Below are 55,967 nucleotides of genomic sequence, written 5' to 3'. Positions count from 1 at the left end.
CCGCTGGATCGCGCCGCACTGCTCGGCTGTGCGGTAATTACCGGAGCGGGATCGATCTTCAACGACAGCCAGGTTCGACCGGGTGAGAGCGTGGCGGTGATCGGCGCGGGCGGGATCGGGCTGGCGGCGATCAATGCTGCCAAGATTGCGGGAGCCGGGCAGATACTGGCGATCGACCCGATGCCGGAGAAGCGCGACTTGGCGCTGAAGCTGGGGGCGACTGAGGCGCTCGACCCGAGCAGCGAGACCATCGTCAAGGATGTGCTCAAACGCAGTGGGGGCGGGGTGCATTATGCCATCGAGGCAGTGGGGCGGCCGAACACTGCGGAGTTGGCCTGGAACATCTTGCGGCGGGGTGGCACCGCGACGATCCTGGGGATGATCGCGCCGGGGAGCAGTGTCAGTCTGAAGGGGCACACCTTCCTGACGGGCAAGAAGATCCAGGGATCGCTGTTGGGATCTACACGCTTCCCGATCGACTTGCCGCGGCTGGTGCGGATGTACCTCGATGGGGTGCTGGACCTGGACATGATGGTGGCCGAGCGGATCGGAATCGGGGAGATCAATGCGGCGATGCAGAAGCTGCGCGAGGGGCATAGCGTTCGGTCGGTGATCACCTTTTCATGAGCGGCCTTGATGAAGCCAAGCTGGGATCGTGGCTGCGGGAGCGGGGGCTGTCCACTATCTCGTCGACGCGGACAACGAAGTTCTCTGGGGGGCAGAGCAACCCGACTTACCGCGTGGAGGTGGGCGTTAAGTCGTTGGTATTACGGCGAAAGCCTTTCGGGCCGATACTGGCCAGCGCGCATGCCGTGGAGCGCGAATACCGGCTGATCGCCGCACTGCATCCCACGGGCTTTCCGGTGCCGCGCCCGCATGCGCTGTGCGAGGATGCCGAGGTGATCGGCGCGCCCTTCTATGTCATGGACTTGGTTGTTGGACGCACGCTGTGGGACGGGGCGTTGCCCGGAATGGCGCCGGCTGAGCGCACCGCGATCTACCATGCAATCATCGACACGCTGGCGGCGCTGCACAGCATCGACCCGGCACAGGTGGGGCTGAGCGATTTCGGAAGGCCGGGCAATTATTTCGCCCGGCAGGTCGAGCGCTGGACCAAGCAGTACCGCGCCAGCCAGACCGACGACCTTGAGGATGTCGAGCGGCTGATCGAATGGCTGCCCCGCACGGTGCCCGAGCAGCAGCGAACCAGCATCGTTCATGGCGATTTCCGCATCGACAACATGATCTTCGACGCCGATCGCCCGGAAATTCGCGCAGTGATCGACTGGGAACTGGCGACGCTTGGCGATCCGCTGGCCGACCTGTCTTATTTTCTGATGAGCTGGGTGACCGCGCCGGAAGGACGCGCGGGGGTGAAGGGACTGACCGGACCCGAGACGGGCATTCCGACGATCGAGGCGATGGCGCAGCGTTATTGCGCGGCGACCGGGCGCGACGGCGTGCCCGCGCTGGACTGGTATTTTGCTTACAACCAGTTCCGGCTGGCCGGCATCGTCCAGGGCATCAAGAAGCGGATGCTGGATGGCAATGCATCGAGTGCGCATGCGGCGGCGACGGTGGCGCAGCTGCCTGCGCTGGCAAGGTCCGCGTGGAGCTTTGCGGAACGGGCGGGGGCGTGATGTTCCAGAACAAGGTGGTGGTCGTCACCGGCGCGGGGTCGGGGATCGGGCGCGCTTCGGCGCAGTTGTTCGCACAAGCCGGTGCGCGCGTCGTGGCGTGCGACATCAGCGCGGCGGTGCATGAGACCGTCGCTGGGATGGGCGACGGCGCGGTGGCGCTGGAAATGGACGCGGGCGAGGAGGCCGATGTGGCGCGCGCGGTTGCGCTGGCGTGCGAGCGCTTTGGCGGCATCGACGTGTTTTATGCCAATGCCGGGATTTCTGGCGGTGCGTCAGGTATTTTCGAAACCAGCGCAGCGCTTTGGGCCGAAGTGTTGCGAGTCAATCTGATCGGGCCGGCGCTGGCGATCAAGCATGCCGCGCCCAGGATTGCCGAGCGCGGCGGCGGCGCTATCCTGTGCACGGCGAGCGTGGCGGGGCTGCGGTCGGGCGCGGGGGGTGCGGCGTATTCGGCGTCCAAGGCCGGGGTGATCAACCTGGTGCAGACCGCCGCGCAGCAGCTGTCGACATCCAATGTGCGGGTGAACGCCATTTGCCCCGGCCTGATCGAGACGGGCATGACGCAGCGGGCATTCGAGCATGCGCGCGAGGTGGGCAAGGAGGACCGGTTGGGGCGGCTGAACCCGCTGCGCCGGGCCGGTGCGCCCGAGGAGATCGCGCGCGTGGCGCTGTTCCTGGCGTCGGATGGCGCGAGCTATGTCAACGGGCAGGCATGGGTGGTGGATGGCGGATTGTCGTCCAGCCATCCGGTGACGCGGCAGGAGTTTGGCAAGCCGGCGTTTTGAGGGGTTTGGTGGCGGCTTGGGGCTGACAGAAGAAGCGGCCCCGGCTGAGGGCGAGGATGACGGGAGTGTTTCAGGCTGGCGCCTCTGCGTTGGTGGGGCCGGTGAGTGGGGGGCAGCGCCTGATCGAGCAAGTGATCCCTAGCAGTTCGTGCACGGGTTCTTTTCTTCGTCACCCCAGCCTTGAGCCAGGGTCCCGCTGCCTTGCCCCGCAGAAGAAGAAGCGGGATCCCGGCTCAAGGCCGGGATGACGAGCGGGGGCTATCTCGGGGAGTGGAGTCGCCCCGAGTCCGTGCACGATGTCGATTCCGCTCAATCCTCCTACGGACTTTCCCGATATCGCCTGCGTAAAGGGGTGGGGGAGCATGATTCGGCTTTGGCTGGCGACTGCGGCGATTGGCGGGATTGCGTTGGGCGCGGGGGCTAGCATCGCGTCCGAGGCACGCTGGTGGCACCCGGTGGCGCCTGGGGTGCGCATCGAAGTGACCGAGGGGGCGGTGCAGGCGCCGACGCTGGTGCTGGTATATGGCGCGGGCGATCCGTTCCGATCCGAAAGTCTGAGTGGCGAGATCACGTCGTGCCGCACGCTGGCCGGGATCTGCGCGACGGCAGCGGCCGCTTCGGGCTTCGGGCTGAGCGGCACGCGCCGACAGAGCCTTCAGGTGCGCTGGCTGACCGAGGATGGCGAGCCGGGGGTCGGCGGCGTCGTGTGGGAGGGCGCGGGCGTGCCGCGGCAAGTCGAGCTGCGCTGCGACCTGGCGTCGCGCGATCCGCTTACGGCGTGTTCCATGGTAAGAGTTGGAAGTTGAGGCCGTCCCTCTGGGGTGCGCGGGCACGGCCTTGGTGAAAGCCTCGCGCCTGTGGCTGGCGTTCCGCTCCAGAGACCGGCTGAAATGGGTTCTAGGGAAGGGTCCGCGATGAAGATGCTGGGCGTGGCGCTGCTGGCTCTGGGAGCGGGGATTGCCGGGACGACAGTGGCGCAGAGCAAAGGATCGTTGGCCATGGTGTCGGACCCGCCGCTGCCCCCGTCGAGCGATGGCTTGGTGGTCGATTTCGTACCCGGTCAGGTGCAGTGCAATGGTGGCCCGGCGGTGGCGATGCGGACCGAGCGGCCGTTTCCGGTGTGGGCCCTTGGGCTAGCGGGCGCGCGCGCGGTGGCGATCGATGTCACGTTCCGGATCGATGGTGACGGACGGCCGCTGGGCATTGCCGCTGGCAAGCAGCCTGACTTTCCGGGACCTCGGCTCTATCACTCCAGCGACGATGTCTTGCCCGCCTTCGCTGCGTGGCGCTTCGCAAGTGGGCAACCGCGGACGGGGTGCCGGATGCGGTTCGACCCCGTGGCGGTACCGATGGCGGAGGCGCCCGTCGCGCTGCTGCGCCGTTACTATGTCGCACCGCATACGCGCGGCGGTGACGAGGCGGCGATGTTCCGCAGGATCCATGCGCCGGACACCGATTGCATCGAAAGCGGCGTGCCGCAGGTACGGATGCGCGCCTATCCCGCGTTCGAGACGGTTCCGCAGGCGCCGGGTACCTGGTCGTACAGCATGACCGGGTTCGACATTGATCGGCGGGGTAAGCCAGTGCGGGTGCGCTTGCTCGAGTCGGGCGGAAACCCGGTGCTGGACCGGGTGTCGCTGGCCGCAGTGCGGCGTTCGCGCTTCGCGCCTGCCGCGCGGCAGGGCTGCACTTACCCTTATTACCGTAACGCCACCACGGCCATGGCCGCTCCGCCATCGCCAGACCAGGCCATGTTCCGTCCAAAGGATGCGCAGTGCCCGGAGACGGCGCTGACCTTTTCCTCGCCGCTGCGCTTCCCCGCCGGGTTCGATCGGCGGCGGATCGAGGGTTGGGCGATCATCGGCTATGACGTCGCGCCGTGGGGCGCCACCGGCAACGTCCGGGTATTGGCCGCCGAGCCGGCGGCGGCATTCGGCGAACAGGCGCAGCGCGTCGTCCAGTCGGGCCGGCAGGCTGCAGCCTCTACCGGCCGGACGGGGTGCGTAGACATCGTGCGGTTCGTGATGCCGAAGGACGTGCCGCCTGTTCGCGAGGAATAGGGCGGGGTGCTGACGACAGATTAAGCTCGCCTTAGCGGGCTGCTCTTAATGGTCGGACCGCCAACTTCAGGTGAAATTCCTCATGAAACGCCTACTATGCATAGCGGTCCTCGGCTCTGCCGTAGCAAGCGGGTTGCCTTCCCGCGCGTCGACGCCGCTTACGGCCGAGAGCGCGCTGAGGGATTACTGCGAACCGCTGATTTCAGGGGCGGCGGCAGCGCAGATCACCAAGGCTGCTGAGGCCGCCGGCTTCAAGCCTGAGCAAGCCGGCGGGCACCCGATCTTGATGCAGGGCGAGCTGATTCTCAGCGTGTCCGACGCGCCTCGGGTGTGCCTGGTTCAGGCGCCGACCAGCATGACATTTCCACAGGGCATTTCCCTGGTCGACGCATGGGCGGCGCGCAATCCCGGGGCGGTGAGAGGCGCTGCGACCAAAGGACCGGACGGCGCCCGGGTCAAATTGTGGGCAGTGCCGAAGAACAAGAAGTACTTGCTCGTAACCGAGCAGACCAATGCGCGCGGTCAGAAGGTGCTGAACTTCATCCTCGCGCCGATGCCCGCGGTCTGAAGCGTGGCGCGGGTTTGCAATCGCGCAGGCTCGAGCACCCCGTGAAGGCGGAGCGGCGGGTTGGTGCCGCCGCTCCGGTTGGAGTTCAGGGAATCTGCTGCGCGGGCTTGGCACCGATCTGTTCGTTTTGGGCGGCGCTATCGGGGCGTGCCGGTCCGAGGACAGGTTCCTCGCCCATCGGCTGGACCTGGAACACGCTGAACTCGCCCTTGCCATCGATGCTCGGGCCTTCGGTATAGCGGCCTGCCGGATAGGTGCCGTCGACCGAGGTGGAGAAGAACTGGTAGGCGTGTTCGTTGGCCTGGTTCGCTTCGGGGAAGCTGTTGGGGATGGGCAGGGCGCCCTTTTCGCCACCGAGTTCCTCGATCACCGCCAGCCACTGATTCTGGTGCATCGCGTCGCGGGCGATCAGGAAGCCGAGCATGTCCTTCATGCCGGCGTCGGCTGTGGCGTTGTAGAGGCGCGCGGCGAGGACACGGCCGGTGCTCTCCGCCGCGACGTTGCAGTACATGTCGGCGGCCAGATTACCGCTGGCATAGATGTGCGACATGTCGAAGGGCACGCCATCGGAGTCCGAGGGGTGCGCGGACATGCCGGTGGAAAGCAACTGCTTGTGGAGCATGCCTTCGAGAATGTGGCGCGGGCTTTCGCCGCCGCCCATTACCGCGCCGACGATCGCGTCCTTGGCGCCTTGTTCCTGTGCTTCGGTGGGCGCGGTTTCGAGGTTGAGCGCGACCGCGGTCGCCAGCATCTCGATATGGCCGAGCTCTTCGGTGGCGGTGTGCAGCAGGAGGTCGCGATACTTGTTCGTCGGGCCACGGGCGCCGTACGCCTGGAACATGTACTGCATGCAGACGCGGATCTCGCCTTCCACGCCGCCGATCGCCTGTTGCAGCATGCGCGCGAACAACGGATCGGGCTTGTCGACGGTTACCTGCCGTTGCAGCCGGCGATCATGATAGAACATGGGGTTTCCTCCTGTGACGAGTGGCGACGCGCACGCTTGGTGCGACACAGTGCCAACAGGAGGGCCGCGCGGGAGTTTATTGCGCGGGTGTTCTGACCGTGCATCTTACGATCAGACGAAGCTTCGGTGCGCTTAATTGAAATCGGCTAAATCAATGGGTTAGATCGACCCGCCCGATCTTATCTTAAGTTGTTAATGCGGATCAGGCCCTCCTGAGCGACGCTGGCGACCAGGCGTCCGTCGCTAGTGTAGAAGCGGCCGCGATTGAAGCCGCGCGCGTGGCCGGCCCAAGGGCTGTCCGTGGTGTACAGGAGCCACTCGTCGGCGCGGAACGGCGCGTGGAGCCAGACGGCGTGGTCGAGGCTGGCTGTCTGGACTTCGCCGGTCAGCCAGCTCGCGCCGTGAGGAAGCAGGCTGGTGCCGAGCAGGGTCATGTCGCTGGCATAGGCCAGCACGGCCCGGTGCAGCGCGGGGTCGTCCGGCAGAGGCGCGACGGTGCGCAGCCAGCTGTGCTGAATGGGTTCGGCGGGCGTGGGGGCGAACCAGTTGCGCGGGGCGACCGGGCGGATCTCGATCGGGCGGGCGCGCAGGAAGAAGCGGCGGAGTTTGTCCGGGACCTGATCGCGCATGGCTTCGCGCAGCTCGGTTTCGGAGCGCAGTTCGTGCGGGCCGGGAACCTCCGGCATCGGCGCCTGGTGGTGAAAGCCGCCTGCCTCACGCTGGAAACTGGCGGTGAGGGTGAGGATCGGCGTGTCGTTCTGAAGCGCGACGACACGGCGGGTGCCAAAGCTGCGGCCGTCGAAGTCGCGGTGGACGCGGTAGAGGATCGGGTGATCCTCGCTACCCGGGCGCATGAAGTAGCAGTGGAGCGAGTGGGCGGGCTTTTCGGGCTCGACGGTGCTCTGCGCGGCCTGGAGCGCCTGCGCCACGACCTGCCCGCCGAACACGCGGCCGACGCCGCCGGGCTGGCGCGGGCCGCGATAGAGGTCGGGCTCCAGCTGCTCCAGGTCGAGCAGGGTGGTGAGCTGGGCAACGAGGTCGGCGGGGGTGGGCTCCGCCATCAATAGCCGGTCGCTTGCGCCAGCGCGTCGGCGTGGAAGTTGGTGTCGCCGAACAGCTCGACCAGGACGCGGGCGCGCTTCATGTAGAAGCCGATGTCGTATTCGTCGGTCATGCCGATGCCGCCGTGCATCTGGATGCCCTCCTGGACGGCAAGGGTGGTGGCGAGGCTGGTCATCGCCTTGGCGACGGCGACGGCCTGGGTCGCGTCTTCGCCCGTGTCGAGCAGCTGCTGCGCCTTTAGAACGGCGGCGCGGGCGACTTCGAGCTCGCTGTACAGGTGCGCGGCGCGGTGCTGGAGCGCCTGGAAGCTGCCGATCACGGCGCCGAACTGCTTGCGCTGTTTGAGATAGCCGATGGTCATGTCGAGCGTGGCGCCGCCGACGCCGACCAGCTCGGCCGAGGCGCCGATGCGGGCGGCGGCGAGCAGGCGGGTGAGGGCGGCGTCGCCTTCGCCGATCATGGCGTCGGCATCGACTTCGACATCCTCGAAGGTGAGGCGCGCGGCGATGCTGGCGTCGGTTAGGCGCTCCGGGTTGGCGGTGAGGCCGGCGCTGTCGGCGGGAACGGCGAAGAGGGCGGTGCCCGTGTCGGTCCGCGCGGCGACGAGGAGCAGGTCGGCGATGTGACCGTGGGTCACGAACTGCTTGGCGCCGGTCAGGCGATAGCCGTTGCCGGCGCGCTCGGCCTGCATGGCTATTCTGGCCGTGTGCTTGGGGCCTTCGTCGATGGCGAGCGCGGCGACGGTTTCTCCGGCCAGGATGCCGGGAAACCAGCGGTCGGCATGGGGGCTGCCCTTCAGCGCCTCGACCGCGGCGATGGCGGTGGTGAGGAAGGGGGACGGCGAGAGGTTGCGGCCGATCTCTTCCAGGACGATGCCGGCTTCGACATGGCCCAGGCCAAGGCCGCCCTGCGCTTCGGGGATGAGGATGCCGGTGAAGCCTAGCTGCGCGAATTCACGCCACAGGTCGCGGCTGAAGCCGGTGGTGTCGTTCGCGTCGCGAAGGGCGCGGAGGTGGGAGACAGGGGAGTGCTCGGCGACGAAATCGCGGGCGGTGTCGCGGAGCAGGCTTTGGTCGTCAGTATGGTATAGGGGCATGTCGGGTCCTCAGGCAGGAAGGTCGAGGATGCGCTTGGCGATGATGTTGAGCTGTATCTCGCTCGTCCCGCCTTCGATCGAGTTGGCCTTGGTGCGTAGCCAGGCGCGGGCGGGGGCGCCGCCATGGGTGGCTTCGCTTTCCCATTCGAGCGCGTCGGAGCCGCCGGCCGCCATGAGCAGCTCGTGGCGGGTCTTGTTCAGCTCCGTGCCGTAATATTTCATCATCGAGGGCTGGGCGGGATGTGCGCGGCCGGCCTTCAGCTCGTCAATGAAGCGTTCCGACATCGCCTTGAAGGCCTGGGAGCGGACCTGGAACAGGGCGATCTGGGCGCGGAGCAGCGGGTCGGCGCCTTTCCGCGCTGAGTCCAGCAATGGATCGGACGCGGCGCCCAGGCCCATGCCCGAGATCATCTCGCGTTCGTGACCGAGCAGGTACTTGGCGACGTCCCAGCCCTTGTTGAGCTCGCCGACCAGGTTGGCCTTGGGCACCTTCACATTGTCGAAGAAGGTTTCGCAAAAGGGGCTGTTGCCGCTGATCAGCAGGATCGGCTTGGTCGAGACGCCTTCGCTCGCCATGTCGAACAGCAGGAAGCTGATGCCGCCCTGCTTGGTCGTCTTGTCGGTGCGGACGAGGCAGAAGATCCAGTCGGCCTTGTCGGCGTAGCTGGTCCAAACCTTTTGCCCGTTGACGATGAAGTGGTCGCCGGCGTCTTCGGCGCTGGTCTGGAGGCCGGCGAGGTCGGAGCCGGCATTGGGCTCGCTATAACCCTGGCACCAGCGGATCTCGCCGCGGGCGATCTTGGGGAGGTGTTCGAGCTTCTGTTCCTCGGTGCCGTATTTGAGCAGCGCGGGCCCGAGCATCGAGATGCCGAAGCTGTGGAGCGGATTGCGGGCGCGCAGCCGTGCGAGTTCTTCGCGCAGGACCTTGGTTTCGCCCGGCGTGAGGCCGCCGCCGCCATAGGCTTTCGGCCAGTCGGGAACGGTCCAGCCGCGCTGCGCCATGCGGTCAAGCCAGAGCTTCTGGTCTGGATGGGCGTATTCGGGGTTTCTGCCGCCCCAGGTCGCATCCTTCTCGTTGCGCATCGGGGTGCGCATGGTGGGGGGGCAGTTTTCCTCCAGCCAGGCGCGGGTTTCCTGGCGGAACTGGTCGAGCGTGTCGCTCATGGCTGGGCTCCAATTTGCGCACGCGAAGGCGCGGAGGCGCGGAGGTTTTTGAAGAAGGGTTGTTCGCGCAGAGGCGCAGAGGACGCAGAGGAGGTTCGGCTCGCGGCCGAGGTGTGTGCCGCGTCAGCGGCAGGAAGTGGGAGGCGTTGGCGATTGAGGACACCGCTGGCGCGGTGCGATACGCTCTCTGCGTCCTCTGCGCCTCTGCGCGAACCTCTGTCTTCTTTGCGACTTCGCGCCTTCGCGTGAACCATTGGCGGCATCCTCTCCCAAGGAAGGGGGGATGGGGCCTAGAGTGCATTGCTCTAAACCCTCACCCCGACCCTCTCCCGCATGCGGGAGAGGGAGTTAGGTCAGTGGCTTACTTGCTGAACTTCTCGTTCTTTTCCGCCTTCTCGCGGAGCAGCGGGGCTACTTCGAACCCGTACTTTTCGAGGCCCTCTACGATCTTGGCCAAGCCTTCCTGGTCGGCCCAGTACATGGGGCCGCCCTTGTAGGGAGGCCAGCCATAGCCGTAGACCCAGACCACATCGATGTCGGACGCGCGCTGGGCCATGCCCTCGGCGAGGATCAGCGCGCCTTCGTTGACCATGGTGTAGAAGGTGCGGACCATGATCTCCTCTTCGGTGATCTCATGGCTTTCGACGCCGAGCTTGCCGCGCCACTCCTCGATGATCTCGGCGACGCGGGCGCTGTTCGACGGCGTGCGCTTCTCGTCATAGTCGTAATAGCCCGCGCCGGTCTTCTGGCCCCAACGGTTCTCGGCCGCGAGCGCGTCGCGGACATTCTCGATGCGGGTGGGGTCGCGGTGCCAGCCGATGTCGACGCCGGCGAGGTCGGCCATCTGGAACGGACCCATCGGCATGCCGAAGGCGACATGGACGCGGTCGATCTGCTCGGGCGTGGCGCCTTCCATCAGCAGGTGGTTGGCCTCGATCTGGCGCGGCATCAGCATGCGGTTGCCGATGAAGCCGTAGCAGACGCCGGCGATGACGGCGGTCTTACGGATCTTCTTGCTGAGCGCCATCGCGGTGGCGAGGACGTCGTCGGCGGTCTTGGCGCCGCGGACGATCTCCAGCAGCTTCATGATGTTGGCCGGCGAGAAGAAGTGTAGGCCGAGCACGTCCTGCGGACGGCTGGTCGCGGCGGCGATCTCGTCGACGTTCAGATAGCTGGTGTTGGAGGCGAGGATCGCGCCGGGCTTGGCGATCTTGTCCAGGCGGCCGAACACGTCCTTCTTGACGTCCATGCTCTCATACACTGCCTCGATGATCAGGTCGCATTCGGCGAGATCGTCGAAGTTGAGGGTGGGCTTGAGGAGGCCCATTGCGCCTTCGACCTGTTCGGGCGTCATCTTGCCCTTGGACGCGGTCGCTTCATAGTTCTTGCGGATGGTACCGGTGCCGCGGTCGAGCGCTTCCTGCGCCATTTCGACGATGGTCACGGGGATGCCTGCCGAAAGGAAGTTCATGCTGATGCCGCCGCCCATCGTGCCGGCGCCGATCACGCCGACGCGGTTGATCGGGCGCAGCGCGATGTCCTCGGCAATGCCGTCGATCTTCGACGCCTTGCGCTCGGCGAAGAAGACGTGGCGCAGCGCGGATGACTGCTTGCCCATGATGAGCTTCATGAAGTTCATGCGCTCGGCCTGAACACCCTCGGCATAGGGCTTGCCGGCGGTCTGCTCGATCAGATCGATGATCGTGGCGGGGGCGTCGAGGCCGCGGAAGCGCTTGGCGTTGGTCTTGCGGAAGGTTTCGAACACGCTCGCGTCGACAGTGACCGGGCGCTCGCTGGAACGCGAGATCGGCTTGCCGACGACTTCTTGAGCATAAGCAATGGCTTCGGCGAGGAGATTGCCTTCGGCTGCGAGCTTGTCGACCAGGCCGACCTGCTGCGCCTGGGTGGCGGAGATGGGGTCACCCTTGGTGGCGAGTTCAAGTGCGGTCTCGACGCCCGCGACGCGCGGCATGCGCTGGGTGCCGCCGGCGCCCGGCAGGATGCCTAGCTTCACTTCGGGGAGACCGAACTTCGCGCTGGGTACGGCGATGCGGTAGTGCGAGGCGAGCGCGACTTCGCAGCCGCCGCCGAGCGCGGTGCCATGGATGGCGGCGATCACCGGCTTGTCGAGTGCTTCGATCTGATCGACCAGCGTGGGGAGCGCGGGCTCCTGCATGCCCTTGGTGAATTCGGTAATGTCGGCGCCGGCGAAGAAGGTCTTGCCCGCGCAGGTGATGATGACGGCTTTGATGCTGTCATCGTTCTTGGCTTCCTCGATCCCGGCCTGAAGGCCCTGGCGGACGGCGTTGCTGAGCGCGTTCACCGGGGGGTTGTCGGAGGTTAGGATCAGGATGTTATCCTGACGGGTGGTGGTGATGGGGGAGGTCATTGTTGGTCTCCGTTTTATTGTGTCACGCGAAGGCGTGGAAGAAAGAAGTGGGTTTCACGCGAAGGCGCAAAGACGCGAAGTTCAGAAGAAGTGAGAGGTTCGCGCAGAGGCGCAGAGGCGCGGAGAAGGTCGTCCGCGCGGTTAGCGCGCGCGCCGCGTCAGCGGCAGTATGATCGGCTCGGTCGGTCGTTGAGGGCCGCTGGCGCGGCGAGGGCTGCGCCTCTGCGCCTCTGCGCCTCTGCGCGAACCTCTGCCTTCTTTGCGCCTTCGCGCCTTCGCGTGAAATCATGGTCATGCCAGCGCCGAATAGATCATCGTCTTGAGCTCGCGGCGGACCGGGTAGCGCATGGACGGGGTGAACTGAGTCATGAAGACCATGGAGATCCGCTCGACGGGATCGACGAAGAAGGCGGTCGAGAACATGCCGCCCCAATAATAGTCACCCACTGAGCCGGGGACGAGGGTCTTGGCGACATCCGTCGTGACGGCGAAGCCGAGGCCGAAGCCGGTGCCCGATAGGCTGGCTTCGTTGAACAGGCCGCGGGCGCAGCTAGTCAGGTCGCCACCGGTGGGCAGGTGGTTCATCGTCATCAGCGCGATGGTCTTGGGGCTGACGAGGCGCACGCCGTCCAGTTCGCCGCCGTTCAGGCAGAGCGTGGCGAAGCGGTGATAGTCGAGTGCCGAGGACACCAGGCCGCCGCCGCCCGAGAGGAGTCGAGGCTGGCGGGCCCAGGCAGAATCGGCGCCGGCATCGTAAATGAGGGGCTTGCCCGTCTTCTCGTCCACTGCCCAGCAATCGGCGAGGCGGTCGAGCTTTTCGGCGGGCACCTGGAAGAAGGTGTCGTGCATGCCGAGCGGGGAGAAGATGCGATCGTGGAAGAAGCGATCGAGCGTGGTGCCCGACACCCGCTCGATCACCGCGCCCAGCACATCGGTCGCGACCGAATAGGTCCAGGCGGTGCCGGGGGAGTATTCGAGCGGGAGCGTGCCGAGTTCGGCGATGAAGCCGTCCAGCGTGAGATTGTCGTGCCAGCGCTCCATGCGCGATTGCCGATAGGCGGCGTCGACGGGGGTCTGCTCCTGGAAGCCGTAGGTCAGGCCGGCCGTATGGCGCAGCAGGTCGACCATGCGCATCGGCTGGTCGGTGGGGCGGGTCTCGAACGGCGTGCCGTTGCCGCCACCGGCATAGACGCCAACGCCCTTCAGCTCGGGCAGAATGTGGTGGACGGGGGTGTCGAGCGCGACCTTCGCTTCCTCAACCAGCATCATGAAGGCGAGGCTGGTGATGGGCTTGGTCATCGAGGCGATGCGGAACAGCGTGCCTTCGTTCACCGGGGCACCGCCGTCGCGCCCCGGGCCCTGGTGCGAGAAGTGCACGATCTCGCCTTCGCGGGCGATCAGCAGCTGGGCGTGCGGGAAGCGGCCCGAGTCGAGATAGCGCTCACGCAGGAAGGCGTCGATGCGGGCGAGCCGTTCGGCGGAGAATCCGTAGCGTCCGAGCTGTGACTGCTGCATCCGTGGGGCATACCTCTTGTTCGAACCGAGCCTTGCACCTTCTTTCGGATGCTGCCCTCCTATTGCCTTGAGCCGCGCGGGAATCAACTCTAACCTTGTTGTCTGGCAAGGGACCGGAGAGTCCAAACCCGAAGTTCAGAAAACAATCGCTGGAGAGAGTGCTTGGCTCATGAACCGATCGTGCCGCTCGACCCCCAATGGCCGAAGCTGTCGCTTGCGCAGGCACAAGGCCTGCTGACCGCGCCTGGCGCGCCCTTCGAGATGGAAAGCGTGGACATCCGCGGAGTTCCGACGCGGGTGTGGAAGAACGCGCCGCCATCGCTTCGGATCATCGCCCAGCTGGTGCGGGCATATGGCGACCGTGACTTCACGGTGCATGAGGACGAGCGGGTCAGCTTCGAAGCCAATTACCGCGCAACCTGTCACATCGCGCGGCGGCTGGTGGAACTTGGCGTGGTGAAGGGCGACCGGGTCGCGCTGGCGATGCGCAACCTGCCCGAATGGCCGGCGATCTTCTTTGCCGCGGCCAGCATCGGCGCGATCGTGGTGCCACTCAACGCGTGGTGGACCGGAAGCGAGATCGACTATGCGATGAAGGACTCCGGGGCCAAGGTCCTGTTCGTCGATGGCGAGCGCGATGCGCGGCTGAAGGACTGCTATGACGACTGGCCGGCGCTGGAGGCGGTGGTGCTCAGCCGTGGCGCCGGTCCGGTGCGACTGGAGGACTGGCTGGGGGGCGCCAATGACTGGGCGGCGCTGGAGGATGTGGGCTTGCCTGAGGTGGAGGTGGTGCCCGAGGATGACGTCACCATCTTCTACACCAGCGGGACGACGGGCAATCCCAAGGGCGCGCTGGGCACGCACCGCAACCTGGTCACCAATGTGCTGTCGAGCGGCTATTGCGCGGCGCGAACCACGCTGCGGCGGGGTGAGACGCCGGCCTCGCCGCCCGAGCCCAAGCGCGGCTTGCTGGTGATCCCGCTGTTCCATGTCACTGCGTGCAGCGCCAGCCTGATGGGGTCGGTGGTGACGGGATCGACATTGTACTTCATGCGCAAGTGGGATGCGGTGCAGGCGATGGAGCTGATCCAGCGCGAGCGCATCCAGTTGACCGGCGGGGTGCCGACGATCGCCTGGCAGCTGCTGGAGCATCCCGAGCGCGAGCGGTACGACCTCTCCAGCCTGGAGAGCATCAGCTATGGCGGCGCGCCTTCGGCGCCGGAACTGGTGAAGCGCATCCGCGAGGAGTTCGGCGCGCTGCCCGGCAATGGCTGGGGCATGACCGAGACGATGGCAACCGTGACGCTGCACAGCGGCGAGGAATATCTGGCGCGGCCGACCAGCGCGGGGCCGCCGGTGCCGGTGGCGGACCTGAAGATCATGGACGTCGATGGAAGGACCGAACTTCCGGTCGGCGAAGTCGGCGAGCTGTGGGCGCGCGGGCCGATGGTCGTGAAGGGGTATTGGAACAAGCCCGAGGCGACGGCGGAGACCTTCGTCGATGGGTGGGTGCGGACCGGCGACCTCGCGCGGCTGGACGAGGAGGGGTATCTCTACATTGTCGACCGGGCCAAGGACATGGTGATCCGCGGCGGCGAGAACATCTATTCCTCCGAGGTGGAGAATGTCCTGTACGCGCATCCGGCGGTGACCGACTGTGCGCTGATCGGGTTGCCGCATCGGACCTGGGGCGAGGAGCCGGCGGCAGTGGTGCATCTGAAGCCCGGCGCGCAGGCGAGCGAAGCCGAACTGCAGGACTGGGTGCGCGCCCGGCTGGCGGCGTTCAAGGTGCCGGTGGCGATCCGCTTCGTGGACGACGTGCTGCCACGCAACGCGCAGGGCAAGATCCTGAAGCGCGAGCTGCACACGCTGTTCGCGCAGGAGGCGGCGGCTTAGGCGCGGCCCTGTTCGACGGTGCTTTTCCAATTTGCGCATCGGACAGGGCAGCCGGGATTACAGGCGGTGCAAATCGCGCTACGGTCCGCGTTCGCAAGGAGGAACGGTGGACGATCAATCGAGCGTGTTGGGCAGCGAAGCCGGCGAGGGGGGCGTGCCGCCATCGACGCCGCGCGAGCCGATCCTTTCTCCCGAACCGAAGGAAACCGTCGGCGACGGGCTGAAGCGCGACCGGCTGATGGCGTCGCTGACGCTGATCGCGGGTACCGGATTGCTGCTGGCGGTGCCCTTTGCATTGCAGGCGGGATCGGCCTTCTTCCTGCCGCTGACCGCCGCGATCGTGATCGCCATCGCACTGGTGCCGTTGCTCGAGTGGCTGGAGCGGCACCGCGCGCCCGCGCCGCTTGCTGCGTTCATCTGTGTGCTGATGTTCCTGATCGCGGCCAATGTCGCGCTGGCGTCGATCGTGGTGCCTGCGACCGAATGGGTCCGGGGCCTGCCCGACAAGATCCCGCAGATCCAAAGCAACCTGAAGCCGCTGATCGAGCTGTATGCGAGCGTCGACAAGTTCGTGAACCACACGCTGATGAACTTTGCGAACGAGCCGATCCGCAAGCCTGCGGTGATGGCGACCACGCCGCCGCGATCGTTGCTGGACCTGTTCGCGACCTCGGCACCCTCGGCGATCATCGAGAGCTTCTTTGCGATCCTGGTGATCTATTTCTTCCTGTCGGGCTGGACCCGGCTGCGGCGCAACGCGATCACCAGCCGATCCAGCTTTGGCGGTGCAATGGCGACCGCGCGCGTGATCCAGGATGTGGTGGACGATACCTCCGCCTATCTGGGGACGATCACGCTGATCAACGTGACGCTGGGCATGATCGTTTCGGCAGCGCTGTGGGCGATGGAGATGCCCAGCCCGCTGATGTGGGGTGGGATCGTCGCGCTGCTGAACTACATTCCTTATTTCGGGCCGATCTTTGCTGCGTTCCTGCTGGCGATGGGCGGGCTGATGACGTTCCCCGATCTCTGGTGGGCGCTGATGCCGGCGGTGATCATGGTGGGCGCGCACCTGATCGAGGCGAATGTGGTTACGCCGCTGATCGTCGGACACCGGCTGACGATCAGCCCGATCCTGATCCTGATCTCCTTGAGCTTTTGGGGGTGGGTGTGGGGCACCACCGGGGCGCTGCTGGCCGTGCCGCTGCTCATCATCATCCAGACGGTGCTGCGTGCCGCGGGCAAGCCCGACATTGCGGGATTCCTGTTCGAGCATGGCACGCTGGTGCAGGATCCGAGCGACGCGCGCGCGCAGTGGCGAAATAGTCGCGACCAATCCGGTTGACAGCCCAAAGAGGCGCGGCTAGTGCCCGCCTCCTCGCTTGGATCAAGCGGGTGTAGCTCAGTTGGTTAGAGCGCCGGCCTGTCACGCCGGAGGTCGCGGGTTCGAGCCCCGTCACTCGCGCCATCCTCTTCTTTCGGGAGAGGGCGGTGTTTGGTCCAAACTCCATCCTTGCCGACCTTGGCAGGCGTTCGCGCCACCCGGTCTGCATCGCTTGGGATATGCGGGTGTAGCTCAGTTGGTTAGAGCGCCGGCCTGTCACGCCGGAGGTCGCGGGTTCGAGCCCCGTCACTCGCGCCATGCGCATCCTGAGGATGCGGTGGCGTTTTATCTTCCCCCCACTGGTTTAGCGTTTTAGTTGGCTTTGATAGCCTGTTGCTGTGAGCGCCTGTTCGCCGGCGAAGGCCGGGATCCAGTTGCGATGTCTGTCGCGAGGGTGGGCTGCCATCACCGGGTCTGTTGCAGCTGGGCCCCGGCCTTCGCCGGGGAACTGATTAGCGAGCCTGGTTGAGTCGCATTGCGCTGAAGCCCTAGAGCGCGCGCCAGTGGCCGGTCTCCATCCAGCGCAGCAGCGGCTTGAGCGGGGCGATCCAGACGATTCCCAGCACGAGATATACCAGGCATTGGGCGAGGACCGGCAGAGCACCGATCTGCCCTGAAAAGCTGGCGACCAGAATCACCCAGACCAGGATGAGCGCCAGGATGGCAAACATGCCCACGGGCTTGCGCCAGCTGGCCTTTACCGTTCCGTGTGACACAGCATGCCCTTTTCGGTGATGATCGCCTCCAGCGGCACGTCCCAGATGTCGGCGGGGATCGCCGGCGCCTCTTGCACCGACCAGGCGACTCCGAGCCGCCACGCGTCGGGGTAGCGGGCAAAGGCGCGGTCGTAATGGCCGGCGCCCTGGCCGAGGCGGTTGAGGCGGGGATCGAAGCCGACGAGCGGGGTCAGGATGATGTCGGGTGCGACCTCGGCGCAATCGGACTGCGGCTGGCGCAGGCCATAGGGGCCGTCCGCCAGCGTGTCGCCGATGCTCCAGGCAAGGAAGCGGATCGGAGTCGCCCGGTTCACCACATGGGGCAGGGCGAGGGTGCAGCCCGCTTCCAGCGCGGCGGCGGCGAGCTGTGAGGGATCGGCTTCGCTGCCCATCGGGCAATAGCTGGCGACGACTAGGCCGGGGCGCAGCCGCGCGACATAGCTGTCGGGCGCGGTGATCGCCTGACTGGTCTCGCTCGCGAACTGGTCGCGCGCGGCGCGGAGCCGGGCGCGAAGCACCGGTTTCTCAACCGTCATGAAGGGGGTGGCGGGACCGCCATGGTCGTTTGCCAGAATATCCTCCGACGCCCGTTACGTCAGGTGGGAACCATGTGTCGCAGACCAGGATCTGCACAGGGACAGCTCCCATGGAAGATGAATAGCCTCAGGGATATGCCACGGCTCGTGCCGGGCAGTTCCCGCCATGGAGGTATGTAGGAGATTGGGGGGCGGGGCGCAACGGGCATGCGCTAAAAGCGTGGGGAGCAGGCAGCCTGGCGTCCTTCGTCATCCCGGCCTTGGAACCGGCAGAAGAAGAAGCGGGATCCCGGCTCAAGACCGGGATGACGTGAGTTTAACGGCAGGCTTGAGAGACGCTCAGGTAGCGGCGTCTTCTTCCAGGGCTGCGGCGACGGCCTCAAGGCGGTCGGCGATCTGGTCGAGCAGCGCGGTGGGCGCGGCGGCCGTCGACGGGGAGGGTGCCTCGTTCGCTTCGTCGAGCAAGTCGGCGAGGATCAGCGCGAGATAGACCAGCGTACGCTCTGCACTCATCCCGCCCGAGGCGCGCTGGGCTGCCGGGGAATGCTTTTGCAGCATCTTTTCCAAATGGCGCAGATGCGCTTCATCGCCGTCGCGCGCGGCGACGACATAGCTGCGGCCGGCGATGGTGAGGGTGATATCGGCCATCAGCCCTGATCCCCGCCGGCGGACTCGCGGGCGAGCAGCGCGTCCATGGAGACGAGCGCGTCCTCCACCTTGGCGCGCAACCGAGCATGCCGCAGGCGCAGGCGTTGTTCGGCATGGGTACGGGCGGTTGCCGCGGCTTCGATTCGGGCAAGCGCCTGTTCGATGCGGTCTGCTGGTGTTTCGGGCATCACTGATACGGGGATAGGTATTGCCCGGGAGGGCGGCAAGTCCCCGCTTGTTTCGATTGCGGCGAGCCGGTTGACGCGCGGGCGCATGCGGACCAAAGGCGTGCGCGACCAACCAAGGGGAGTTTCGATGGCTGCGTCCTTCACCGACTGCGCGAATGCGATCCGCGCACTCGCCATGGATGCTGTGGAGGCCGCGAACTCGGGTCATCCCGGCATGCCGATGGGCATGGCGGATGTCGCCACCGTGCTGTTCCAGCGATACCTGAAGTTCGATCCCGCCGCGCCGAAATGGGCGGACCGCGACCGCTTCGTGCTGTCGGCCGGGCATGGATCGATGCTGCTCTATTCGGTGCTGCACCTGACCGGCTATGCCAAGCCGACGCTGGAGGACATCAAGCGCTTCCGCCAGGTCGGCAGCCCCTGCGCGGGCCATCCTGAGAATTTCGAGATGCCAGGCGTTGAGGCGACCACCGGTCCGCTGGGCCAGGGCCTGGCGATGGGTGTCGGCATGGCAATGGCCGAGCGGCACCTGAATGCCGTGTTCGGCGACGACCTGGTCGATCACCGCACCTGGGTGATCGCCGGCGACGGCTGCCTGATGGAAGGCATCAACCATGAGGCGATCGGGCTTGCCGGGCACCTGAAGCTCGACCGACTGATCGTGCTGTGGGACGACAACAAGATCACCATCGACGGTTCGGTCTCGCTGTCGTCGAGCGAGGACATTCCCGCGCGCTATGAGGCGACCGGCTGGCATGTCGTCGAGTGCGACGGACATGACGAACTGGATATCGTCGCGGCGATCGAGGAATCGCTGTCGGACGATCGGCCGTCGCTGATCCGCTGCCGCACGATCATCGGCAAGGGTTCGCCCAACAAGCAGGGCACGTCCAAGTCGCACGGATCGCCGCTGGGCAAGGACGAAGTGACGCTGGCGCGTGAGGCGCTGGGCTGGAACCATCCAGCGTTCGAGATCCCTGCCGACATCCGCGAGACCTGGCTGGAAGCCGGCAAGCGCGGCACGCAGTCGCACGCCGATTGGGCGAAGCGGCTGGAAGCGCATCCCGACCGGATCGGCTTCGAGGGCCGCGACGATGTGCCCGCCGACCTGTTGCGGCCGTATGTCGAGCAACTGCTGGCCAATCCGCAGAAGGTGGCGACCCGCAAGGCTTCCGAAATGGCGCTGGAGGTGGTCAATGCGCTGGTGCCCGCGACCATCGGCGGCTCTGCCGACCTTACCGGCTCGAACAATACGCTGACCAAGAACCTGCACGCGCTGACGGCAGCGACCTATGACGGGCGCTATGTCTATTACGGCATCCGCGAGTTCGGCATGGCCGCGGCGATGAACGGCATGGCGCTGCACGGGGGCGTGATCCCCTATGGCGGCACCTTCCTGGTCTTCTCCGACTACATGCGCGCGGGCATCCGCCTGTCGGCATTGCAGCAGGCGCGGGTCGTTTATGTGATGACGCATGATTCGATCGGGCTTGGCGAGGATGGGCCGACCCACCAGCCGATCGAGCATGTCATGAGCCTGCGGATGATCCCGAACCTGCATGTCTATCGCCCGTGCGACACGGTCGAGACGGCGGAGTGCTGGGAACTGGCGCTGTCGAACAGCGACGGCCCGTCGCTGCTGGCGCTCAGCCGGCAGAACCTGCCGCAGCTGCGCACCGAGGCCGCCGAGAACCGCACCGCACGCGGCGCCTATGCGCTGCGCGAGGCCGAGGCGCCGCGCAAAGTGGTGCTGATCGCCACCGGCTCCGAAGTCGAGATCGCCGTCGCCGTGCGTGACGAACTGGAAGCCCAGGGGGTTGGCGCCGACGTGGTGTCGATGCCGTGCTGGGAGCGCTTCGAGATGCAGGACGCGGACTATCGCCGCGACATCATCCCCGCCGACGCGCTCAAGGTGTCGATCGAGGCGGGCTCCACCTTCGGGTGGGAGCGCTACACCGATATCGAAGGGCTGCGCTTCGGCGTCGATGTGTTCGGCGCGTCGGGTCCCTATCTGGGGCTGTATGAACAATTCGGGCTGACGGTCGGGTCGATCGTGCCCAAGATCCTCGCCAAGTTGAACGGAGAACAGGCATGACGAAGGTTGCGATCAACGGGTTCGGACGCATCGGCCGGCTGGTGGCGCGTGCCATCCTAGAGCGGCCCGAGAGCGGCCTTGAGCTGGTGACGATCAACGATCTGGCCGATGCCAAGTCCAACGCCTGGCTGTTCAGCCGCGACAGCGTGCACGGCAAATATCCCGGCACCGTCACCGCCGAGGGCGACGACCTGGTGATCGACGGCAAGCGCATCAAGGTGACCAAGGAGCGCGACCCCGCCAACCTGCCGCACGCCGAGAACGGCGTCGAGCTGGTGCTGGAGTGCACCGGTTTCTTCACCACCCGCGACGATGCGCAGAAGCATATCGATGCCGGCGCGAAGAAGGTGCTGATTTCGGCTCCGGGCAAGAATGTCGACCTGACCGTCGTGTACGGCGTCAACCACGACAAGCTGGAAGCAGGCCACACGATCGTGTCGAACGCATCGTGCACCACCAACTGCCTGGCGCCGGTCGCCAAGGTGCTGAACGACGCGATCGGCATCGAGCGCGGGCTGATGACCACCGTTCACGCCTATACCAACGACCAGAAGATCCTTGACCAGATCCATCCGGACCTGCGTCGCGCGCGCGCCGCGGCGATGAACATCATCCCGACCACGACCGGCGCCGCCCGCGCGGTGGGTGAAGTGCTGCCCGAATTGAAGGGCAAGCTCGACGGCTCGGCGATCCGCGTCCCCGTTCCCGACGGCAGCCTTGTCGACCTGACCTTCACGCCCAAGCGCGACGTGACGCGCGACGAAGTGAACGCGATCCTCAAGGCCGCATCCGAGGACGGTCCGCTCAAGGGCATCCTGGTCTATTCGGACGAGCCGCTGGTCTCGATCGACATCGTCCACACCCCGGCATCGTCGACCGTCGACAGCCTGGAGACCGCAGTGATCGACGGCAAGCTGGTGCGCGTCGTCAGCTGGTACGACAATGAATGGGGCTTCTCGAACCGGATGGTCGACACCGCCGGCGCGATGGCGAAGCTTTCGTAATACCGTCCTCCGGCGAGAAGAGAGTAACATGGCGCGGAACTTCAAGACGCTCGACGACACGGGCGACGTCACTGGCAAGCGGGTTCTGGTTCGTGAGGACCTGAACGTGCCGATGACGGGCGGTGCGGTGAGCGACGACACGAGATTGCGCGCCGCGGTGCAGACGGTGGCGGAGCTGTCGGACAAGGGCGCCATCGTGCTGGTGCTGGCCCATTTCGGCCGGCCCAAGGCGCCGACGCCCGACCTGTCGCTGGCGCAGCTCACCAAGCCGTTCAGCGACGTGCTCGGCCGGGCGGTGCGCTACATCGACTGGGAAGGCGATGCGGAGAATGTCGCGACGCTTCAGCCCGGCGATGTCGCGCTGCTGGAGAATACCCGCTTCTTCGGCGGGGAGGAAAAGAACGATCCGGCAGTGGTCGAGCGCTTCGCGGCGCTCGGCGACCTGTACGTCAACGACGCCTTTTCCGCCGCGCACCGCGCCCATGCTTCGACCGAGGGGCTGGCGCGCCGGCTGCCGGCGTTTGCCGGGCGGCAGATGGAGGCCGAACTCGACGCGCTCGACAAGGCGCTTGGCAATCCCGAGCATCCGGTGGCGGCGGTAGTCGGCGGCGCCAAGGTGTCGACCAAGCTCGACGTGCTCAAGCATCTGGTGGCGCAGGTCGATCACCTGATCATCGGCGGCGGCATGGCCAACACCTTCCTCGCCGCGCGCGGAGTGAATGTCGGCAAGTCGCTGTGCGAGCATGACCTGACCGATACCGCCGAGGCGATCCTCGACGCGGCCGACAAGGCGAACTGCACGGTGCATCTGCCGTATGACGTGGTGGTGGCCAAGGAGTTCGCCGCCAATCCGCCGAGCCTGCGCACCTGCAACGTCCATGAGGTCGCGGCGGACGAGATGATCCTGGACGTCGGCCCGGCGGCGACCGAGGCGCTGGCCGACGTGCTTAAGACCTGCAAGACCCTGGTGTGGAACGGGCCGCTGGGAGCCTTCGAGACTGAACCGTTCGACGCGGCCACGGTGGCGCTGGCGCGGACCGCGGGGGCGCTGACCACTGAGGGGTCGCTGGTGTCGGTTGCCGGGGGCGGGGACACCGTCGCGGCGCTGAACCAGGCGGGCGTGGCGGACCAGTTCAGCTTTGTGTCGACTGCGGGTGGCGCCTTCCTGGAGTGGATGGAAGGCAAGGCACTGCCTGGCGTGGCTGTGCTTACGCGCTGAGGACTGCTGCATGGTTCCCCGGCGAAGGCCGGGGCCCAGCTACCATGTTGTTGGCGAGGGCGACCTTCGCTCGCCGGGTTCATTGCGGCTGGGCCCCGGCCTTCGCCGGGGAACTGGTTGCGCTTAGCGCGCCGGACGAACATCGCGAACGCCGCGCTTAACAGCGCACCGCCACCCCCACCGTCATCCCGGCTTTGAGCCGGGATCCCGCTTCTTCTTCTGTTAGCAAAAAGGCAGCGGAACCCCGGCTCAAGGCCGGGGTGACGAAGAAGAGGTGAGCCGTCCCAATTCGCTGTGATGGGAGGGAGGCCCGTCTCCGTACTAATGGCGCTTCCGATCGAATACCGCGAACACCGCAAGCAGCAGTGCGCCGATGCCCGCGCCGATCCAGGCGGTGAGCGGCCAGCCGCCCCGGGCGTAGCTCGCGGTCGCGGTGACCGAGCCGAGCGCGCCGACCATGAAGACGATCGTCATGTAGATCGCGTTGATCCGGCCCCGCGCGGCGGGATCGAGGCTGAAGATGATGCGCTGGCCCGAGATCTGGTTGAGCTGCACGGCGGCGTCGATCAGCACGGCGGTGACGGCGAAAGCGATCACGCTGCCGACTGCCACGGTCCAGTCGGCGGCGAGGAACGACACTGCAAGCAGCGCCATCGATCCCCCGGTGACTAGGCGCGCCTTGCCGCGATCCGCCAGACTGCCGGCGATCGGCGCGGCGAGCGCGCCGCCAGCACCTGCGAGCGCGAACAAGGCGATGCCGCCATGGCCGAGCCCGAAGCGGTGGATCAGCACCAGCGGTGCGGCGGTCCAGAACAGGTTGAAGGCGAGGAACAGCAGCGCTTGGTAAAAGGCGCGCAGGCGCAGCTGGGGATGGCAGCGCAGCAGGTCGAAGAGCGAGCGCAGGATGGCGCCATAATGCAGCCCGCTATCGGGGCGCCGGCTGGGCAGCCAGAACAGCAGCGCGGCGCCGGTGAGCGCCATGAAGCCGGCGGAACTGAGGAACACCGCGCGCCAGCCGGCGAGGTCCGCGACGAAGCTGGCATAGGGCCGCGACAGCATGATGCCGGTGAGCAACCCGCTCATCACTAGGCCGATGGTGCGGCCCTGGCGCGCTTCGCTGCTGAGCCCGGCAGCGAGCGGCACCAGGATCTGCGCGCCGACCGAGCAGAGCCCGGTGAGCAGCGACGCCGCCAGGAACAGCGCCGGGCTGGTCGCGGCTGCCACGCCCAGCGCACCCAGCGTCGCGCCTGCAGTGGCGAGGAGGATCAGCCGCTTGTTCTCGAACAGGTCCGACAGCGGCACGAGAAGCGCAAGCCCGGCGCCATAACCAAGTTGCGTCAGCGTGACGATGGCGCCCGCGAGCCAAGGCGATAGCCCGATTTCCGGCCCGATCGCGTCGATCAGGGTCTGGGCATAATAGAGGTTGGCGACCATCAGCCCGCAGGCGACGGCCATGAGCACTGTCGTGCCGGGCCCGAGATCATGGGAATCTGAAGTGCGCATCGTCGCGCCTGAAGCCGAGCGATACCGCTTGTGCAAGCCGAAAGGGCAGTTCGCGACAATCTTTGTTGCACCGCGGAACGGAGGCGCTTCGGCTGCATTCCTCAAGAGACGGGACGCTGCCGCAACGAATTTCCGCAGCGTCAGCGTTGTCAGCGGTTTTGCCTTTGAAAGCCGTGCGATAGAGGCCCGTCATCGGCCACCAAAGACTTGGGGACACCATGAGCATCACGCCTGCCGTCAAAGCCATCCTCGCCAACTACGAGTCCGACAATCCGGGCGTGAAGGCGAACCTTGCCCGCATCCTGATGCAGGGGCGGCTGGGGGGAACCGGCAAGCTGATCATCCTGCCGGTGGACCAGGGCTTCGAGCATGGGCCTGCGCGCAGCTTCGCGATCAATCCCGAAGCCTATGATCCCCATTATCACTTCCAGCTCGCGATCGACGCCGGCCTGTCGGCCTATGCCGCGCCGCTGGGCATGCTGGAGGCCGGCGCCGACACCTTTGCCGGGCAGATCCCGACGATCCTGAAGGTCAACAGCTCGAACAGCTGGGCAACCTCGATCAGCCAGGCGCAGACCGGCAGCGTCGAGGACGCGCTGCGGCTCGGCTGTTCGGCGATCGGCTTCACCATCTATCCGGGCTCCGACGGCATCTTCGACGCGATGGAGCAGATCGCGGCGCTTTCCGCCGAGGCCAAGTCGGTCGGCATCGCCACGGTGATCTGGTCGTATCCGCGCGGTGGCGACCTTTCAAAGAAGGGGGAGCTCGCGCTCGACGTCGGCGCCTATGCCGCGCACATGGCGGCGCTGCTGGGCGCGCACATCATCAAGGTGAAGCTGCCGAGCGACCATATCGAGCAGGGCGACGCGCAGAAGTCCTATGAAGGCACCGACTGGTCGGCGCAGTCGGACCGCGTGAAGCATGTCGTGCAGAGCTGCTTCAACGGGCGCCGCATTGTGGTGTTCTCGGGCGGCGCGGCCAAGGGCGAGGACGCGGTGTACCAGGACGCGCGCGACATTCGCGACGGCGGCGGCAACGGATCGATCATCGGCCGCAACACCTTCCAGCGCCCGCGCGCCGAGGCTGTGGCGATGCTCGACAAGCTGATCCGCATCTACAAGAACGAGGAATAAGGCTCGGCCGCGACAAGCGGCCGAGTGAGGGGATGACCATGCGAGCGGCGGCAGCGGGCAGAGACTCGCGCCGCCGCTTCTGCTATCGGCCGCGGCTTCCATTCACCGGGAAGTGTGTGTGACTGAAGTATCGATGCCGATCCGCGTGGCTGCGCTGTATCGGTTCACTGCGTTTGAGGATTGCGCGGCGATCCAGGCGCCGCTGGCCAAGCTGTGCTGCGCGTTGGGCGTGAAGGGCACGCTGATCCTGGCGCCTGAAGGCATAAACGGTACCATCGCGGGCACCGACGACGCGATCGAGGCGGTGTTGGCGCATATCCGCGCGCTGCCGGGCTGCGACGCGCTGGACGTCAAGTTTTCGCGCGCGCCGGCAATGCCGTTCGACCGGATGAAGGTGCGGATCAAGCGCGAGATCGTTACCATGGGCCAGCCCGACATCGATCCGCTCGACACCGGCGCCTATGTCGCGGCGGAGGAGTGGAACGCGCTGATCGATGCCGACGACACGATCGTGATCGACACGCGCAACGCATATGAAGTGGCGCTGGGCACCTTCAAGGGCGCCATCGATCCAGGCACGCGCAGCTTCCGCGACTTTCCCGAATGGTTTCGCGAGAACCGGGCGACGTTCGAGCGGGATGGACGCATGCCAAAGGTGGCGATGTTCTGCACCGGCGGGATCCGCTGCGAAAAGTCGACTGCGTTCCTGAAGGCCGAGGGCGTGCCGGACGTGTTCCACCTGAAGGGCGGCATCCTCTCCTATCTGGAGCATGTGCCGGCGGAACAGAGCCGCTGGGACGGTGAGTGTTTCGTGTTCGACCAGCGGGTTACGGTGAAGCACGGGCTGGAGCCGGGGGCCGGTCGGCTGTGTCGGAAGTGCAATATGCCGGTTGAAGGGGACGTTTGCGAGCGGTGTGGCGGCTAACGAATAGAGGCTAATCCTCCCCTGCAAGGGGATGATTGAGCTGCCGGATCATCGCCTTGAGCGTCTGGGCATCGTGAATGGCGTGGGCGTCGATGTCGTTGTTGAAATACGCCCAGACTTCGCGCCCGCCACGCGCCTCCGCCACCATCCAGTCGGCCCAGGCGAGCAGGCGCTCGTCCGAATAGCGGCCCCAATATTTCCCCTCGCCGCCATGGAAGCGAACATAGGCGATCGGCCCCACGGCCAGAGCCGGGCTCTGCAACTCTGGCATGTCGTGCGCGCAGAAGCTGGCGCCGTGCCGCTCCAACAGCGCAAACACCTCGTCGATGTACCAGCTCTTGTCGCGAAACTCGAAGACGTTGGTCACGTCCTTGGGGGCGAGTTGCAGGAAGCTGTCGAGCCGCTCCAGGTTCAGCCGGAAACGGGGCGGCAACTGATATAGGATGGGGCCGAGCGTCTGCCCCAGATGGCGGATTGCCGGCATCATCCGCTCCAGCGGCTCCTCGCAATCCTTCAGCTTCTTGGCCTGAGTGAGGAAGCGGTTGGCCTTTACCGCATAGCGGAAGCCGCCTGGCGCCTGCGCCGCCCAGGCGTCGAACGTCTCGGGCTTGGGCAGGCGATAGAAGCTGTTGTTGATCTCGACCGTGTCGAAATGCTCGGCATAGAAGGCGAACCAGTTCTTGACCGCAAGCCTGTCGGGGTAGAAGCGGCCACGCCAATGCGGGTAGATCCAGCCGGAGCACCCGATATGAATTGCCGCGCACCCGGAGCCTTGCATGAACGATCCTGAAATTGTCGACCTGGACGAAGAGAACGCGCTGGCGGGCTTTGCGGACAATTTCGTGCGCGACAGCCGGCGCCCCGCGTGCCAGCTCTACCTGATCTCGCCGCTCGACGTTAGCGGGGCGTTCCCGGATCGGCTGGCGCGGGCACTGGATGCCGGGCCGGCGGCGGCGTTTCAGTTCCGCGTGAAGGATGTCGACCAGCATGAAGCAGCGCGGCTCGCCGAGCCGTTGCAGCGCATTTGCGCCGATCGCGACGTAGCGTTCATCGTCAATGACAGCATCAGCCTTGCCAAGCGGCTGGGCGCGGACGGCGTGCACCTTGGGCAGGAAGACGGCGACCCCCGCGAAGCGCGCTCAGTCCTCGGGCCCTCGGCGCAGGTCGGGGTGACCTGCCACGGCAGCCGTCACCTGGCGATGGAGGCCGGCGAGGCGGGAGCGGATTATGTCGCGTTCGGCGCTTTCTATCCGACCACGACCAAGGAAGCTCGGCACCGGGCCGAGCCGCCGATTCTCAGCTGGTGGACGACCGTGTTCGAAATCCCCTGCGTGGCGATCGGTGGGATTACGCCGGGCAATGCCGCGCCGCTGATCGCGGCGGGCGCGGACTTCATTGCCGCGTGCGGCGCGGTTTGGGGCGGGGATGAAGTGGCAGCGATGCAGGCGTTTGCCGAGGTGCTGAAGGGCTGAGGAAACAAAGCCGCGTGCCGCATCGTTCTTCCGGCTGACATAGGTTGGTCGGGAGTATCGCGTGCGTACAGTGATTGGTGTTGCTTCTCTCGCCTTGGTTTCCCTTGCGCCCGCCATGGCGCAGCAGCGCGAGGCCAAGGGCAAGCCGCCGATCGACTGGACGGTGATGCACGCGCAGGTGATCCTCGATCGCCTGGGCTTCTCGCCGGGCATCATCGATGGGCGCGAGGGGCAGTCGCTGACCGCCGCGCTCAAGGGTTTCCAGGAGACGCGCGGGCTGACCACGAGCGGCGAGCTGGACCGCGCGACCTTGGGCGCGCTGCACCAGTATCGCGAGTGGCGGCCGGCCGTGAAGATGGCCGTGCCCGACGCGGCGCTGCAGGGCTTCTTCGTCAACCCGGTGCCGAAGGACCCCGAGGAACAGGCCAAGCTGCCGTCGATCGGCTATAGCCGCCCGCTCGAGAAGATGGGGGAGATGTTCCACACCACGCCCGAGGTGCTGGTGGAGATGAACCCGGGCGCCGGCAAGATCGAGCGCGGCGCGGTGTTCCTGTTCCCCAATGTCGCGGCGCAATCGCGCGACTATCAGGGCAAAGACCTCAAGCCCGAGTGGCGCCAGACGCTGAGCGACTTGAACGTCGATGCCAAGCAGCCCGCCGGTGACCACCTGGTAGTCGACAAGTCCGAAAAGGTGCTCAAGGTCTTCGACAAGGATGACAAGCTGGTGGCGCAGTTCACCGCATCGATGGGCAGCGAGCATGATCCGCTGCCGATCGGCACCTGGAAGATCAACGTCGCCGACACCAACCCGAAGTTCCACTTCAACCCGGACCTGTTCTGGGACGCCAAGGCCGACGACGAGAAGACGCTGCTCCCGCCCGGACCGAACGGGCCGGTTGGCGTGGTATGGCTGGACCTGTCCAAGGAGCATTACGGCATCCACGGTACGCCCGAGCCGCAGAATATCGGCCGCACCGAAAGCCATGGCTGTATCCGCCTGGCCAACTGGGACGCGGCACGGCTGGCGCTGATGATCAAGCCTGGCGCAAAGGCCGTGTTCCAGGAGTGATGCCGTGACTCGAGGTAAGTGGATCGGCTGGGGACTTGCGGCACTGCTGCTGGCCCTCGCCATCGCTTACCTCTCGATGGTGCGGATCACCGTGCTGCCCCCGGACCAGGCGCGCGCTGCGGTGGGCGCGCCACAGCGGATCGAGGCCGAGCGGGTGGACCGCCAGCCGCTGGTGGTGCCGGTAGCTGGGATCACTCGCGGCCAGCTTAGCAATACCTGGGGGGATAGCCGCGGCGGCGGCGCGCGCCAGCACAACGCGATCGACATCATGGCGCCGCGCGGCATGGCGGTGCTCGCCGCCGCCAGCGGGCGCGTGGAGAAGCGCTTCGAGAGCGGCAATGGTGGACACACCCTGTATGTCCGCCTGCCCGATAACCGGACCGTGCATTATTACGCGCATCTCGACCGCTATTTGGCAGCCGAAGGGCAGGTGGTCCGCCAGGGGCAGCAGATCGCGACCGTAGGCGACACCGGCAGCGCCGCGGGCGGGGCGCCACACCTGCATTTCGAGATCAAGACGATGCGGGCCGGCGAACGCTGGTGGCAGGGCGCCAACGTCAATCCTTATCCGCTGTTGATGCGCGGCGGCGACTGAGCCGCGCTTGCGAGGATGGCCGCGCCCGGCTAAGGGGCCTGCTTCGGCTCTTTCTCAGCTTACAGGTCTCGGATCATGAAGATCAGCGGCGTGGACATCCGTCCCGGCAACATCATCGAATATGAAGGCGGCATCTGGCGCGCCGTCAAAATCCAGCACACGCAGCCCGGCAAGGGCGGCGCGTATATGCAGGTCGAACTCAAGAACCTGCGCGACGGGCGCAAGAACAATGTCCGATTCCGCTCGGCCGAGACCGTGGAGCGCGTCCGCCTGGACACCAAGGATTTCCAGTTCCTGTTCGCGGACGGCGAGACGCTGACGTTCATGGACAAGATCACGTACGACCAGACCACGCTGCCGCGCGACCTGCTCGGCGACGCGGCTGCCTTCCTTCAGGACGGCATGGACGTGGTGATGGAGCTGTATGACGAGGACCCGATCAGCGTGCAGCTGCCCGACACGATCGAAGCGACCATCGTCGAGGCCGATGCCGTGGTGAAGGGGCAGACCGCCTCGTCCTCGTACAAGCCCGCGCTGCTCGAAAACGGTGTGCGCGTGATGGTGCCGCCGCACATCGCGTCGGGAACCCGGATCGTAGTCGACGTTTACGAACAGACCTACGTCCGCCGCGCGGACTGATTGTTTAAGCCCTCTCCCGGGTGCGGGAGAGGGTTGGTGAGGGTGAGTCCGTTGTCACTGGCCGTTCGCCTGCCGTGAGACCCTCACCCCGACCCTCTTCCGCAGGTGGGAGAGGGAGATTTGGAGTTTTGTTTTGGTAGCCCATTCCGGCATCATCACCGTCATCGAGCGTGCGGCCCGCAAGGCGGGTCCGCGGCTGCGCCGTGACTTCAACGAGGTTCAGCACCTCCAGGTCAGCCGCAAGGGGCCTGCCGACTTCGTGTCGATGGCCGACCGCCGCGCCGAGGACACGCTGATCGAGGAACTCCAGAAGGCACGTCCTGATTGGGGTTTCCTCGTCGAGGAGCGCGGCGAGATCAAAGGCGATCCCGACCTGCCGCGCTGGATCATCGATCCGCTCGACGGCACGTCCAACTTCCTCCACGGCATTCCGCATTTCTGCATGTCGATCGCGGTGGAGGATCCCCGCGGCACGCAGGGCAAGCCCGAGATCACGCACGGCTATATCTATCAACCGCTGACCGACGAAAGCTTCTGGGCCGAGAAGGGCCGGGGCGCGTGGTTGCAGGATCAGCGGCTGCGCGTGTCGGCGCGGCGGGAGCTGCCCGACGCACTGATCGCCACCGGCATTCCCTTCATGGGCCATGGCAATTTCGCCGAATGGACTCGCATCTTCGGCGCCGTTGCACCCGAAGTGGCGGGCATCCGCCGGCTGGGCGCCGCGGCGCTGGATCTTGCCTGGGTCGCGGCGGGCCGCTTCGACGGGTTCTGGGAATCGGACCTGAAGCCTTGGGACGTCGCGGCGGGCATGCTGCTGGTCAAGGAAGCCGGCGGTTTTGTCACCGACTATCGCGGCCAGGACATGGCGCGTGAGCGCAACCAGTTCCTTGCCGCCAATGACGTGCTCCATTCCAAGCTGCACAAGCTGGTCGCGGGCGCTCTGCGCAACAACTGACCGGTTCGCCGGCGGTCCGGCCGCCGGCTTTCAGTCAATCCTAGCGAGAGGCGCTGCCGTTGCCGGCGGCGCCTGTTGGCGTGCAATGTTACATCTTATTATTGCGAGTGATTCTCAGGGGTTCCGGGCCTTGCCGCACCCCCTTCAGAGTCCTAGAAGCCCGCTTAGATTCCGCATCCGCGAGAAGGCATCTTGGTTGATCTGATTCAATATCTGCCGATCCTCCTGTTCCTGGGAGTGGCACTGGTGCTTTCAAGCGCCTTCGTGTTCCTGCCCATGGCGGTGGGGCGGCTGACCGGTTCGCATAAGCCGACTCCGGAAAAGCTCACTGAATATGAGTGCGGCTTCCCCGCCTTCGAGGATTCGCGCAGCCAATTTGACGTGCGCTTTTATCTCGTTGCCATTCTGTTCATCATCTTCGATCTCGAAGCTGCCTTCCTATATCCTTGGGCAGTCAGCGTTTTTGATCTCGGCTGGACCGCCTGGATTTCGATGATGATCTTCATTGCCGAGCTCACGCTCGGTCTCGTTTACGCTTGGAAGAAAGGTGCGTTGGAGTGGGAGTAGAACTCAGCCCGACCCAGCCGCAAATGGCACCGGGGACGCTCCCCAATCCCGCGTTTCTGGACGATATCAATGCCGAGATCGGCGACAAGGGCTTCCTGGTAACCTCGACCGAGGAGCTGTTCCAGTGGGCGCGTACCGGCTCGCTGTGGTGGATGACCTTTGGTCTGGCATGCTGTGCGGTGGAGATGATCCACGTCAACATGCCGCGCTATGACATGGAGCGCTTTGGCGCCGCGCCGCGCGCGTCTCCGCGTCAGTCGGACGTGATGATTGTCGCGGGCACGCTGTGCAACAAGATGGCGCCGGCGCTGCGCCGCGTGTACGACCAGATGTCCGAGCCGAAGTACGTGATCTCGATGGGATCGTGCGCGAACGGCGGCGGCTATTATCACTATAGCTACAGCGTCGTGCGCGGTTGCGACCGCATCGTGCCGGTCGACATCTATGTTCCCGGATGCCCGCCGACCGCCGAAGCGCTGCTCTACGGCGTGATGCAGCTGCAGCGGAAGATCCGCCGCATCGGGACGCTGGAACGGTGAAGGCGCCTGCTCCCCGCTATGCCTCGAACGAAGGCGTGATCGAGGCTGCGCAGGCGGCACTTGGTAGCGCAATCGTGGAGAGCAAGGATGCTGTTGGCGAGGTCTCGCTGACGGTGAAGCGTGCGTCGCTGGTCGATGTGATGATCGCGCTGCGCGACACGCCCGGCCTTGAATATCAGATGCTGATGGAGATCGCCGGCGCGGACTATCCGCAGCGCCCCGAGCGGTTCGACATCGTCTATCACCTGCTGAGCCTCACTCGGAACCACCGCATTCGCGTGCGCGTGATGACCGATGAGGAGCAGTCGGTGCCGTCGGTAACGGGCATCTGGCCGGTCGCCGGCTGGCTCGAGCGCGAAGTATACGATCTGTACGGCGTGCTGTTCGACGGCAACATGGATCTTCGCCGGATCCTGACGGACTATGGCTTCCAGGGGCATCCGCTCCGGAAGGACTTTCCGATGACCGGCTATGTCGAGATGCGCTACTCCGAAGAGGCAAAGCGTGTGGTCTATGAGCCGGTGAACCTGGCGCAGGACTTCCGCAATTTCGACTTCATGAGCCCGTGGGAAGGTGCCGCATACGTGCTGCCGGGCGACGAGAAGGCGCCGGGCGCGGGTCCGGGTGATACGCCGCAGGGCAAGTCGAGCCCGTCGCCGTCTCCCACCGCACCGCCCGTCCCGCAGGAAAAGGGTGCACCCACGCCCGTAAAGGCGGACGACGTAGTCAAGGCAAGCGAACTGGCGTCGAAAGATGTCGAACCGCGCGCCAAGACGCCCAAGACCTCCGACACGCCTGGCGACACTGAGGGGGGCGCTACGTCGGTGGATGCAGACAGCAAGAACATGCCCAAGGATCCGGATGTCCGTCCGACCAAGGGTGAGGGTCAGAACCAATGACCGATACCGTTGAAGCGATGATGGAGCGCGACACCGTCAAGGACCCGAACACGGGTGACGTCGCGATCCAGAACTACACGATCAACTTCGGCCCGCAGCACCCGGCGGCGCACGGCGTGTTGCGCCTGGTGCTCGAGCTCGACGGCGAGATCGTCGAGCGCGTCGATCCGCACGTGGGCCTGCTTCACCGCGGCACCGAAAAGCTGATCGAGTACAAGACCTACACCCAGGCGCTGCCGTACTTCGATCGGTTCGATTATTGCTCGCCGATGGCGATGGAGCACTCCTATGTGCTCGCCGTCGAGAAGCTGCTCGATCTGGAAGTGCCGATCCGTGCCCAGTATCTGCGGACCTTCTTCGCCGAGCTGACCCGCATCAAGAACCATATGCTGAACCTGGGTTCGCACGTCATGGACGTGGGCGCGATGACGCCCAATCTGTGGCTGTTCGAGCTGCGCGAAGACTGCATGAACTTCTATGAGCGCGCGTCGGGTGCGCGCATGCACGCCAACTGGTTCCGCGTCGGCGGCGTCCGTCAGGACGTGCCGCTGAAGCTGCTGACCGACATCGCCGACTGGCTCGACACGCGCCTGCCGCGCTTGTTCGAGGATGCGATCAGCCTGGTGGCCGAGAACCGCATCTTCAAGCAGCGCAACGTAGACATCGCGATCGTCAGCCGTGAGGACGCGATGCGCTGGGGCTTCTCCGGCCCGATGATCCGTGCCGCCGGCATCCCCTGGGATATCCGCCGGTCGCAGCCTTACGACGCCTATGACCGGGTCGAGTTCGACATTCCGGTCGGCACGCGTGGTGACTGCTACGACCGGTTCATGGTGCGCGTGGAGGAGGTCCGCCAGTCCGCGCGGATCATGAAGCAGTGCCTCCAGCAGATGCCCGAAGGCCCGGTGAAGACGCTCGACAACAAGGTCGTGCCGCCCTCGCGCGGGGCGATGAAGCAGTCGATGGAAGCGCTGATCCACCACTTCAAGCACTTCACCGAGGGCTTCCACGTGCCCGAAGGCGAAGTCTATGTGGCGACCGAAAGCCCCAAGGGCGAATTCGGCGTGTATCTGGTGAGCGACGGCAGCAACAAGCCGTATCGCTGCAAGGTGCGCCCGACGGCGTTCAGCCATCTTCAGGCAATGGATTTCATGTCCAAGGGCCACATGCTCGCGGACACCACCGCGATCCTGGGCGCGATGGATATCGTTTTTGGTGAATGTGACCGCTAATGGCTGACGCACCGCAGATCCCCGACGAGGCCGAGACCCGCGCACGCTGGGGTAATTTCGCCTGGACCCAGGCGAATGCCGACAAGGCGCGCGAGATCATGGGCCGCTATCCGGCCGGCCGGCAGATGTCGTGCACGATCCCGTTCCTCGACCTTGCTCAGCGCCAGGTTGGTGCGGAGACGAACACGCAGGGCTGGCTGCCCGTGCCGGTGATCGAGTTCGTCGCGCGCGAACTGGAGATGCCCTATATCCGCGTGTTCGAAGTCGCGACCTTCTACACCATGTTCAATCTCGCGCCGGTCGGCCGCTTCCATGTGCAGGTATGCGGCACGACGCCGTGCATGCTGCGCGGGTCGGACGACGTTCTGGCGGCGTGCAAGAGCCGCGGCATGAAGAAGGGCCACACCACCGAGGACGGCATGTTCACGCTGTCCGAGGTCGAGTGCCTGGGCAATTGCGCGTCGGCACCGATGGTGCAGATCAACGACGACAATTACGAAGACCTCACGTTCGACCGCACGGTGGCGATCCTCGATCGCCTGGCCGCCGGCGATCAGCCCAGGGCAGGCACGCAGGAGCCGGGCCGCCACACGGTGGAGCCGGTCGGCGGTCCGACCACGCTGACGGCGATGGTCAACGAGAACCATGATTACCGCGGTGAGTGGGCATGAGCGGGGGCAACAAGAACCTCGTCGTGACGATCCTCGCCATCATCGGCGGACTCGTCGTTGCCGGCTGGGTGCTCAAGATCACCTTCAGCCTGCTGGGCCCGCTGATCCTGATCGGATTGGCGGTGCTGATTTACCTCATGTTCTTCAAGAAGGGCGCCCGCTGAGATGCTCGCCGACAAGGATCGCATCTTCACCAATCTCTACGGCTACCAGCCGTGGAACCTGCCGGCTGCACGCGCACGTGGCGATTGGGACAACACTGCCCGGCTGATGCAGCTGGGGCAGGACACGATCATCGACCGCATCAAGGCGTCTGGCCTGCGCGGGCGGGGCGGGGCGGGTTTCCCGACCGGCACCAAATGGTCGTTCATGCCCAAGGAGCCGAGCCCGACGCGGCCGAACTTCCTGGTGATCAACGCCGACGAATCCGAGCCCGGTTCGTGCAAGGACCGCGAGATCATCCGCCACGATCCGCACAAATTGATCGAAGGCGCGCTGATCGCCGGCTTCGCGATGCGCGCGCGCGCGGCCTACATCTACATTCGCGGCGAATATATCCGCGAGGCTGAGACGCTGTTCGCAGCGGTCGCCGAAGCGTATGACGCCGGTCTGATCGGCCGCAACGCCTCGGGCTCCGGCTATGATTTCGACGTGTTCGTGCACCGCGGTGCCGGCGCGTATATCTGCGGCGAAGAAACCGCGATGCTCGAAAGCCTGGAAGGCAAGAAGGGCCAGCCGCGCCTCAAGCCGCCATTCCCGGCGGGCGCCGGCCTCTATGGCTGCCCGACGACGGTCAACAACGTCGAGTCGATTGCCGTTGCCCCGACGATCCTGCGGCGTGGACCCGAATGGTTCTCGTCCTTCGGGCGTGAGAACAACAAGGGCACCAAGCTCTTCCAGATCTCGGGCCATGTCGAAAAGCCCTGCGTGGTCGAGGAAGCGATGAGCATCCCGTTCCGCGAGTTGATCGAAAAGCATTGCGGCGGCATTCGCGGCGGCTGGGACAATCTGCTCGCGGTGATCCCGGGCGGATCGTCGGTGCCGCTGGTGCCGGCTGCCGAGATCATGGACGCGCCGATGGATTTCGACGGCCTGCGCGCCGTCGGCTCGGGCCTTGGCACCGCAGCGGTGATCGTCATGGACAAGTCCACCGACATCGTCCGCGCGATTGCCCGGCTCTCCTACTTCTACAAGCATGAGAGCTGCGGCCAGTGCACGCCCTGCCGCGAAGGCACCGGCTGGATGTGGCGCGTGATGGAGCGGCTGCGCACCGGCGACGCAGACATCAGCGAGATCGACACGCTCCAGCAGGTCACCAAGCAGGTCGAAGGTCACACGATCTGCGCGCTGGGCGACGCCGCCGCCTGGCCGATCCAGGGCCTGATCCGTCACTTCCGCCCCGAGATCGAGCGGCGGATCATTGAACGCAACGGCACCGGCGATGCGCCGATGCAAGAGGCTGCCGAATAATGCCAAAGGTCAAAGTCGACGGAATCGAAGTGGAGGTGCCGCAGGGCGCCACCGTGCTTCAGGCCTGCGAAGCCGCGGGCAAGGAAATCCCGCGTTTCTGCTATCATGAGCGGCTGTCGATCGCCGGCAATTGCCGCATGTGCCTGGTCGAGGTGAAGCCCGGACCGCCCAAGCCCCAGGCTTCGTGCGCGCTGCCGGCTGCCGACAATCAGGAAATCCGCACCGACAGCGCGATGGTGAAGGCCGCGCGCGAAGGCGTAATGGAATTCCTGCTGATCAACCACCCGCTCGACTGCCCGATCTGCGATCAGGGCGGCGAATGCGACCTGCAGGACCAGAGCCTGGCCTATGGCCGGAGCCACTCGCGCTATACCGAGAACAAGCGCGCGGTGACCGAGAAATATATGGGTCCGATCATCAAGACGATCATGACCCGCTGCATCCAGTGCACGCGCTGCGTCCGCTTCGGCGAGGAAGTGGCCGGCGTGGAGGATATCGGCGCGATCTATCGCGGCGAGGACATGCAGATCACGACCTATCTGGAAAAGGCGTTCAAGAGCGAGCTTTCCGGCAATGCGGTCGACCTGTGCCCGGTCGGCGCGCTGACCCACAAGCCGGTGGCGTTCGAATACCGCCCCTGGGAGCTGCGCCGGAACCTGTCGATCGACGTGATGGACGCGGTCGGCACCAACATCCGTGCCGACAGCCGCGGACGTCAGGTGATGCGGGTGCTTCCGCGCATCAACGAGGACGTGAACGAGGAGTGGGCGCACGACAAGACCCGCTACCATGTCGACGGCCTGGTCCGCCGCCGCCTCGACCGTCCGTTCGTCCGCAAGGATGGCAAGCTGGTCCCGGTCAGCTGGGATGAAGCGTTCGACGTCATCGCGGCGGTCGCAAAGGATGCTGGGTCCAGCGTCGCGGCGATCGCCGGCGATCTGCTCGACTGCGAGACGATGTTTGCGGCCAAGTCGCTGGTAAAGGCGATGGGCTCCGACCTGATCGAGAGCCGCCAGACCGGCATGTCCTATGACGTGTCGAGCATGGGCGCGGTGGCGTTCAACCCGACAATCGCCGGCGTTGAGGATGCCGACGCGATCCTGCTGATCGGCACAAACCTCCGCTGGGAAGCGCCGCTGATCAACACGCGCGTCCGCAAGGCGATCAAGAAGGGCGCCAAGGTCTTCGCGATCGGGCCCGAGACGGACCTGACCTACAAGGTCGAATGGCTGGGCAACGATCTGGGCGTGCTCGGCACGCTGCCGGAATCGCTGGCGCAGGCGTTCGACGGCGCGAAGCGTCCGCTTGCGATCGTCGGCCCGGGTGCAGTGGCCAGGGGCCATGGCGCCGCACTGGCCTTCGCCAAGTCGGCCAATCTCGTGCGTACGCTCGAGGACGGCACGACCTGGAACGGCTTTGGCGTGATCCACACCGCGGCCGCCCGCATGGGCGCGCTGATGCTGGGCTTCGCGCAAAAGGGCGGCATGGGCGACATCTTCCGCGCCGCGCCGAAGCTGACCTTCTTCCTGGGTGCCGACGAGGCCGACTTCGCGATGTTCGCGAACAGCTTCAAGGTGTTCATCGGCCATCATGGCGACAAGGGCGCGCATCACGCCGATGTGATCCTGCCCGCCGCTACTTATGCCGAGAAGCCGGGCACCTATGTGAACCTGGAAGGTCGGGTGCAGCGCGCCGAGCGTGCCGTGTTCCCGGTGGGCGATGCGCGTGAGGACTGGACGATCCTGCGTGCGCTCTCGGAAAAGCTCGGCCGCACGCTGCCGTTCGACAGCTATGAGGAACTGCGCGCCGCGATGGCGGCCGAAGTCCCGGCGCTGCGCGAAGAGGGTCTGGTGAGCTATGCCTGGGACGCACCGGCGCTTGCCGTCGATGCCGAAGGCCCGATCACCTATCCGATCCAGGACTTCTATCTCACCAACGCCATCTGCCGTGCGTCGCCGACGATGCAGCGCTGCTCGGCTGAACTGCTCCACGGCGAAGACTATGCGGAGGCCGCGGAATGACCGCGTTTTTCCAGAACACCATTGGCATGAGCTATGGCTGGGCCTGGTTCGTCGCCACGATCGTCGGGATCCTGGTGATCGCGCTGCCGCTGATGCTGGCAGTGGCGATGATCATTTATGCCGACCGAAAGATCTGGGCGGCGATGGCGCTGCGCCGTGGCCCCAACGTCGTCGGCCCGTTCGGGCTGATGCAGAGCTTCGCCGACGGCCTGAAGGTCTTCCTCCAGGAAACCATCATCCCGTCCAGCGCCAATCGCGGGCTGTTCCTACTGGCGCCGATCATCACCTTCACGGTCGCGCTGATCGTGTGGGCGGTGGTGCCGTTCCAGGCGGGCGTCGTGCTGTCCAACATCAATGTCGGCCTGCTTTACGTGCTCGCGGCGTCGTCGCTCGGCGTGTACGGCGTGATCCTGGCGGGCTGGTCGTCCAACTCCAAATATCCTTTCTACTCCGCCATCCGCGCCGCTGCGCAGATGGTGTCGTATGAAGTCTCGATTGGCTTCGTGCTGATCTCGGTCGTGCTGTGGTCGGGTACCTTCAACCTTGGCGGGATCGTTGACTCCCAGCAGGGCTATTACGGCTTCCTCAACGGCCACGGCTTTAACCCGCTGCTCTTCCCGATGTGGGTCGTGTTCCTGATCTCGTCCATGGCCGAGACGCAGCGCGCGCCGTTCGATCTGGCCGAAGCGGAGTCGGAACTCGTCGCGGGCTATCAGACGGAATATTCGTCGATGGCCTTCGCGCTGTTCTGGCTGGGCGAATATGCCAACGTCATCCTGATGTGCGTGCTCAACGCGACGCTGTTCTGGGGCGGCTATCTGCCTCCGATCGACTGGGCGCCGTTGTACATGGTGCCGGGCATCATCTGGCTGCTCGCCAAGACGCTGTTCTTCTTCTTCGTGTTCAGCTGGGTGCGCGCAACCGTGCCGCGCTACCGCTATGACCAGCTGATGCGGCTGGGCTGGAAGATCTTCCTGCCGCTGTCGCTGTTCTTCGTCTTCCTCGTTTCCGGGTTCCTGATGTGGACCCGTGTCGGAGTTCCCGCATGAGCGTCGCTCAGATCATCCGCTCCTACACGCTCTGGGAGTTCCTCAAGGCGCATTGGCTGACCTTGCGGTACTTCTTTAAGCCCAAGGCGACGATCAACTATCCGTACGAGAAGAACCCGGTGTCGCCGCGGTTCCGGGGCGAGCATGCGCTGCGCCGCTACGCCAATGGCGAAGAGCGCTGCATCGCGTGCAAGCTGTGCGAAGCGGTCTGCCCGGCGCTGGCGATCACGATCGAGGCCGAGCCGCGCGAGGACGGCAGCCGCCGTACCACGCGCTACGACATCGACATGACCAAGTGCATCTATTGCGGCCTGTGCCAGGAAGCATGCCCGGTCGACGCGATCGTCGAGGGTCCGAACTTCGAATTCTCGACCGAGACCCGCGAAGAGCTGATCTACCAGAAGGACAAGCTGCTCGCGAACGGCGACCGTTGGGAGCGCGCAATCGCCGCGAACCTTGCCGCCGATGCACCGTACCGTTAAGCGCGCGCCAACAGTGGGACGCATGATGATTCACCATCCTTCGGCAAAGGCGGCGGTCGCGTGATCCAAGCCCTGGCCTTTTACCTCTTCGCGATCGTGGTGTGCCTGTCCGGCGCCCTCACGATCCTGTCGCGCAACCCGGTGCATAGCGTGCTGTGGCTGATCCTGGCGTTCTTCAATGCCGCCGGGCTGATGGTGCTCGCGGGCGCCGAGTTCATCGCGATGCTGCTGGTCATCGTGTATGTCGGCGCGGTCGCGGTGCTGTTCCTGTTCGTGGTCATGATGCTCGACATCGACTTCGCCGAACTGCGCTCGGGCGTGATGAAGTACGCGGCCGTCGGGCTTGCGCTCGCCGTCGCGCTGGTGGCCGAGATCATCATCGCCATCGGCGCCTGGAGCGCCGGCGGGCTCGAAATGAGCCGCCGCGCAGCGCCGATCGCGTCGGACGTGCCGAACATCGAGGCGATCGGACGGCTGCTCTACACGCGCTATCTGTTCATCTTCGAGGGCGCCGGCCTGGTGCTGCTCGTCGCGATGATCGGTGCGATCGTGCTGACCTACCGCCAGCGCAGCGATGTGCGGCCGCAGAATGTCAGCCACCAGATCAACCGCCGCTCGAAGGATGCGACCCGCAACATGAACCCGGGCGTGGGTGAGGGGATGCAGCTGTGATCGGTGTCACCCATTATCTCGTCGTCTCGGCGATCCTGTTCACTTTGGGGGTGCTCGGCATCTTCATGAACCGGAAGAACCTGATCGTCATCCTGATGGCGATCGAGCTCATCCTGCTGGCCGTGAACCTGAACCTCGTCGCCTTCTCGGCGGCGCTCGGGGATCTGGTCGGCCAGGTATTCGCCATGTTCGTGCTGACCGTCGCTGCCGGTGAGGCGGCGATCGGTCTGGCAATCCTCGTCATCTATTTCCGCGGTCGTGGCACGATCTCGGTCGACGACGTCAATCGGATGAAGGGCTGATGTCGTCCATTCTCGCAATCGTCTTCCTGCCGCTGATCGCCTCGATCATCGGTGGTTTCTCGAACAAGTCGTTCGGCACGGCTTTCCCCAAGATCGTGACGACCGGCGCGCTGTTCGTCGCCTGCGCGCTGTCTTGGCCGATCTTCATCGGGTTCCTGAGCGGCACCTCCGAAGCCACGGTCGTGCCGGTGCTGCACTGGCTGACATCCGGCACGATGAGCTTCGCCTGGGAGTTGCGCGTCGACGCGCTCACCGCCGTGATGCTCGTGGTGGTGACCAGCGTCTCGGCGCTCGTCCACCTCTATAGCTGGGGCTATATGAGCGAGGACCCGGATCAGCCGCGCTTCTTCGCCTATCTGTCGCTGTTCACCTTCGCGATGCTGATGCTCGTGACCGCGAACAACCTGGTGCAGATGTTCTTCGGCTGGGAAGGCGTCGGTCTCGCCTCCTACCTGCTGATCGGCTTCTGGTTCCGTAAGCCGAGCGCGCAGGCTGCCGCGATCAAGGCGTTCGTCGTCAACCGCGTTGGCGACCTTGGCTTCATGCTCGGCATCTTCGGCATCTTCCTGGTGTTCGGCACGGTCTCGATCCCCGAGATCCTGGCGGCCGCGCCCAACATGGCCAGCTCGACCATCGGCTTCCTTGGTATGCGCGTCGATACGATCACCGTGCTCTGCCTGCTGCTGTTCGTCGGCGCGATGGGCAAGTCGGCACAGCTTGGCCTGCACACCTGGTTGCCCGACGCGATGGAAGGCCCGACGCCGGTGTCGGCGCTGATCCACGCCGCGACCATGGTGACCGCGGGCGTGTTCATGGTTTGCCGCATGTCGCCGCTGTTCGAGATGAGCTCGGTGGCGATGGGCGTGGTGACCTTTGTCGGCGCCGCAACCTGCCTGTTCGCGGCGACCGTCGGCACGACCCAGACCGACATCAAGCGCGTGATCGCCTATTCGACCTGTTCGCAGCTCGGCTACATGTTCTTCGCAGCCGGCGTCGGCGCGTACGGCGCGGCGATGTTCCACCTGTTCACCCACGCCTTCTTCAAGGCGCTGCTGTTCCTGGGTGCCGGCTCGGTGATCCATGCGATGCACCATGAGCAGGACATGCGCTTCTATGGCGGCCTGCGTAAGCACATCCCGGTGACCTTCTGGACGATGATGGCGGGCACGCTCGCAATCACCGGCGTCGGCATCCCCGGCATCTTCGGCTTCGACGCGATCGGCTTTGCCGGTTTCCACTCGAAGGATGCGATCATCGAAGCCAGCTGGGCGGCCGGCGTGCCGAGCGCCTTCTGGGTCGGCGTGTTCGTGGCGCTGCTGACCAGCTTCTATTCGTGGCGGGTCGTGTTCCTGACCTTCTATGGCAAGCCGCGTTGGGCAGGCTCCGAGCATATCCAGCACGCGGTGCACGATGCGCATGGCCACGGTCATGACAGCCATGACACGCACGGCCATGGCAGCGAGCATGCCAATGCCCCGGCGCAGGAGGACTCCGGTCACCACACGCCGAGCACCACCCATGCGTTGCACGATCACGCGCCTGAGGGCACGGCGGGCTATCACCCGCATGAGAGCCCGATCGTGATGCTGATCCCGCTGCTGGTGCTGACGGTTGGCGCGATCGCTGCAGGTTTCGTCTTCCACGGCTTCTTCATCGAGGCTGAAGAAGGTGCCGCCTTCTGGAAGGGCTCGCTGTTCTTCAACGAGCATCTGATGCACGCGATGCATGAAGTGCCCATGGGCGTGAAGCTGTCGGCAACCATCGCCATGCTGCTCGGCCTCGGCATTTCCTGGTACACCTATGTGGTCAAGCCGGGCCTCGCGAGCGCGATCGCGGAGCACATCCGTCCGCTCTACACCTTCCTGCTCAACAAGTGGTATTTCGACGAACTCTACAACTTCCTGTTCGTCCGGCCTGCATTCGCTATCGGCCGGCTGCTCTGGAAGGCGGGTGACGAAAAGACCATCGACCGCTTCGGCCCCAACGGGCTCGCCAATGTCGTCCGCGTGGGCGCCGTCGGTGCGGTGAAGCTGCAATCGGGATATCTCTATACTTATGCGTTCATCATGCTGATCGGCCTCACCGCGGCGCTGACCTGGGTGATCGCAGGATGAGCGGTTTCCCGATCCTCTCCGTCATGCTCGCGGTCCCTGCGATCGCGGCGATCGCCTGCCTCTTCGCTGGCGACAAGGGTGCCCGCTGGATCGCGCTTGCCGCGACCCTGATCGACCTGGCGCTAGGTGCGCTGCTCTGGTCGAACTTCCAGATGGGCGCCGGTGCGCCGCAATGGCAGTTCGTCGAGCACGTCCCGCTGTTCGACATGGGCACCGCCCAGTTCGCCTGGGCGCTCGGCATCGACGGCTATGCGCTGATGCTGATCGTGCTCTCGGTCTTCCTGATGCCGATCTGCATCGGGGCAAGCTGGGAAGCGATCCAGAAGCGCGTGCCGGAGTACATGTCGGCATTCCTGCTGACTGAGGTGCTGATGATCGGCACCTTCGCCGCGCAGGACCTGTTCCTGTTCTACATCTTCTTCGAAGGTGGCCTGATCCCGATGTTCCTGATCATCGGCATCTGGGGCGGACAGAACCGCATCTACGCGTCGTACAAGTTCTTCCTGTACACGCTGCTCGGCTCGCTGCTGATGCTCATCGCGATGATCGCGATGGTGCTGATGACCGGCACCACCTCGATCCCGGCGCTGATGGCGCATGACTTCCCGCCACAGATGCAGACCTGGCTATGGCTGGCCTTCTTCGCCTCGTTCGCTGTCAAGATGCCGATGTGGCCGGTCCACACCTGGCTTCCCGACGCGCACGTGCAGGCGCCGACCGCAGGCTCGGTGATCCTGGCGGGCGTGCTGCTGAAGCTCGGCGGCTATGGCTTCTTGCGCTTCTCGCTGCCGATGTTCCCCGAAGCCTCGGCGCAGCTGATGTGGCTGGTGTTCGCGCTTTCCTGCGTCGCGGTGGTCTACACCTCGCTCGTCGCACTGGTGCAGAGCGACATGAAGAAGCTGATCGCCTATTCGTCGGTGGCGCACATGGCGATCGTGACCATGGGCCTGTTCGCCTTCAACCCGCAGGGGATCGAAGGCGCGATGATGGTGATGCTCGGCCACGGCCTGGTGTCGGGCGCGCTGTTCCTGTGCGTGGGCGTCATCTATGACCGGCTGCACACCCGTGAGATCAACCGCTATGGTGGCCTCGCGATCAACATGCCGCGCTACGCCGTGCTGTTCCTGCTGTTCACCATGGCCTCGATCGGCCTGCCGGGCACCAGCAACTTCGTGGGCGAGTTCCTCGGCCTCGCTGGCGTCTATCAGGTCTCGACCATCACCGCGCTGATCGGCACGACCGGCATCATCCTGGGTGCCGCGTACATGCTGTACCTGTTCCGCCGCGTGGTGTGGGGTGACCTGACCAAGGACGACGTGAAGGCCATGCCGGACCTGTCAGCGCGCGAAATCGCGCTGCTCGCGCCCGTTGCCGCAGCGGTGCTGTGGATGGGCGTCTATCCGGAAAGCTTCCTGGCGCCGATGCGCGCCGACACCGCCCGTCTGGTCGCGCGTCTTGAGCGTGCCGCCCCGGCTGGTGACTCCAAACCGACCCCGGGCCACCCGGCAGCGCCTGCACACGGCGAAGCCCATGGTGCTGCTCCCGCGCATGGGGGTGCGCACTGATGGATTACTCGTTGCAACTGCTGATGACTCTGCCCGAGCTGGTGCTGGCGGCAGGCTCGATCGTGTTGATGCTCCTCGCCGCATGGGGCGGGAACCAGTCGACCAGGCTGGTCAGCTTCGCGGCGGTCGCCGTGCTGGTCGGCGCGGGCATCGCGCTGATGGGCCCGGCATCCTCCGGCGGCGAGGCGTTTGACGGCCTGTACCGGGCCGACATGTTCGCTGCCTTTTGCAAGGTACTGATCTACGTCGCCGCCGGCGTCTCGATCCTCATCGCGCCGCGCTTCTTCCAGCGCACCTCGGGCGACGATCTGCGTCCCGAATATCCGGTGCTGATCCTGCTGGCGACGGCAGGCATGGGCATGATGGTTTCCGCCGGCGACATGCTGACGCTTTATGTCGGCCTCGAACTGCTCAGCCTCGCCAGCTATGTGCTCGCCAGCTTCATGCGCCGCGACGCGCGCTCGGCCGAAGCCGGTCTGAAGTATTTTGTGCTGGGCGCGCTCGCCTCGGGCATCCTGCTTTACGGCATCAGCCTGGTGTACGGCTTCTCGGGCACCACCATGTTCGACGGCATCGCCTCGGCGTACACCGGCGGTGAGCGCTCGATGGGCCTGCTGTTTGGCCTGGTGTTCATCTTCGCGGGTCTTGCCTTCAAGATGAGCGCCGTGCCGTTCCACATGTGGACTCCGGACGTGTACGAAGGCGCACCCACGCCCGTGACGGCGTTCTTCGCCTCGGCACCCAAGGTTGCCGCGGTCGCACTCGCTGTCCGTGTCGCAATTGAGGCCATGGGCCCCGCGCTCCACGACTGGCGTCAGATCGTGATCTTCGCCTCGCTCGCATCGATCATCCTCGGCGCCGTGGCGGCAATCGGCCAGACCAACGTCAAGCGCCTGCTCGCCTATTCGTCGATCAACAATGTCGGCTTCGCGCTGATCGGCCTTGCCGCAGGCACGGCTGAGGGTGTGTCGGGTGTGCTGACCTACCTCGCGATCTATGTCGTCATGACCATCGGCAGCTTCCTGGTGGTGCTGCAGATGCGCGGCCCCGATGGTGAGCCGATCGAGGATATCGCCAGCCTGGCCGGCATGTCGCGTACGCGCCCCGGCCTCGCCGCGGCGCTGGCGATCTTCATGTTCAGCCTCGCCGGGATCCCGCCGCTGCTCGGCTTCTTTGCCAAGCTTGCGGTGTTCATGGCGGCGGTGCAAGCTGGCCTGATCGTCTTCGCGGTGGTCGGCGCTGCCGCCTCCACGATCGGCGCCTATTATTACCTGCGCATCGTCAAGACGATGTACTTCGACGAGCCGGCACCTGCCTTCCACGGCAAGCCCGGCATGGTCGAGGGCGGGCTGATCGCGCTGACCGCGGCGGTGATCTCCCCGCTCGGCTGGCCGCTGCTGCTGCCGCTCGGCGCATGGACGATGCTGGCGGCGAAGGCGCTCTTCTGACCGCAACCGTTCGGACTGTCGCGCAGACGGGTTCTACCAACGCAGACCTCGCCGAGCTGGCCCGTGGCGGCGCCGGCGAGGGCCTGTGGCTCCGCGCTGAGCGCCAGACGGCAGGCAAGGGCCGGCAGGGTAGGGCATGGGTCTCTCCCGCCGGCAATCTCTACGCCAGCACGCTGGTCCGCCTGCGCCCCAGTGATCCGTCGCCCGCAACCCTGGCGCTGGTCGCGGCTGTGGCGCTGGAGGAAACCGTCGCGGTGTTCGGCGTCCACGCGACGCTCAAATGGCCCAACGACCTGTTGGTCGACGGCGCCAAGCTTTCCGGCATCCTGCTCGAGCGTGTCGAGGATGCCGTGATCATCGGCTTCGGCGTCAACCTGGCCGAAGCCCCCGACGGGCTCGATCGCGCCGCGACCAGCCTGACCGCCCATGGCGTAACGCCCGACCCGCAACTCTTCGCCGAGACTTTGGCGGAAAGCTTCGAGCGCTGGCTGGCCCGCTGGCGTGGCGAGGGACTGGCCACAGTGCGCGACCGCTGGATCGCCCGCGCGCACCCTCTCGGCACTGCGCTCACCGCCCGCCTTGCGGACGGATCGTCGCTGGACGGGCTGTTCGATGGCCTGGATGCCGGCGGTGCGCTCATGCTGCGCTTGGCGGACGGCTCTGTGCGTGTCATTCACGCAGCCGACGTCTTCCTGCTCTAGGGGCTTTTCGAATGCTGCTCGCCATTGATGCCGGTAACACCAATGTCGTGTTCGCGCTCGTGCAGGACCGCGAGATCCGCGCCCGCTGGCGCATCGCCACCGATCCGCGCCGCACCGCCGATGAATATGCCGTGTGGCTCAGCCAGCTGCTCCAGCTCGAAGGCTATGACCGCAGCGACGTGACCGGCGTGATCATCGCCACCGTGGTCCCCCGCGCGCTCCACAACCTTCAGGTGCTGGCGAGCAAATACTTCAAGACCGAAGCGGTGATCGCGGGGCAGGGGAGCGCCCAGTGGGGCTTCGCCCTCGATGTCGACGAGCCCGCCAATCTCGGCGCCGACCGCGCGCTCAACGTCATCGCCGGCCACGCCCTGCACGAAGGCGACCTGCTCCTCATCGATTTCGGCACCGCCACCACCTTCGACGTGGTCGACTATCAGGGCGCCTATAAGGGCGGCATCATCGCGCCGGGCATCAACCTGTCGCTCGACGCGCTGGTCACCGCGGCTGCCAAGCTGCCGCGTATCGCCATCTCCGCGCCCGAGGGCACCAGCGTCGTCGGCCGCAACACCGTCGATCAGATGCATATCGGCATTTATTGGGGCTATGTCGCGATGATCGAGGGGCTGGTCGCGCGCCTCAAGGCCGAAGTCGGCCGCCCGTCCAAGGTCATCGCTACTGGCGGCCTGGCGGTGCTATTCGAGAAGCACACCGATGTTTTCGACGCGATCGAACCCGATCTCACCATTCAGGGCCTCGCCATGCTATGGCAGCGCAGCACCCAGCCAGCCACGCAGGACAGTTGAAGATTGCACCCGTCATCCCCACCAGAGTGAGGATGGCTTTTTCACGCCGGACAACGGGTTCCGGCACTGCTCCCGCCAAGCAGCGGCAGCGAACAACGTTAGGAACAGAGTGACTCCCGGAAACGAACTTCTCTTCGTCGCGCTCGGTGGATCGGGCGAAATCGGCATGAACGTCAATCTCTACGGCACCCAGGGCAAGTGGCTCATGGTGGACTGCGGGGTGACTTTCGGCGACGCCAACTACCCCGGCATCGACATCATCCTGCCCGACCTCCAGTTCATCGAGGAGCGCCTGGACGACCTGGTCGGCATCGTCCTGACGCATGGCCATGAAGATCATATCGGCGCGCTGCCCTACCTCGCCGCCGATCTCGGCGTCCCGATCTACGCCACCCCCTTCACTGCCGGCCTGGTGCGCGGCAAGCTGGAGGAAGAGGGCGTCCTCGACCGCGTCGAACTCAAGATGATGAACGAGGAAGGCCCATTCCGCGTCGGCCCGTTCACCGTCACCTTCACGCCGCTCGCTCACTCGATTCCCGAAGGCAATGCGCTGCTGATCGAGACTGCGCAGGGCAACATCTTCCACACCGGCGATTGGAAGCTCGACGACGCCCCCGCGCTCGGCGGCGCCTCCACGGCAGCCGAACTCACTGCGATCGGCGACAAGGGCGTACTCGCGCTGGTGTGCGATTCGACCAACGTGTTCCAGGACGAAGCCTCGGGCTCCGAAGCCGATGTCCGCAAGGGGCTGGACGAGGTAATCGGCGCCGCCAAGGGCCGCGTGCTCGTCACCACCTTCGCCTCCAACGCCGCGCGCCTGCACACGCTGGGCGAAGTCGCGCGCGACACCGGGCGCAAGCTGTGCGTCGCCGGCCGCTCGCTTGACCGCATCCTCCGCGTCGCCAAGGCGACCGGCTATCTCCGCGACTTCCCCGAAACCGTCGATTTCGACACCGCCATGACGCTCCCGCCTTCGGAAGTGCTGATGGTCGGCACCGGCGGCCAGGGTGAGGCCCGCGCGGCGCTCGCCCGCATTGCGGAGGGCAATCACCAGCTGAAACTCAGCGAAGGCGACACCGTCATCTTCTCCTCCCGGCAGATTCCGGGCAACGAAGTCGCCATCGGCAAGATCATGAACACGCTGGCGTCCAAGGGCGTGCGGCTGATCACCGACCGCCAGGCTTATGTGCACGTGTCGGGCCATCCCGGCCGCCCCGAGCTCGCCGAAATGTACCGCTGGATCCGACCGCAGATCCTGATGCCGGTGCATGGCGAGGCGCGCCACCTGATCGAACATGCCCGCTACGCGCTCAGCCAGGGCGTGCCGCAGGTCGCCAAGCAGACCAATGGCGAAGTCTGGCGCCTCGCGCCCAACGGCCCGCAGCGCATCGGCTTCGCGCCCACCGGGCGGCTGGTGATCGACGGCGACGTCATCCTGCCGGCCGACGGCACCACCATCAACGAACGCCGCCGCCTCGCGCTCTACGGCCAGCTCTCGGTCGCAGTCGCGATCCGCAAGGGCCAGCTGATGGGCGAGCCCCAGGTCCGCGTGCAGGGCGTGCCGGTCGAAGAAGACCGCGATGAGTTCCTCGAGGAGGCCTCCGCCGCCGCAGCCGAAGCCGTGCGCAAGGCCGGCCGCGACCGCGACAAGCTGCGCGAGAGCGTCCGCCTCGCCGTCCGCCGCGCCGCAACCCGCTTCACCGGCAAGAAGCCGGTGGTGGACGTGCTCATCCTGGAGGTCTGACGATGCGGTGGCAGTCGGCGCTGGCCATCTACTTCCTGTTCTGGTCGTTCTCCGTGTTCCTGGTGCTGCCGTTCGGGGTCCGAACGGCGCACGAGGCCGGCGCCGACCTGATCCCTGGCCAGGCCGAAAGCGCCCCGCACGAATTCCGCCCCGGCAGGATCGCCTTGTGGACCACCCTGGTCGCAACGATCCTGTTCGTGCTGTACTACCTGAATTACAGCAATGGCTGGCTGACCATCGACATGCTCGATTGGACGAAGCCGGGCAGCTAACCGAGCTCCCGTTCCAAGTACGCCGCGCAGCCATAAGAGGCGCACCCAAGTTCCCCGGCGAAGGCCGGGGCCCAGCTGCAATGCAGTATCAGCAGCGCCCAGCGCCTCCGCCACACCTTGGCAACTGAGCCCCGGCCTCCGACGGGGAACGGCGCACCCATTGATCCTCCCCTGTAAGGGGAGGTGGCGCGCGCAGCGCGACGGAGGGGTATCACCGCCAGGATCGACAGCCCGGCCTCAGACCCGGACACCCCTCCGTCAGCCCTGACGGGCTGCCACCTCCCCTTGCAGGGGAGGATCGAATCCCCACCCAACCAGTACCCCGGCGAAGGCCGGGGCCCAGCTGCAATGCCGTAGCAGCAGCGCTCAGCGCCCCCGAGAAACCTTGGCAGCTAGGCCCCGGCGTCCGCCGGGGAACGGCGCACCGATTGATCCTCCCCTGTAAGGGGAGGTGGCGCGCGCAGCGCGACGGAGGGGTATCACCGCCTCGATCGACAGCCCGGCCTCAGACCGGAATACTGCTCCTTCAGCCCTTACGGCTGCCAACGTCCCCCTAGGGGGAGATGGAGTCGACTCCGGTTCCCCGGCGAAGGCCGGGGCCAAGCTGCAATGCAGTATCCGCTGCGCCCAGCGCCTCCAAGAAACCTTGGCAGCCAGGCTCCGGCGTTCGCCGGGGAACGGCGCCACGCAAAGGCCAAATTCAGAAAACCCCCACCCTCAGGTCCGCAGCCGCTCGATCGCCTGTGCCAGCGCCACGTACAGCTTGCCCATGTCCGACGACAGCAGCGTCACGCCCAGCGGCGACCCGTCGCGTAGCGCCAGGATGTGCCGCAGCATCGCCTCGAAATCATGGATGTAGCGGTTGACGTTGTCGCGGAAAGCATCGTCATCGTCGTACAACCGGGCGATCTCGCGCGTTTCCGACGGATCGAGCAGCCGCGACGCACGCCGCGTGAACACACCGCGATCGCCCTTCAGATAGGCTGCCCAGGCGCTGTCCGCGACATCTGCCGAAAACGCCTTGGTGATGTCGATCGAGGCTGAATTGAGCGACTCGATCAACAGCGACACGCGCCGGGTAAAGCCTTCGCTGTCCGATTCTTCCTGCTGCGCGCGGGCGGCTTCGACGCGGCGCTCGACCTCGGCGGTGGCGGTGCCCAGCGCCTTCATCTGCTCGCCCAGCTGTTCGGATGCACGCGCCGCAGCGGCCACCGCCGCTTCGGTCGTCTCGGCCAGCCCGGCGATCTCGCGCCGGACCGTGTCGTTGACCGTGCGCTTCAGCGCCGCGCCAGCCGCGTCTTCCAGAGCGCGCGTCGCCTCGGGCACGATGGTAGCGAAGGCTTCGCGTGAGCGCTCCACCGCCGCGTTGGCGGTTTCGCGGACGCGCAGCAGCGCTTCGACCAATTCGGGTGCGGCAGTCTCGGCAAAGCGGCGGGTGGCGGCGCTGGTGTCTTCCACCACTGCGCCCACGGCGGCGGCGCGGTTGCCGCCGGTTTCCAGTGTCTCGATCAGCGACGCCTGGGCGCGGGCAAGCGCGTCGCGCTGCTCCACGACCATTGCCGCGATCCGCTCGACCTGGTGCTGCGTCGCTTCGGCCGAGCCGACCAGCGCCAGCAACTCCGGCTGGGTTCCCCCGATCGCCTGCCGCGTGGCGGCAATGCGGGCGTCCAGCCGCGCCAACGCTTGCGGCAGCGTCTCGTCGATCTCACGTGCCGACGCGTCCAGCGCGGTCAGCAGCTCGTCCGAAGTCGCAATGACCGTCCGCGCCAGATGGTCGCCGGTGCGCAGTTCATCCGACACGGTGACAAGGATGCGGTGCACCTTGTCCAGCGAGCCCGCGAGCGCACCGGCCTTTTCCATGCCCGAAGCATGGGTGGCGTCCAGCGCACGCTCCACGCGCTCGGTGCCGGCGCTCAGCCCGACGAACAACAGGTCGCCGCGCGCCTGTTCCTCGGCAAGCCGCACGCTGACGCGTCCGATCGTCTCCTCGATCTCCGCCATTCGCTCGCCCAGCGCTGCGGCGCTGTCGCGTCCGGCGCGATCCAGTGCGGCCTGGTTGGCGCTCAGCATCGCAAGGATCGCCTCGCCCTGCGCGGCGATCCCCTTGCGCGCCTCGTCCACTGCATTGGCGGTGCGCTCGAGCACGCCGTCCACTGCGGTCGATGTCTGCTCGGCCACCTTCTCCAGCCGCGCGCCCGCGGCTTCGCTCATCGCTTCCATGCGCGCGATATGCGCCGACAGCCGCTCGGCCGCGCCGCCGGCAACCTGGTTGGCCTCGCGCCCGCGCTCACCCAGGGCGCTCAACTGCGCGTCGAGCGAGGCGGCGTGCTGGCTGGCGAGCATTCCGGCCTGGTCGACCCGGCCGCTCAGCCCCTGCATTTCCTCATGCACCTTGGGCAGCAGCGTCAGGAGAATCTCGAAACGCCGCTCGGCCATGGTCATGGTGTCGCCCAGCAGGCGCGTGCTGTTGTCGATACGCTGCGACTGTTGCGCGACACTGTCGGTCGCCGCTTCCAGCTTGGCGGCGGCATTGTCGCCCAGCGCCATCAGGACGGTGGTCTGTTCGGCCAGCGCGCTGCGGTTGTCGGAGATCTTCTGCGACAGGCCGGCGACGACGCGCTCCAGGCTCGCGGCCTCGGCACGCATCGCCTGCGCGGTGCTGCCGAAACGCCGTGCCTCAGCCCGGCTGGTGCGCAGCGCGAGCAGGTACAGGATGCCGATCAGGGCAGGGGGCACGCACAGGGCAGCAATGAACTGCACCAGCGCCGCCGGCGAAAGACCGGTCAGGGAAGGGAGGCTCCACCACAGCATGCCGCCGACCCAGGCAAGCGTCGCCACCACGGCCACCACCGCAAGCGCCCTGCCGGCGCCACGCGGCGCGGGTTCCGCGTCGTCCTCTGCATGGAACACGGTTTCGTGATCCTGCTCCACAGCCATGGGCTGGAGCATTTCCTCGTTCGCCGAGCCAACAGGCTCCAGCGAGGTGACGGCCGGTTGTCCCCCAATCATGCGCCTCTTTTACCACAAAAGCGGGGGCGACCAACACCGCAGAAACCAGCGATTAACCCTGAGCGGGTAGTTCGTCGCAAATGGCCTATGATCCGGGTGCAATCGACGCGACCTTGGCGGCAGCGGTGGGCGACGAGCCTGCGCTGATCGCCGAGCTTCGCGAATCCTTCCTTGAAAGCGTGAAGCGCTGCCTGCGCGGCATGAAAGCCGCGGAGAGCCCCGACGAATGGGCCGGGTTCGCGCTGCGGTTGAAGGGGCTTTCGGCCAGCTTCGGCGCGGTGCGGCTGATGGCGCTCGCGTCGGAAGCCGCGGCGGGGCAGGCGCATGACAGCGCGGTGCTGCGCCGGCTCCACCGCGCGGTGGAGCGGCTTTAAGCGCTTAGCGCTTGCGGCTGAGTTCGCGCATCGCCTCGTCCAGCCCATCGAGCGTGAGCGGATACATGCGCTCGCCCATTAGCTGCCGAACGATCTGCACCGACTGCGTATAGTTCCAGTGCGCCTGCGGCAGCACGTTAAGCCAGGCCGCGGCAGGGTAGGTGTCGAGCAGGCGCTTGAGCCACACTGCGCCCGCCTCGTCGTTCATATGCTCGACCGATCCGCCGGCATGGGTGAGTTCATAGGGGCTCATCGACGCGTCGCCGACGAAGATCAGCTTATAATCGGGTCCGAACTTGTGCAGCACGTCCCAGGTGGGGGTGCGCTCGGTCGAGCGGCGGCGATTGTCCTTCCACACGCCTTCATAGACGCAGTTGTGGAAGTAGAAGAATTCCAGGTGCTTGAACTCGGCCGTGGCGGCGGAGAACAGCTCCTCGCACAGCCGGATATGCGGGTCCATCGACCCGCCAATGTCGAGAAACAGCAGCAATTTGACGGCATTGTGCCGCTCCGGGCGCATGCGGACGTCCAGCCAGCCCTGGCGCGCGGTGCCCGCGATCGTGCCGTCGATGTCCAGTTCGTCCGCCGCGCCCTCGCGCGCAAAGCGGCGCAGGCGGCGCAGCGCTACCTTGATGTTGCGAGTGCCCAGCTCGCGGCTGCTATCCAGGTTGCGGAATTCTCTGCTTTCCCAGACCTTTACCGCACGCTTGTGCCGGCTCTCCCCGCCGATCCGCACGCCCTCGGAGTTATACCCGCCATTCCCAAAAGGTGAGGTCCCTCCGGTTCCGATCCACTTGTTCCCACCTTCATGCCGACCCTCCTGCTCAGCAAGACGCTGTTTCAGCGTCGACAAGATAGTGTCCAAGTCGCCAAGCCCCTGGATCTTCGCCATTTCCTCAGGCGAGAGATATTTCTCCATCACCGCACGAAGCCACGCGTCCGGAATGTCGCCGCCAAGCGCCGCTTCCCCCACGACACCGCGGAATACCTGCGCGAAAACCCGGTCGAACTGGTCGATCAGCCCCTCGTCCTTCACATAGGTCGCGCGGGCGAGATAATAGAATGCCTCCGGCGTCCGCTCGGTCACTTCGCGATCCAGCGCTTCCAGTAGCACCAGATGCTCCTTCAGCCCTGCCGGAATGCCGGCACTGCGCAGCGCGTCGAGAAAGGAAAGGAACATGACCCTACCCTAGGGCGGGCGCGGGCCTACCGCCAGAGCCGCTCAGCGGGCATAGGCGTCGATCAGCGATCCGACATAATCAGGGTTGCGGCTGGTAAGCTGCACGGAGGGGCGGGCGGCACGCACCGCCGGCGGCGCACCCCGGTCGGGCGTGCCGTAGATGAAGCCCTTCACCGGGTACACCGATCCGCCAAGACCCTCCATGTCGCGGTACCAGACCTTCACCTGGCTCCAGTCGCCCTCGGGCGAGACGTCGAACAGTGTCACGTCCTGTTCGGCATGCCCGCGCACGCCATCCACACGCGACCAGTTGGCATGGGTGAGCATCAGCACGCGATCTTCGACGATGCGGCTGACCACGGCGACATGGCCGAGGCGAAGCTTGTCGCTTTTCGGAAAGACCACCACGGAGCCGACCTTCGGCACCGAGCCGCGGGCGTAGCGCCCCTTGGCCTGGTCCCACCAGGTCCAGGCATCGCCGTAAATCTGTATTCCAGAGGCAGCGCGTGCGAACGGCACGCATTCCCCGACATAGTCGAGCAGCGAATCGGCTTGCGCGGCAGGCGAACACGCCATCGCGGCAAGCACGGCAAGTGCAGATCCCAAGATACGCATATGGGCACCGGTTACAGGGCACCCCCCCGCACCACCGGGTATAAGGATCAGGTTAAAATCTGGTTAACCCTGTTGATCCAGGTCAAGCGCAGTCCGCGTCACTTGCTCCCTCGCCGCGATATGAAGGCCAGCCGCTCGAACAGCATGATGTCCTGTTCGTTCTTGAGCAGCGCACCGTGAAGAGGCGGGATGGCCGTGCCCGTGTCGCGCGATTGGAGGACCTCCAGCGGCATGTCCTCATGCAGGAGCAGCTTGAGCCAGTCGAGCAGCTCGCTGGTCGAAGGCTTCTTCTTCAGCCCCGGCACGTCGCGAATCTCGTAGAAGATGTCCATCGCGCGGCTGACCAGCAGCTTCTGGATGCCGGGAAAGTGCACGTCGACGATCGTCTGCATCGTTTCGCGCTCGGGGAACTTGATATAGTGGAAGAAGCAGCGGCGCAGGAATGCGTCGGGCAGATCCTTCTCGTTGTTGGAGGTGATGACCACGATTGGCCGCTCGGCGGCGGCGACGTCCTCGCCGGTTTCATAGACGTGGAACGACATGCGGTCGAGTTCCTGGAGCAGGTCGTTCGGGAACTCGATGTCGGCCTTGTCGATCTCGTCGATCAGCAGGACCGGGAGCTTGGGCGCGGTGAACGCCTCCCACAGCTTGCCCTTGCGGATATAGTTGCCGATGTCGTGGACGCGCGGATCGCCCAACTGCCCATCGCGCAGCCGCGCCACCGCGTCATATTCGTACAGGCCCTGCTGTGCCTTGGTCGTGGACTTGACGTTCCACTCGATCAGCGGCGCGTCCACGGCCTGCGCGATCTCATAAGCGAGGACGGTCTTGCCGGTGCCGGGCTCGCCCTTGACGAGCAGCGGGCGGCGGAGGGTAACGGCCGCATTGACGGCGACCTTCAGGTCCTCCGTCGCGACATAGCTTTGGGTGCCTTCGAAACGCATAAGGCTGGATAGGGGGCGATGCCGGCTGCTGGCAAGCAGGTCAGGCGCGCTCGCGTGCGCTCCCGCGC

The 55,967-nt window shown here is 65.8% G+C and carries 55 protein-coding genes and 2 tRNA genes (2 of these 57 running past the window's edge); 40 read left to right on the top strand and 17 right to left on the bottom strand.

The features are described 5' to 3' along the window. The 6 genes from LQ953_RS07175 to LQ953_RS07150 form a co-directional block, all read left to right on the top strand. Positions 1-627, top strand: partial view of a Zn-dependent alcohol dehydrogenase gene (locus tag LQ953_RS07175; RefSeq protein WP_231030042.1) — the 3' portion only. It extends 459 nt beyond the left edge of the window; 627 of the gene's 1,086 nt are visible here — the last part of the coding sequence; the start codon falls outside the window, past its left edge; it ends in the stop codon at positions 625-627. Next, entirely contained in the window at positions 624-1,640 is a 1,017-nt protein-coding gene (locus LQ953_RS07170) for a phosphotransferase family protein (protein WP_231030041.1), read from the top strand. Before LQ953_RS07175 ends, LQ953_RS07170 begins: the two co-directional genes overlap by 4 nt. Next, positions 1,640-2,425 (top strand): SDR family NAD(P)-dependent oxidoreductase, encoded by a 786-nt coding sequence (locus LQ953_RS07165; RefSeq protein WP_231030040.1) that lies wholly within the window; start codon positions 1,640-1,642, stop codon positions 2,423-2,425. Before LQ953_RS07170 ends, LQ953_RS07165 begins: the two co-directional genes overlap by 1 nt. 362 nt (positions 2,426-2,787) lie before the next feature. After that, on the top strand, positions 2,788-3,231 hold the full coding sequence (locus tag LQ953_RS07160) for a hypothetical protein (RefSeq protein ID WP_231030039.1): 444 nt from the start codon (positions 2,788-2,790) through the stop codon (positions 3,229-3,231). Between the two features lie 108 nt (positions 3,232-3,339). Next, the gene (locus tag LQ953_RS07155; protein ID WP_231030038.1) at positions 3,340-4,485 is read left to right on the top strand and encodes an energy transducer TonB; all 1,146 of its coding nucleotides are present in this window, start codon (positions 3,340-3,342) and stop codon (positions 4,483-4,485) included. 133 nt (positions 4,486-4,618) lie between these two features. Further along, on the top strand, positions 4,619-5,053 hold the full coding sequence (locus tag LQ953_RS07150) for a hypothetical protein (protein WP_231030037.1): 435 nt from the start codon (positions 4,619-4,621) through the stop codon (positions 5,051-5,053). 85 nt (positions 5,054-5,138) lie between these two features. Here the strand turns inward: LQ953_RS07150 and LQ953_RS07145 are convergent, their stop codons facing one another. The 6 genes from LQ953_RS07145 to LQ953_RS07120 all read right to left on the bottom strand — a co-directional run bounded on the left by LQ953_RS07145 (position 5,139) and on the right by LQ953_RS07120 (position 13,246). Next, positions 5,139-6,020 carry a manganese catalase family protein gene (locus tag LQ953_RS07145; RefSeq protein ID WP_231030036.1) on the bottom strand — a complete coding sequence of 294 codons (882 nt, stop codon included), beginning with the start codon at positions 6,018-6,020 and terminating at the stop codon, positions 5,139-5,141. 179 nt (positions 6,021-6,199) lie between these two features. Continuing rightward, positions 6,200-7,081 carry an acyl-CoA thioesterase gene (locus tag LQ953_RS07140; protein WP_231030035.1) on the bottom strand — a complete coding sequence of 294 codons (882 nt, stop codon included), beginning with the start codon at positions 7,079-7,081 and terminating at the stop codon, positions 6,200-6,202. Further along, positions 7,081-8,178 carry an acyl-CoA dehydrogenase family protein gene (locus tag LQ953_RS07135; protein WP_231030034.1) on the bottom strand — a complete coding sequence of 366 codons (1,098 nt, stop codon included), beginning with the start codon at positions 8,176-8,178 and terminating at the stop codon, positions 7,081-7,083. The genes LQ953_RS07140 and LQ953_RS07135 overlap by 1 nt, the downstream gene beginning before the upstream one ends. Before the next feature lie 9 nt (positions 8,179-8,187). Continuing rightward, positions 8,188-9,342, bottom strand: coding sequence for an acyl-CoA dehydrogenase family protein (locus tag LQ953_RS07130; protein WP_231030033.1), 1,155 nt, complete (start codon positions 9,340-9,342; stop codon positions 8,188-8,190). 361 nt (positions 9,343-9,703) lie between these two features. Next, a complete protein-coding gene (locus LQ953_RS07125) occupies positions 9,704-11,731 on the bottom strand; it encodes a 3-hydroxyacyl-CoA dehydrogenase NAD-binding domain-containing protein (protein WP_231030032.1) in 2,028 nt (675 codons plus the stop codon). Between the two features lie 291 nt (positions 11,732-12,022). Continuing rightward, positions 12,023-13,246 carry a serine hydrolase domain-containing protein gene (locus LQ953_RS07120; protein ID WP_231030031.1) on the bottom strand — a complete coding sequence of 408 codons (1,224 nt, stop codon included), beginning with the start codon at positions 13,244-13,246 and terminating at the stop codon, positions 12,023-12,025. Positions 13,247-13,408: 162 nt separating this feature from the next. Between LQ953_RS07120 and LQ953_RS07115 the strand changes: the two genes are divergently transcribed. From LQ953_RS07115 to LQ953_RS07100, 4 genes are all read left to right on the top strand, one after another. After that, a complete protein-coding gene (locus tag LQ953_RS07115; RefSeq protein ID WP_231030030.1) occupies positions 13,409-15,142 on the top strand; it encodes a class I adenylate-forming enzyme family protein in 1,734 nt (577 codons plus the stop codon). 106 nt (positions 15,143-15,248) lie between these two features. Further along, positions 15,249-16,487 (top strand): AI-2E family transporter, encoded by a 1,239-nt coding sequence (locus LQ953_RS07110; RefSeq protein WP_443026554.1) that lies wholly within the window; start codon positions 15,249-15,251, stop codon positions 16,485-16,487. A gap of 46 nt (positions 16,488-16,533) precedes the next feature. Continuing rightward, positions 16,534-16,610 (top strand) — tRNA-Asp (locus tag LQ953_RS07105). A 97-nt stretch (positions 16,611-16,707) separates the two neighbouring features. Then, positions 16,708-16,784, top strand: a tRNA-Asp gene (locus LQ953_RS07100). A 230-nt stretch (positions 16,785-17,014) separates the two neighbouring features. On the opposite strand, the gene LQ953_RS07095 is transcribed toward LQ953_RS07100, so the two are convergent. The 4 genes from LQ953_RS07095 to LQ953_RS07080 all read right to left on the bottom strand — a co-directional run bounded on the left by LQ953_RS07095 (position 17,015) and on the right by LQ953_RS07080 (position 18,614). Then, positions 17,015-17,242, bottom strand: a complete 228-nt coding sequence (locus LQ953_RS07095; RefSeq protein WP_330999393.1) for a DUF2842 domain-containing protein — start codon at positions 17,240-17,242, stop codon at positions 17,015-17,017. Next, positions 17,224-17,778, bottom strand: coding sequence for a 5-formyltetrahydrofolate cyclo-ligase (locus LQ953_RS07090; protein ID WP_231030029.1), 555 nt, complete (start codon positions 17,776-17,778; stop codon positions 17,224-17,226). The genes LQ953_RS07095 and LQ953_RS07090 overlap by 19 nt, the downstream gene beginning before the upstream one ends. Before the next feature lie 339 nt (positions 17,779-18,117). Further along, the gene (locus LQ953_RS07085) at positions 18,118-18,426 is read right to left on the bottom strand and encodes a cell division protein ZapA (protein ID WP_231030028.1); all 309 of its coding nucleotides are present in this window, start codon (positions 18,424-18,426) and stop codon (positions 18,118-18,120) included. Next, positions 18,426-18,614 carry a hypothetical protein gene (locus LQ953_RS07080; protein ID WP_231030027.1) on the bottom strand — a complete coding sequence of 63 codons (189 nt, stop codon included), beginning with the start codon at positions 18,612-18,614 and terminating at the stop codon, positions 18,426-18,428. Before LQ953_RS07080 ends, LQ953_RS07085 begins: the two co-directional genes overlap by 1 nt. 127 nt (positions 18,615-18,741) lie before the next feature. Here LQ953_RS07080 and tkt point away from each other — a divergent pair, with 127 nt between their 5' ends. Genes tkt through LQ953_RS07065 form a run of 3 tightly spaced genes read left to right on the top strand, consistent with a single transcriptional unit; the run spans position 18,742 to position 22,932 of the window. Then, positions 18,742-20,709, top strand: a complete 1,968-nt coding sequence (gene tkt / locus LQ953_RS07075) for a transketolase (protein WP_231030026.1) — start codon at positions 18,742-18,744, stop codon at positions 20,707-20,709. Beyond that, positions 20,706-21,713 (top strand): type I glyceraldehyde-3-phosphate dehydrogenase, encoded by a 1,008-nt coding sequence (gap, locus tag LQ953_RS07070; RefSeq protein ID WP_231030025.1) that lies wholly within the window; start codon positions 20,706-20,708, stop codon positions 21,711-21,713. Before tkt ends, gap begins: the two co-directional genes overlap by 4 nt. A 28-nt stretch (positions 21,714-21,741) precedes the next feature. Continuing rightward, positions 21,742-22,932 carry a phosphoglycerate kinase gene (locus LQ953_RS07065; RefSeq protein ID WP_231030024.1) on the top strand — a complete coding sequence of 397 codons (1,191 nt, stop codon included), beginning with the start codon at positions 21,742-21,744 and terminating at the stop codon, positions 22,930-22,932. Positions 22,933-23,253: 321 nt separating this feature from the next. Here the strand turns inward: LQ953_RS07065 and LQ953_RS07060 are convergent, their stop codons facing one another. Next, entirely contained in the window at positions 23,254-24,435 is a 1,182-nt protein-coding gene (locus LQ953_RS07060) for an MFS transporter (RefSeq protein WP_231030023.1), read from the bottom strand. Between the two features lie 218 nt (positions 24,436-24,653). Between LQ953_RS07060 and LQ953_RS07055 the strand changes: the two genes are divergently transcribed. Both LQ953_RS07055 and trhO read left to right on the top strand, forming a co-directional pair. Then, a complete protein-coding gene (locus LQ953_RS07055) occupies positions 24,654-25,568 on the top strand; it encodes a class I fructose-bisphosphate aldolase (protein WP_231030022.1) in 915 nt (304 codons plus the stop codon). A 133-nt stretch (positions 25,569-25,701) separates the two neighbouring features. Then, positions 25,702-26,493, top strand: coding sequence for an oxygen-dependent tRNA uridine(34) hydroxylase TrhO (trhO, locus tag LQ953_RS07050; RefSeq protein WP_269141366.1), 792 nt, complete (start codon positions 25,702-25,704; stop codon positions 26,491-26,493). 10 nt (positions 26,494-26,503) lie between these two features. Here the strand turns inward: trhO and LQ953_RS07045 are convergent, their stop codons facing one another. Continuing rightward, entirely contained in the window at positions 26,504-27,271 is a 768-nt protein-coding gene (locus LQ953_RS07045) for a DUF72 domain-containing protein (protein WP_231030020.1), read from the bottom strand. Between LQ953_RS07045 and thiE the strand changes: the two genes are divergently transcribed. The 24 genes from thiE (at position 27,270) to LQ953_RS06925 (ending at position 49,777) form a co-directional block, all read left to right on the top strand. Next, complete coding sequence (gene thiE, locus LQ953_RS07040) at positions 27,270-27,965, top strand: thiamine phosphate synthase (protein ID WP_231030019.1); 696 nt, start codon at positions 27,270-27,272, stop codon at positions 27,963-27,965. The two genes, LQ953_RS07045 and thiE, sit on opposite strands and share 2 nt — an antisense overlap. Before the next feature lie 115 nt (positions 27,966-28,080). After that, complete coding sequence (locus tag LQ953_RS07035) at positions 28,081-29,034, top strand: L,D-transpeptidase family protein (RefSeq protein ID WP_269141365.1); 954 nt, start codon at positions 28,081-28,083, stop codon at positions 29,032-29,034. Between the two features lie 76 nt (positions 29,035-29,110). Next, positions 29,111-29,629 carry a M23 family metallopeptidase gene (locus LQ953_RS07030; protein WP_269141364.1) on the top strand — a complete coding sequence of 173 codons (519 nt, stop codon included), beginning with the start codon at positions 29,111-29,113 and terminating at the stop codon, positions 29,627-29,629. Positions 29,630-29,704: 75 nt separating this feature from the next. Beyond that, complete coding sequence (gene efp / locus LQ953_RS07025; RefSeq protein WP_184083433.1) at positions 29,705-30,268, top strand: elongation factor P; 564 nt, start codon at positions 29,705-29,707, stop codon at positions 30,266-30,268. 133 nt (positions 30,269-30,401) lie between these two features. Then, entirely contained in the window at positions 30,402-31,223 is an 822-nt protein-coding gene (locus LQ953_RS07020) for an inositol monophosphatase family protein (protein WP_231030016.1), read from the top strand. Between the two features lie 192 nt (positions 31,224-31,415). Then, complete coding sequence (locus LQ953_RS07015; protein ID WP_231030015.1) at positions 31,416-31,790, top strand: NADH-quinone oxidoreductase subunit A; 375 nt, start codon at positions 31,416-31,418, stop codon at positions 31,788-31,790. Between the two features lie 23 nt (positions 31,791-31,813). Further along, on the top strand, positions 31,814-32,329 hold the full coding sequence (locus LQ953_RS07010) for a NuoB/complex I 20 kDa subunit family protein (protein WP_231030221.1): 516 nt from the start codon (positions 31,814-31,816) through the stop codon (positions 32,327-32,329). Continuing rightward, entirely contained in the window at positions 32,326-33,228 is a 903-nt protein-coding gene (locus LQ953_RS07005) for an NADH-quinone oxidoreductase subunit C (RefSeq protein WP_231030014.1), read from the top strand. Before LQ953_RS07010 ends, LQ953_RS07005 begins: the two co-directional genes overlap by 4 nt. Further along, positions 33,225-34,460 carry an NADH-quinone oxidoreductase subunit D gene (locus tag LQ953_RS07000; protein ID WP_443026553.1) on the top strand — a complete coding sequence of 412 codons (1,236 nt, stop codon included), beginning with the start codon at positions 33,225-33,227 and terminating at the stop codon, positions 34,458-34,460. Before LQ953_RS07005 ends, LQ953_RS07000 begins: the two co-directional genes overlap by 4 nt. Further along, positions 34,460-35,131 carry a complex I 24 kDa subunit family protein gene (locus LQ953_RS06995; RefSeq protein ID WP_231030013.1) on the top strand — a complete coding sequence of 224 codons (672 nt, stop codon included), beginning with the start codon at positions 34,460-34,462 and terminating at the stop codon, positions 35,129-35,131. The genes LQ953_RS07000 and LQ953_RS06995 overlap by 1 nt, the downstream gene beginning before the upstream one ends. Next, positions 35,128-35,295: a hypothetical protein gene (locus tag LQ953_RS06990; protein WP_231030012.1), complete on the top strand. Its 168-nt coding sequence runs from the start codon at positions 35,128-35,130 to the stop codon at positions 35,293-35,295. Before LQ953_RS06995 ends, LQ953_RS06990 begins: the two co-directional genes overlap by 4 nt. Before the next feature lies 1 nt (position 35,296). After that, the gene (nuoF, locus tag LQ953_RS06985) at positions 35,297-36,601 is read left to right on the top strand and encodes an NADH-quinone oxidoreductase subunit NuoF (RefSeq protein ID WP_231030011.1); all 1,305 of its coding nucleotides are present in this window, start codon (positions 35,297-35,299) and stop codon (positions 36,599-36,601) included. After that, entirely contained in the window at positions 36,601-38,622 is a 2,022-nt protein-coding gene (gene nuoG / locus LQ953_RS06980; RefSeq protein ID WP_231030010.1) for an NADH-quinone oxidoreductase subunit NuoG, read from the top strand. The genes nuoF and nuoG overlap by 1 nt, the downstream gene beginning before the upstream one ends. Next, positions 38,619-39,671, top strand: a complete 1,053-nt coding sequence (gene nuoH / locus LQ953_RS06975; RefSeq protein WP_231030009.1) for an NADH-quinone oxidoreductase subunit NuoH — start codon at positions 38,619-38,621, stop codon at positions 39,669-39,671. The genes nuoG and nuoH overlap by 4 nt, the downstream gene beginning before the upstream one ends. After that, a complete protein-coding gene (gene nuoI / locus LQ953_RS06970) occupies positions 39,668-40,153 on the top strand; it encodes an NADH-quinone oxidoreductase subunit NuoI (protein ID WP_231030008.1) in 486 nt (161 codons plus the stop codon). The genes nuoH and nuoI overlap by 4 nt, the downstream gene beginning before the upstream one ends. 60 nt (positions 40,154-40,213) lie before the next feature. Continuing rightward, positions 40,214-40,825, top strand: coding sequence for an NADH-quinone oxidoreductase subunit J (locus LQ953_RS06965; RefSeq protein ID WP_231030007.1), 612 nt, complete (start codon positions 40,214-40,216; stop codon positions 40,823-40,825). Continuing rightward, the gene (gene nuoK, locus LQ953_RS06960; RefSeq protein ID WP_184083463.1) at positions 40,822-41,127 is read left to right on the top strand and encodes an NADH-quinone oxidoreductase subunit NuoK; all 306 of its coding nucleotides are present in this window, start codon (positions 40,822-40,824) and stop codon (positions 41,125-41,127) included. Before LQ953_RS06965 ends, nuoK begins: the two co-directional genes overlap by 4 nt. Then, a complete protein-coding gene (gene nuoL, locus LQ953_RS06955; RefSeq protein WP_231030006.1) occupies positions 41,127-43,241 on the top strand; it encodes an NADH-quinone oxidoreductase subunit L in 2,115 nt (704 codons plus the stop codon). Before nuoK ends, nuoL begins: the two co-directional genes overlap by 1 nt. Then, positions 43,238-44,806 (top strand): NADH-quinone oxidoreductase subunit M, encoded by a 1,569-nt coding sequence (locus LQ953_RS06950; RefSeq protein ID WP_231030005.1) that lies wholly within the window; start codon positions 43,238-43,240, stop codon positions 44,804-44,806. Before nuoL ends, LQ953_RS06950 begins: the two co-directional genes overlap by 4 nt. After that, entirely contained in the window at positions 44,806-46,254 is a 1,449-nt protein-coding gene (gene nuoN / locus LQ953_RS06945; protein ID WP_231030004.1) for an NADH-quinone oxidoreductase subunit NuoN, read from the top strand. The genes LQ953_RS06950 and nuoN overlap by 1 nt, the downstream gene beginning before the upstream one ends. Further along, the gene (locus LQ953_RS06940) at positions 46,221-46,955 is read left to right on the top strand and encodes a biotin--[acetyl-CoA-carboxylase] ligase (RefSeq protein ID WP_231030003.1); all 735 of its coding nucleotides are present in this window, start codon (positions 46,221-46,223) and stop codon (positions 46,953-46,955) included. The genes nuoN and LQ953_RS06940 overlap by 34 nt, the downstream gene beginning before the upstream one ends. An 11-nt stretch (positions 46,956-46,966) precedes the next feature. After that, positions 46,967-47,761, top strand: a complete 795-nt coding sequence (locus LQ953_RS06935) for a type III pantothenate kinase (protein ID WP_231030002.1) — start codon at positions 46,967-46,969, stop codon at positions 47,759-47,761. A 166-nt stretch (positions 47,762-47,927) separates the two neighbouring features. After that, on the top strand, positions 47,928-49,505 hold the full coding sequence (locus LQ953_RS06930) for a ribonuclease J (protein ID WP_231030219.1): 1,578 nt from the start codon (positions 47,928-47,930) through the stop codon (positions 49,503-49,505). A gap of 2 nt (positions 49,506-49,507) precedes the next feature. Beyond that, positions 49,508-49,777 (top strand): DUF1467 family protein, encoded by a 270-nt coding sequence (locus LQ953_RS06925; protein ID WP_231030001.1) that lies wholly within the window; start codon positions 49,508-49,510, stop codon positions 49,775-49,777. A 717-nt stretch (positions 49,778-50,494) separates the two neighbouring features. On the opposite strand, the gene LQ953_RS06920 is transcribed toward LQ953_RS06925, so the two are convergent. Further along, entirely contained in the window at positions 50,495-52,786 is a 2,292-nt protein-coding gene (locus tag LQ953_RS06920) for a hypothetical protein (protein ID WP_231030000.1), read from the bottom strand. Between the two features lie 80 nt (positions 52,787-52,866). Between LQ953_RS06920 and LQ953_RS06915 the strand changes: the two genes are divergently transcribed. After that, positions 52,867-53,160, top strand: coding sequence for an Hpt domain-containing protein (locus tag LQ953_RS06915; protein ID WP_231029999.1), 294 nt, complete (start codon positions 52,867-52,869; stop codon positions 53,158-53,160). A gap of 4 nt (positions 53,161-53,164) precedes the next feature. On the opposite strand, the gene LQ953_RS06910 is transcribed toward LQ953_RS06915, so the two are convergent. From LQ953_RS06910 to LQ953_RS06895, 4 genes are all read right to left on the bottom strand, one after another. After that, positions 53,165-54,340 carry a vWA domain-containing protein gene (locus LQ953_RS06910; RefSeq protein ID WP_231029998.1) on the bottom strand — a complete coding sequence of 392 codons (1,176 nt, stop codon included), beginning with the start codon at positions 54,338-54,340 and terminating at the stop codon, positions 53,165-53,167. A 42-nt stretch (positions 54,341-54,382) separates the two neighbouring features. Continuing rightward, positions 54,383-54,955 (bottom strand): CHAP domain-containing protein, encoded by a 573-nt coding sequence (locus tag LQ953_RS06905; protein ID WP_443026552.1) that lies wholly within the window; start codon positions 54,953-54,955, stop codon positions 54,383-54,385. Between the two features lie 98 nt (positions 54,956-55,053). Further along, positions 55,054-55,899 carry an AAA family ATPase gene (locus LQ953_RS06900; RefSeq protein ID WP_231029997.1) on the bottom strand — a complete coding sequence of 282 codons (846 nt, stop codon included), beginning with the start codon at positions 55,897-55,899 and terminating at the stop codon, positions 55,054-55,056. Between the two features lie 40 nt (positions 55,900-55,939). Beyond that, on the bottom strand, positions 55,940-55,967 hold the final stretch of the coding sequence (locus LQ953_RS06895; RefSeq protein ID WP_231029996.1) for a DUF6975 family protein. The gene runs 587 nt beyond the window's last position; the window shows 28 of its 615 coding nt (coding positions 588-615); its start codon lies off the right edge, out of view; it ends in the stop codon at positions 55,940-55,942.

The sequence above is a fragment of the Sphingomonas sp. IC-56 genome, from assembly GCF_021043375.1.
Taxonomy (GTDB): Bacteria; Pseudomonadota; Alphaproteobacteria; order Sphingomonadales; family Sphingomonadaceae; genus Sphingomonas.
The sequence above is the reverse complement of the archived record's forward strand: the minus strand, read 5'-3'. Positions and strand labels throughout refer to the sequence as shown.

What these genes read in the sequence shown, in the direction of transcription:
- LQ953_RS07170 (WP_231030041.1), top strand. Translation starts at nt 624, where the DNA reads ATGAGCGGCCTTGATGAAGCCAAGCTGGGATCGTGGCTGCGGGAGCGG.
- LQ953_RS07165 (WP_231030040.1), top strand. Translation starts at nt 1,640, where the DNA reads ATGTTCCAGAACAAGGTGGTGGTCGTCACCGGCGCGGGGTCGGGGATC.
- LQ953_RS07160 (WP_231030039.1), top strand. Translation starts at nt 2,788, where the DNA reads ATGATTCGGCTTTGGCTGGCGACTGCGGCGATTGGCGGGATTGCGTTG.
- LQ953_RS07155 (WP_231030038.1), top strand. Translation starts at nt 3,340, where the DNA reads ATGAAGATGCTGGGCGTGGCGCTGCTGGCTCTGGGAGCGGGGATTGCC.
- LQ953_RS07145 (WP_231030036.1), bottom strand. Translation starts at nt 6,020, where the DNA reads ATGTTCTATCATGATCGCCGGCTGCAACGGCAGGTAACCGTCGACAAG.
- LQ953_RS07140 (WP_231030035.1), bottom strand. Translation starts at nt 7,081, where the DNA reads ATGGCGGAGCCCACCCCCGCCGACCTCGTTGCCCAGCTCACCACCCTG.
- LQ953_RS07135 (WP_231030034.1), bottom strand. Translation starts at nt 8,178, where the DNA reads ATGCCCCTATACCATACTGACGACCAAAGCCTGCTCCGCGACACCGCC.
- LQ953_RS07130 (WP_231030033.1), bottom strand. Translation starts at nt 9,342, where the DNA reads ATGAGCGACACGCTCGACCAGTTCCGCCAGGAAACCCGCGCCTGGCTG.
- LQ953_RS07125 (WP_231030032.1), bottom strand. Translation starts at nt 11,731, where the DNA reads ATGACCTCCCCCATCACCACCACCCGTCAGGATAACATCCTGATCCTA.
- LQ953_RS07120 (WP_231030031.1), bottom strand. Translation starts at nt 13,246, where the DNA reads ATGCAGCAGTCACAGCTCGGACGCTACGGATTCTCCGCCGAACGGCTC.
- LQ953_RS07090 (WP_231030029.1), bottom strand. Translation starts at nt 17,778, where the DNA reads ATGACGGTTGAGAAACCGGTGCTTCGCGCCCGGCTCCGCGCCGCGCGC.
- LQ953_RS07085 (WP_231030028.1), bottom strand. Translation starts at nt 18,426, where the DNA reads ATGGCCGATATCACCCTCACCATCGCCGGCCGCAGCTATGTCGTCGCC.
- LQ953_RS07080 (WP_231030027.1), bottom strand. Translation starts at nt 18,614, where the DNA reads ATGCCCGAAACACCAGCAGACCGCATCGAACAGGCGCTTGCCCGAATC.
- tkt (WP_231030026.1), top strand. Translation starts at nt 18,742, where the DNA reads ATGGCTGCGTCCTTCACCGACTGCGCGAATGCGATCCGCGCACTCGCC.
- gap (WP_231030025.1), top strand. Translation starts at nt 20,706, where the DNA reads ATGACGAAGGTTGCGATCAACGGGTTCGGACGCATCGGCCGGCTGGTG.
- LQ953_RS07065 (WP_231030024.1), top strand. Translation starts at nt 21,742, where the DNA reads ATGGCGCGGAACTTCAAGACGCTCGACGACACGGGCGACGTCACTGGC.
- LQ953_RS07060 (WP_231030023.1), bottom strand. Translation starts at nt 24,435, where the DNA reads ATGCGCACTTCAGATTCCCATGATCTCGGGCCCGGCACGACAGTGCTC.
- LQ953_RS07055 (WP_231030022.1), top strand. Translation starts at nt 24,654, where the DNA reads ATGAGCATCACGCCTGCCGTCAAAGCCATCCTCGCCAACTACGAGTCC.
- trhO (WP_269141366.1), top strand. Translation starts at nt 25,702, where the DNA reads ATGCCGATCCGCGTGGCTGCGCTGTATCGGTTCACTGCGTTTGAGGAT.
- thiE (WP_231030019.1), top strand. Translation starts at nt 27,270, where the DNA reads ATGAACGATCCTGAAATTGTCGACCTGGACGAAGAGAACGCGCTGGCG.
- LQ953_RS07045 (WP_231030020.1), bottom strand. Translation starts at nt 27,271, where the DNA reads ATGCAAGGCTCCGGGTGCGCGGCAATTCATATCGGGTGCTCCGGCTGG.
- LQ953_RS07035 (WP_269141365.1), top strand. Translation starts at nt 28,081, where the DNA reads ATGGCGCAGCAGCGCGAGGCCAAGGGCAAGCCGCCGATCGACTGGACG.
- LQ953_RS07030 (WP_269141364.1), top strand. Translation starts at nt 29,111, where the DNA reads ATGGTGCGGATCACCGTGCTGCCCCCGGACCAGGCGCGCGCTGCGGTG.
- efp (WP_184083433.1), top strand. Translation starts at nt 29,705, where the DNA reads ATGAAGATCAGCGGCGTGGACATCCGTCCCGGCAACATCATCGAATAT.
- LQ953_RS07010 (WP_231030221.1), top strand. Translation starts at nt 31,814, where the DNA reads ATGGCACCGGGGACGCTCCCCAATCCCGCGTTTCTGGACGATATCAAT.
- LQ953_RS07000 (WP_443026553.1), top strand. Translation starts at nt 33,225, where the DNA reads ATGACCGATACCGTTGAAGCGATGATGGAGCGCGACACCGTCAAGGAC.
- LQ953_RS06995 (WP_231030013.1), top strand. Translation starts at nt 34,460, where the DNA reads ATGGCTGACGCACCGCAGATCCCCGACGAGGCCGAGACCCGCGCACGC.
- LQ953_RS06990 (WP_231030012.1), top strand. Translation starts at nt 35,128, where the DNA reads ATGAGCGGGGGCAACAAGAACCTCGTCGTGACGATCCTCGCCATCATC.
- nuoF (WP_231030011.1), top strand. Translation starts at nt 35,297, where the DNA reads ATGCTCGCCGACAAGGATCGCATCTTCACCAATCTCTACGGCTACCAG.
- nuoG (WP_231030010.1), top strand. Translation starts at nt 36,601, where the DNA reads ATGCCAAAGGTCAAAGTCGACGGAATCGAAGTGGAGGTGCCGCAGGGC.
- nuoH (WP_231030009.1), top strand. Translation starts at nt 38,619, where the DNA reads ATGACCGCGTTTTTCCAGAACACCATTGGCATGAGCTATGGCTGGGCC.
- nuoI (WP_231030008.1), top strand. Translation starts at nt 39,668, where the DNA reads ATGAGCGTCGCTCAGATCATCCGCTCCTACACGCTCTGGGAGTTCCTC.
- nuoL (WP_231030006.1), top strand. Translation starts at nt 41,127, where the DNA reads ATGTCGTCCATTCTCGCAATCGTCTTCCTGCCGCTGATCGCCTCGATC.
- LQ953_RS06950 (WP_231030005.1), top strand. Translation starts at nt 43,238, where the DNA reads ATGAGCGGTTTCCCGATCCTCTCCGTCATGCTCGCGGTCCCTGCGATC.
- nuoN (WP_231030004.1), top strand. Translation starts at nt 44,806, where the DNA reads ATGGATTACTCGTTGCAACTGCTGATGACTCTGCCCGAGCTGGTGCTG.
- LQ953_RS06940 (WP_231030003.1), top strand. Translation starts at nt 46,221, where the DNA reads ATGGACGATGCTGGCGGCGAAGGCGCTCTTCTGACCGCAACCGTTCGG.
- LQ953_RS06935 (WP_231030002.1), top strand. Translation starts at nt 46,967, where the DNA reads ATGCTGCTCGCCATTGATGCCGGTAACACCAATGTCGTGTTCGCGCTC.
- LQ953_RS06930 (WP_231030219.1), top strand. Translation starts at nt 47,928, where the DNA reads ATGAACGTCAATCTCTACGGCACCCAGGGCAAGTGGCTCATGGTGGAC.
- LQ953_RS06925 (WP_231030001.1), top strand. Translation starts at nt 49,508, where the DNA reads ATGCGGTGGCAGTCGGCGCTGGCCATCTACTTCCTGTTCTGGTCGTTC.
- LQ953_RS06920 (WP_231030000.1), bottom strand. Translation starts at nt 52,786, where the DNA reads ATGATTGGGGGACAACCGGCCGTCACCTCGCTGGAGCCTGTTGGCTCG.
- LQ953_RS06915 (WP_231029999.1), top strand. Translation starts at nt 52,867, where the DNA reads ATGGCCTATGATCCGGGTGCAATCGACGCGACCTTGGCGGCAGCGGTG.
- LQ953_RS06910 (WP_231029998.1), bottom strand. Translation starts at nt 54,340, where the DNA reads ATGTTCCTTTCCTTTCTCGACGCGCTGCGCAGTGCCGGCATTCCGGCA.
- LQ953_RS06905 (WP_443026552.1), bottom strand. Translation starts at nt 54,955, where the DNA reads ATGCGTATCTTGGGATCTGCACTTGCCGTGCTTGCCGCGATGGCGTGT.
- LQ953_RS06900 (WP_231029997.1), bottom strand. Translation starts at nt 55,899, where the DNA reads ATGCGTTTCGAAGGCACCCAAAGCTATGTCGCGACGGAGGACCTGAAG.